The organism is Xanthobacter aminoxidans (assembly GCF_043193615.1).
Taxonomy (GTDB): Bacteria; Pseudomonadota; Alphaproteobacteria; order Rhizobiales; family Xanthobacteraceae; genus Xanthobacter; species Xanthobacter aminoxidans.
Map to the genome: position 1 here is coordinate 1245347 of NZ_JBAFUS010000001.1, position 57671 is coordinate 1303017.

At 68.4% G+C, this 57671-nt stretch carries 41 protein-coding genes and 1 tRNA gene (2 of these 42 running past the window's edge); 25 read left to right on the forward strand and 17 right to left on the reverse strand.

What is annotated here, in order from left to right:
- The 3 genes in view from V5F74_RS05640 to V5F74_RS05650 are tightly spaced (at most 27 nt apart) and all read left to right on the forward strand, a layout consistent with a single transcriptional unit that may run on beyond the window.
- A protein-coding gene (locus V5F74_RS05640; RefSeq protein ID WP_081837628.1) for a DUF485 domain-containing protein crosses the window boundary here: on the forward strand, positions 1 to 207 show its 3' portion. 150 nt of this gene lie to the left of the window's left edge; 207 of the gene's 357 nt are visible here — the last part of the coding sequence; its start codon lies beyond the left edge, outside the window; the stop codon is at positions 205 to 207.
- The gene (gene actP, locus V5F74_RS05645) at positions 204 to 1862 is read left to right on the forward strand and encodes a cation/acetate symporter ActP (RefSeq protein WP_250166886.1); all 1659 of its coding nucleotides are present in this window, start codon (positions 204 to 206) and stop codon (positions 1860 to 1862) included. The genes V5F74_RS05640 and actP overlap by 4 nt, the downstream gene beginning before the upstream one ends.
- A gap of 27 nt (positions 1863 to 1889) precedes the next feature.
- Positions 1890 to 2306 carry a hypothetical protein gene (locus tag V5F74_RS05650; RefSeq protein ID WP_250166887.1) on the forward strand — a complete coding sequence of 139 codons (417 nt, stop codon included), beginning with the start codon at positions 1890 to 1892 and terminating at the stop codon, positions 2304 to 2306.
- 98 nt (positions 2307 to 2404) lie between these two features.
- Here V5F74_RS05650 and V5F74_RS05655 read toward each other — a convergent pair whose 3' ends face one another.
- Both V5F74_RS05655 and V5F74_RS05660 read right to left on the reverse strand, forming a co-directional pair.
- On the reverse strand, positions 2405 to 2692 hold the full coding sequence (locus V5F74_RS05655; protein ID WP_250166888.1) for a hypothetical protein: 288 nt from the start codon (positions 2690 to 2692) through the stop codon (positions 2405 to 2407).
- 254 nt (positions 2693 to 2946) lie between these two features.
- Complete coding sequence (locus tag V5F74_RS05660; protein ID WP_394006763.1) at positions 2947 to 3492, reverse strand: helix-turn-helix domain-containing protein; 546 nt, start codon at positions 3490 to 3492, stop codon at positions 2947 to 2949.
- 455 nt (positions 3493 to 3947) lie between these two features.
- Between V5F74_RS05660 and V5F74_RS05665 the strand changes: the two genes are divergently transcribed.
- The 4 genes from V5F74_RS05665 to V5F74_RS05680 all read left to right on the forward strand — a co-directional run bounded on the left by V5F74_RS05665 (position 3948) and on the right by V5F74_RS05680 (position 7363).
- The gene (locus V5F74_RS05665) at positions 3948 to 5426 is read left to right on the forward strand and encodes a sensor histidine kinase (RefSeq protein ID WP_394006765.1); all 1479 of its coding nucleotides are present in this window, start codon (positions 3948 to 3950) and stop codon (positions 5424 to 5426) included.
- An 11-nt stretch (positions 5427 to 5437) separates the two neighbouring features.
- Complete coding sequence (locus V5F74_RS05670; RefSeq protein WP_394007478.1) at positions 5438 to 6076, forward strand: response regulator transcription factor; 639 nt, start codon at positions 5438 to 5440, stop codon at positions 6074 to 6076.
- A gap of 84 nt (positions 6077 to 6160) precedes the next feature.
- A complete protein-coding gene (locus tag V5F74_RS05675) occupies positions 6161 to 6562 on the forward strand; it encodes a response regulator transcription factor (RefSeq protein ID WP_210257914.1) in 402 nt (133 codons plus the stop codon).
- Positions 6563 to 6847: 285 nt separating this feature from the next.
- A complete protein-coding gene (locus V5F74_RS05680; RefSeq protein ID WP_250166891.1) occupies positions 6848 to 7363 on the forward strand; it encodes a Dps family protein in 516 nt (171 codons plus the stop codon).
- Positions 7364 to 7540: 177 nt separating this feature from the next.
- Here the strand turns inward: V5F74_RS05680 and V5F74_RS05685 are convergent, their stop codons facing one another.
- The 7 genes from V5F74_RS05685 to V5F74_RS05715 form a co-directional block, all read right to left on the reverse strand.
- Positions 7541 to 7828 (reverse strand): hypothetical protein, encoded by a 288-nt coding sequence (locus V5F74_RS05685; RefSeq protein ID WP_394006767.1) that lies wholly within the window; start codon positions 7826 to 7828, stop codon positions 7541 to 7543.
- Positions 7829 to 7961: 133 nt separating this feature from the next.
- A complete protein-coding gene (locus tag V5F74_RS05690; protein ID WP_394006769.1) occupies positions 7962 to 9602 on the reverse strand; it encodes a Na+/H+ antiporter in 1641 nt (546 codons plus the stop codon).
- 154 nt (positions 9603 to 9756) lie between these two features.
- The gene (locus V5F74_RS05695) at positions 9757 to 10593 is read right to left on the reverse strand and encodes an alpha/beta fold hydrolase (RefSeq protein WP_394006771.1); all 837 of its coding nucleotides are present in this window, start codon (positions 10591 to 10593) and stop codon (positions 9757 to 9759) included.
- A 188-nt stretch (positions 10594 to 10781) separates the two neighbouring features.
- Positions 10782 to 11954: a lipase family protein gene (locus V5F74_RS05700; protein WP_394006773.1), complete on the reverse strand. Its 1173-nt coding sequence runs from the start codon at positions 11952 to 11954 to the stop codon at positions 10782 to 10784.
- A gap of 39 nt (positions 11955 to 11993) precedes the next feature.
- A complete protein-coding gene (locus V5F74_RS05705) occupies positions 11994 to 13229 on the reverse strand; it encodes an MFS transporter (RefSeq protein ID WP_394006775.1) in 1236 nt (411 codons plus the stop codon).
- 30 nt (positions 13230 to 13259) lie between these two features.
- Positions 13260 to 13805 (reverse strand): DsbA family protein, encoded by a 546-nt coding sequence (locus V5F74_RS05710; protein WP_394006776.1) that lies wholly within the window; start codon positions 13803 to 13805, stop codon positions 13260 to 13262.
- Positions 13802 to 14365, reverse strand: coding sequence for a peroxiredoxin (locus V5F74_RS05715; RefSeq protein ID WP_394006778.1), 564 nt, complete (start codon positions 14363 to 14365; stop codon positions 13802 to 13804). The genes V5F74_RS05710 and V5F74_RS05715 overlap by 4 nt, the downstream gene beginning before the upstream one ends.
- A gap of 190 nt (positions 14366 to 14555) precedes the next feature.
- Here V5F74_RS05715 and V5F74_RS05720 point away from each other — a divergent pair, with 190 nt between their 5' ends.
- The 12 genes from V5F74_RS05720 to V5F74_RS05775 all read left to right on the forward strand — a co-directional run bounded on the left by V5F74_RS05720 (position 14556) and on the right by V5F74_RS05775 (position 34701).
- Positions 14556 to 15905, forward strand: coding sequence for a cytochrome c (locus V5F74_RS05720; RefSeq protein WP_394006780.1), 1350 nt, complete (start codon positions 14556 to 14558; stop codon positions 15903 to 15905).
- Complete coding sequence (locus tag V5F74_RS05725) at positions 15902 to 16381, forward strand: (2Fe-2S)-binding protein (protein ID WP_394006782.1); 480 nt, start codon at positions 15902 to 15904, stop codon at positions 16379 to 16381. Before V5F74_RS05720 ends, V5F74_RS05725 begins: the two co-directional genes overlap by 4 nt.
- The gene (locus V5F74_RS05730) at positions 16378 to 18621 is read left to right on the forward strand and encodes a xanthine dehydrogenase family protein molybdopterin-binding subunit (RefSeq protein ID WP_029557450.1); all 2244 of its coding nucleotides are present in this window, start codon (positions 16378 to 16380) and stop codon (positions 18619 to 18621) included. Before V5F74_RS05725 ends, V5F74_RS05730 begins: the two co-directional genes overlap by 4 nt.
- Positions 18622 to 18675: 54 nt before the next feature.
- Positions 18676 to 19452 (forward strand): SDR family NAD(P)-dependent oxidoreductase, encoded by a 777-nt coding sequence (locus V5F74_RS05735; RefSeq protein WP_029557449.1) that lies wholly within the window; start codon positions 18676 to 18678, stop codon positions 19450 to 19452.
- A gap of 19 nt (positions 19453 to 19471) precedes the next feature.
- Positions 19472 to 20587 carry an FAD binding domain-containing protein gene (locus V5F74_RS05740; RefSeq protein ID WP_394006784.1) on the forward strand — a complete coding sequence of 372 codons (1116 nt, stop codon included), beginning with the start codon at positions 19472 to 19474 and terminating at the stop codon, positions 20585 to 20587.
- Positions 20588 to 20636: 49 nt separating this feature from the next.
- Positions 20637 to 22739, forward strand: a complete 2103-nt coding sequence (locus V5F74_RS05745) for an FUSC family protein (protein WP_394006786.1) — start codon at positions 20637 to 20639, stop codon at positions 22737 to 22739.
- 24 nt (positions 22740 to 22763) lie between these two features.
- Positions 22764 to 22970 (forward strand): DUF1656 domain-containing protein, encoded by a 207-nt coding sequence (locus tag V5F74_RS05750; RefSeq protein ID WP_029557446.1) that lies wholly within the window; start codon positions 22764 to 22766, stop codon positions 22968 to 22970.
- Positions 22967 to 23866: an efflux RND transporter periplasmic adaptor subunit gene (locus V5F74_RS05755; RefSeq protein WP_394006788.1), complete on the forward strand. Its 900-nt coding sequence runs from the start codon at positions 22967 to 22969 to the stop codon at positions 23864 to 23866. The genes V5F74_RS05750 and V5F74_RS05755 overlap by 4 nt, the downstream gene beginning before the upstream one ends.
- A 296-nt stretch (positions 23867 to 24162) precedes the next feature.
- Complete coding sequence (locus tag V5F74_RS05760) at positions 24163 to 26460, forward strand: FdhF/YdeP family oxidoreductase (protein ID WP_394006790.1); 2298 nt, start codon at positions 24163 to 24165, stop codon at positions 26458 to 26460.
- 2 nt (positions 26461 to 26462) lie between these two features.
- Complete coding sequence (locus V5F74_RS05765; RefSeq protein WP_394006791.1) at positions 26463 to 27881, forward strand: cytochrome ubiquinol oxidase subunit I; 1419 nt, start codon at positions 26463 to 26465, stop codon at positions 27879 to 27881.
- 2 nt (positions 27882 to 27883) lie between these two features.
- Positions 27884 to 28912 carry a cytochrome d ubiquinol oxidase subunit II gene (gene cydB, locus V5F74_RS05770; RefSeq protein WP_394006793.1) on the forward strand — a complete coding sequence of 343 codons (1029 nt, stop codon included), beginning with the start codon at positions 27884 to 27886 and terminating at the stop codon, positions 28910 to 28912.
- A gap of 614 nt (positions 28913 to 29526) precedes the next feature.
- Positions 29527 to 34701 (forward strand): trifunctional serine/threonine-protein kinase/ATP-binding protein/sensor histidine kinase, encoded by a 5175-nt coding sequence (locus V5F74_RS05775; RefSeq protein WP_029557441.1) that lies wholly within the window; start codon positions 29527 to 29529, stop codon positions 34699 to 34701.
- A gap of 476 nt (positions 34702 to 35177) precedes the next feature.
- Here the strand turns inward: V5F74_RS05775 and V5F74_RS05780 are convergent.
- Both V5F74_RS05780 and V5F74_RS05785 read right to left on the reverse strand, forming a co-directional pair.
- Positions 35178 to 35254: transfer RNA gene (locus V5F74_RS05780), tRNA-Arg, on the reverse strand.
- 189 nt (positions 35255 to 35443) lie between these two features.
- Positions 35444 to 36118: a GntR family transcriptional regulator gene (locus tag V5F74_RS05785; RefSeq protein WP_029555235.1), complete on the reverse strand. Its 675-nt coding sequence runs from the start codon at positions 36116 to 36118 to the stop codon at positions 35444 to 35446.
- A gap of 304 nt (positions 36119 to 36422) precedes the next feature.
- Between V5F74_RS05785 and V5F74_RS05790 the strand changes: the two genes are divergently transcribed.
- From V5F74_RS05790 to V5F74_RS05810, 5 genes are all read left to right on the forward strand, one after another.
- Positions 36423 to 37793 carry a malonyl-CoA decarboxylase gene (locus V5F74_RS05790; RefSeq protein ID WP_394006795.1) on the forward strand — a complete coding sequence of 457 codons (1371 nt, stop codon included), beginning with the start codon at positions 36423 to 36425 and terminating at the stop codon, positions 37791 to 37793.
- Positions 37794 to 37901: 108 nt separating this feature from the next.
- On the forward strand, positions 37902 to 39431 hold the full coding sequence (locus V5F74_RS05795) for a malonate--CoA ligase (RefSeq protein ID WP_394006797.1): 1530 nt from the start codon (positions 37902 to 37904) through the stop codon (positions 39429 to 39431).
- Between the two features lie 176 nt (positions 39432 to 39607).
- Entirely contained in the window at positions 39608 to 40657 is a 1050-nt protein-coding gene (gene dctP / locus V5F74_RS05800; RefSeq protein ID WP_029555238.1) for a TRAP transporter substrate-binding protein DctP, read from the forward strand.
- Positions 40654 to 41214, forward strand: a complete 561-nt coding sequence (locus V5F74_RS05805) for a TRAP transporter small permease (RefSeq protein ID WP_394006799.1) — start codon at positions 40654 to 40656, stop codon at positions 41212 to 41214. The genes dctP and V5F74_RS05805 overlap by 4 nt, the downstream gene beginning before the upstream one ends.
- On the forward strand, positions 41211 to 42563 hold the full coding sequence (locus V5F74_RS05810; protein ID WP_029555239.1) for a TRAP transporter large permease: 1353 nt from the start codon (positions 41211 to 41213) through the stop codon (positions 42561 to 42563). Before V5F74_RS05805 ends, V5F74_RS05810 begins: the two co-directional genes overlap by 4 nt.
- Positions 42564 to 42570: 7 nt before the next feature.
- Here the strand turns inward: V5F74_RS05810 and V5F74_RS05815 are convergent, their stop codons facing one another.
- The 5 genes from V5F74_RS05815 to V5F74_RS05835 all read right to left on the reverse strand — a co-directional run bounded on the left by V5F74_RS05815 (position 42571) and on the right by V5F74_RS05835 (position 54381).
- Positions 42571 to 43458 carry a transglutaminase family protein gene (locus tag V5F74_RS05815; protein ID WP_024280300.1) on the reverse strand — a complete coding sequence of 296 codons (888 nt, stop codon included), beginning with the start codon at positions 43456 to 43458 and terminating at the stop codon, positions 42571 to 42573.
- A 59-nt stretch (positions 43459 to 43517) separates the two neighbouring features.
- On the reverse strand, positions 43518 to 46025 hold the full coding sequence (locus V5F74_RS05820) for a circularly permuted type 2 ATP-grasp protein (RefSeq protein ID WP_394006802.1): 2508 nt from the start codon (positions 46023 to 46025) through the stop codon (positions 43518 to 43520).
- A gap of 170 nt (positions 46026 to 46195) precedes the next feature.
- Positions 46196 to 49621, reverse strand: a complete 3426-nt coding sequence (locus tag V5F74_RS05825; RefSeq protein WP_394006804.1) for a transglutaminase family protein — start codon at positions 49619 to 49621, stop codon at positions 46196 to 46198.
- 194 nt (positions 49622 to 49815) lie between these two features.
- Positions 49816 to 53037, reverse strand: a complete 3222-nt coding sequence (locus V5F74_RS05830) for an efflux RND transporter permease subunit (RefSeq protein ID WP_394006806.1) — start codon at positions 53035 to 53037, stop codon at positions 49816 to 49818.
- A 27-nt stretch (positions 53038 to 53064) separates the two neighbouring features.
- Positions 53065 to 54381: an efflux RND transporter periplasmic adaptor subunit gene (locus tag V5F74_RS05835; RefSeq protein WP_250167200.1), complete on the reverse strand. Its 1317-nt coding sequence runs from the start codon at positions 54379 to 54381 to the stop codon at positions 53065 to 53067.
- 388 nt (positions 54382 to 54769) lie between these two features.
- Here V5F74_RS05835 and secA point away from each other — a divergent pair, with 388 nt between their 5' ends.
- Positions 54770 to 57550, forward strand: a complete 2781-nt coding sequence (secA, locus tag V5F74_RS05840; RefSeq protein WP_394006808.1) for a preprotein translocase subunit SecA — start codon at positions 54770 to 54772, stop codon at positions 57548 to 57550.
- 50 nt (positions 57551 to 57600) lie between these two features.
- On the opposite strand, the gene V5F74_RS05845 is transcribed toward secA, so the two are convergent.
- Positions 57601 to 57671, reverse strand: partial view of a Pr6Pr family membrane protein gene (locus V5F74_RS05845; protein ID WP_394006809.1) — the 3' portion only. 559 nt of this gene lie beyond the right edge of the window; only the last 71 of its 630 coding nucleotides appear in the window; the start codon falls outside the window, past its right edge — the gene reads right to left on this strand; it ends in the stop codon at positions 57601 to 57603.

Below are 57671 nucleotides of genomic sequence, written 5' to 3' on the forward strand. Positions count from 1 at the left end.
ACGCTTTATTTCGCCTACATCCTCACCGTGGCGCTGAAGCCCAGCGCTCTCGGCACGCCGGTGCTGCCGGATGCGGTCTCCACCTGGGGCATCGTCGCAGGCGTCGGCCTGCTCGGCCTCGGCTTCGTGCTGACCGCGATCTACGTCGCCGTCGCCAACCGCACCTTCGACCGCCTCACCCGGAATCTCAGGGAGGAGGTGCAATGAGACTGTCTACGCTCAACCGTGCGGCCCTCGCCGCCATCTTGACTGGCTGCGCCGCCAGCCCGGCCTGGGCCGCCGGCGCCATCGAAGGCGGTACCCGCCAGCCCATCAATTCCGTGGCGATCAGCCTCTTCCTGCTGTTCGTGGCGGTCAGCTTGGGCGTCACCTGGTGGGCGGCCCGCAAGGGCACCGGCGGCGCGCAGGATTATTACGCCGCCGGCGGCGGCCTCAGCGGCTTCAAGAACGGCCTCGCCATCGCCGGCGACTACACCTCCGCCGCGACCTTCCTCGGGGTGACGGCGCTGGTCTACACCTCCGGCTATGACGGGATGATCTACGCCATCGGGTTCCTCGTGGGCTTCCCGATGATCCTGTTCCTCATCGCCGAGCCGCTGCGCAATCTCGGGCGCTACACCTTCGCGGACGTGGCGGCCTATCGGCTCTCGGAAGTGCCGGTGCGGGTGGTGGCGGCCACCAACACGCTGGTGATTGTGCTGCTCTACCTCATCGCCCAGATGGTGGGGGCGGGCAAGCTCATCGAGCTGCTGTTCGGCCTGCCCTATTGGGTGGCGGTGGGCCTCGTGGGCCTGCTGATGATGGCCTATGTCACCTTCGGCGGCATGCTCGCCACCACCTGGGTGCAGATCATCAAGGCCGTGCTGCTGCTTACCGGCTCGGTGGTGATGTCCCTGCTCATCCTCGGCCATTTCGGCTTCAGCCTGGAGGCACTGTTCGCCCGCGCCGCGGCGCTGCACCCCAAGGGCGCGGCCATCATGGCGCCGGGCGGGTTGGTGAAGGATCCCATCTCGGCCATTTCGCTGGGCGTGGCCCTCGTGTTCGGCACCGCCGGGCTACCGCACATCCTGATGCGCTTCTTCACCGTGGCGGATGCCCGGCAGGCGCGCACCTCCGTGCTGGTGGCGACCGGCTTCATCAGCGTCTTCTACACGCTGCTGTTCGTGCTCGGCTTTGGCGCCATCGCCTTCGTGATGTCGGATCCGAGCTTCAAGGACGCGACCGGCGCTGTGGTGGGCGGCACCAACATGGTGGCCCTGCACCTCGCCAACGCGCTCGGTGGCTCGGTGCTGCTCGGCTTCATCTCGGCCGTGGCCTTCGCCACCATCCTTGCGGTGGTGTCAGGCCTCACCATCGCCGGGGCGTCGGCGGCCAGCCACGATCTTTATGCCCGCGTCATCCGGCGCGGCAAGGCCTCGGAACAGGAGGAGGTGCGGGTCTCCAAGGCGGCTGCGGTGGTCATCAGCCTGCTCGCCATGGCCCTCGGGCTCCTGTTCGAGAACCAGAACATCGCCTTCATGGTGGGCCTCGTCTTCGCCATCGCGGCGAGCGCGAACTTCCCCGTCATCGTGCTGTCGGTGTCCTGGCCCGGCCTCACCACGCGCGGCGCCGTCACCGGCTCGGTGACCGGCCTCGTGGTCGCCCTCGTGCTTGTGGCGCTGAGCCCCAGCGTGTGGACGACCACGCTGAAGCTCGGCCCCGCACCCTTCCCCTATGACAATCCCGCGCTGTTTTCCGTGCCGCTCGCCTTCCTGGTCTCGATCGTCATCTCGCTGGCGGATCGCAGCACGGCGGCCGAGCGCGTGCGCGCGGCCTTCACCGCCCAGCACGTGCGGGCGCAGACCGGCTTCGCGGTGGACTGAAACGCCAGACAGACAGGGAAAAACCCAATGAACATCAGCACCAACGCCACCTACGCTAATATCGAGGCGCCCCTTGCATGGCCCGAGGCCCTGCGGGCGGATCTGCATGCCAGCCGCGGCAACGGCCGCGTCGGCAGCCGCCTCGTCTCGCAGAGCGACCGCGTGCGGGTGTGGCATCTCGCCCTCAAGCCCGGCGAGCGCATCGGCTTCCACACCCATGTGCTCGACTATTTCTGGACAGCGGTGACCGGCGGTCGCGCCCGATCCCATTATGCGGACGGGCGAGTGGCCGAAGTGACGTATGAGGCCGGCGACACCAAGCACCACCATTTCGGCCCGGGCGAGTTCATGATGCATGACCTCACCAATATCGGGGACACCGAACTGGTGTTCACCACCGTCGAGTTCCTGGACAGCGACAACCCGCCGCTCAAGGTCGACTGAATCGCGGGCTGGTCGCTGACCGCAGCGGGAAAGACCCGGACAAATAGAAAAGGGGCCGCCGAAGCGGCCCCTTTTTTTCTCATGGCGGACGGCGCGCGTCAGTTGTCGTCGGCGTCGTGGGCGGGGCCGGACTGGGCGTTGCCGATCTCGAAGGGGCGCTCGGAGACGTAGTAGGGGCCGGGGGTGCCGAAGGCGCTGGGACGCTCGAGGCGACGCTCCTCGCGGGCCACGGCCGCCGGGGAGGTCGGGAACAGGCTCCCCTGCGCGGAGACCGCATACTGCTCCACGTTCTCCTTCTGGATGGTCGGGTCGGCGAAGGCCGAACCCACGGACGAGACGAGCACCACGGCGACACCGGCGGCGAGGACAGTAGACTTGATGGACATGGCAAGCACTCCGTTGTTGATGAAATGAATTTAGAAGATGCTGCCGAGCACGAATATTATCCCGTAATTTAATCTTCTCATATGCTTCGATAGATCCGTATACGTGGGTATGACCTCCGATCTCCGAAACGAGAGCCGCACCGGACTGCGCCCGTCGCCGGAGCGCCAACGGCGCGAGGCCGGCGCGTTGCCACACCGGCCTCTGGCCATTCGGATCGAAAGGAGACGAGCGCGCGTCGCGCCTGCGCGCAGTGCTAGGCCTGATGCGCGGAGCCGAGGGCGCGCGCAGGCGCCGCAACGCCGTGTGGCGTGCGGACCATCTGTTCCGACCTCCAGCGATGCGGGGTCGTGGCGGCGAAACGCCGGAAGACGGTGGTGAAGTGGGCCTGGGTCTGGAAGCCGACGCTGAAGGCGACCTGCGCCAGCGGCTCATCGCTTTCCATCATGAGCTTCTGGGCGCGCTCCACGCGCAGCCGCAGCAGATATTCGTGCGGCTTGACGCCCGTCGAGATGCGGAACTGCGCGGCGAAATGCATCCGGCTGAGCCCCGCAACGCGGGCCATCTCAGCCAGCGTTAGGGCCTCCCAATAGTGCTCCTCCATGAAGGACAGCACCCGCTTGAGGCGCCACGCCACCAGTCCGGACCGGGCGCGCGCCGGCTTCGGAGCCGGCATAGCCCGGTCATCAGGCGCTGGGTGCGGCGCAAGAAGCTTGAGGCGCCGGACCTCGGCATTGAGGTCCGCATGGGCCTGCGCCGGAAGTACGGCGTCTGCGGCGGATGGCGCGGCATGGAACGACATGCTGGAGACCCCGAATGCTGAAGGGCGGTTCGGCGCAGTTCCTCCGCGGAGCCCGGACCGGCACCGGCGCGTGAGCTGCGGTACCGAGCCGTTCCGGCGGAAAGACTTGCGCTTCGCCGATTGGAAACCCAGCATCCGCGACCGGCGTCTTTTGCTCCATTCTACTTGGGGTTCGGCGCTCATATGATCGGGTGCGCGCGGGCATACCTTGGTATAGGCGGCTAGACTTTGCGTTTAGCGGGCTTGAGCCGACCGCCCGTTTTTGCTGCACTACTGCCTCGCGAGCCGGCAAACGCGCCGTTCAAACTGGCAAGATCGAGGTATATGTCGGTGATACCGAAGCACGACGCCGGGCAGCCGGCAGCCGCACAACAGACGTCCGACCGCTGCGCTCCGGCACATCGCCAGGCGCAAACCACACTCTCGAGGGCATGATGTCGGGTCTGGCCGGTCCCTTGTCCAGCAACAGTGCGGATGCCCCCGCCCGGGGGTGGACCGGCTGGGTCCTTGTCGCACTGCTGTGTCTCTCGATCTTCCTGGTGGATACGCTCTCGCCGCTCGATATGGCCATTGCCGTGCTCTACGTGGTCGTTGTGCTCTTGAGCGCGGGCCTGTTCGGGCGCACGGGGCTGCTGGTCGTCGCCGGGGCCTGCGTCATGCTGACGATGTTGAGCTTCGTCATCATGCACGCCACCGACTACAACATCTCCTCCACCATGCGGTGCTTCGTCAGCGTCGCCGCCATCACAGTCACCACCGTTCTCTCGCTGCGCAACCAGCAGGCCACGGGCGCGCTGAGGGAACAGGCCGCGCTGCTCGATCTCTCCCACGATGCCATCTTCGTGCGGAACCTCGCCGACACGATCGTCTACTGGAACCACGGTGCCGAGCAGCTTTACGGCTGGACCCGGGCCGAGGCCCTGGGGCAGCAGGCCGGCGCGCTGCTGAAGACCGTCTTTCCGTCCTCCCGCGCGGACATCATGGGCATCCTGCTCAAGACCGGGCAATGGGAGGGCGAGATCGTCCAGACCACCCGCGACGGGCGCAAGCTGGTCTGCACGAGCCGCTGGTCGCTCCAGCGCGATGTGCGCGCGCGGCCCATGGGCACCATGGAGACCAACCACGACATCACCGAGCGGCAGAAGGCCGAGCAGGAGCTGAATCAGGTCCGGAGCGACCTTGCCCATGTCACCCGCGTCAGCACCATGGGCGAACTCACCGCCTCCATCGCCCACGAGGTCAACCAGCCGCTCGCGGCGGTGGTGACCAATGGCGAGGCCTGCCTGCGGTGGCTGCGCCGTCCGGTGGCCGACCTCGGCGAGGCGGCAGCCTCCGTCACCCGCATGATCGCGAACGCCCGCCGCGCCAGCGAGGTGGTGGAGCGGCTGCGCGCCTTCGCCCGGCGCGGAGAACCGCTGCGCGACGCGCTCGACAGCGCCGAGCTGGTGGAGGATTGCGTGCTGCTGCTGGAGCGGGAGCTGTCGAACCACCGCGTCAGGCTCGAACTCGCCCTCACTCCCGATTTGCCGCGCATCGAAGGCGACCGCATCCAACTGCAGCAGGTGCTCATCAATCTGGTCCTCAACGCCATCCAGGCCATGGACGAGGTGCCCGAGGGCCAGCGTGTCCTGAACATCCGCAACGCGATCGAAACACCGCCGTGGTCGATGGACGGCGCTGCGGAGCTGACCATTTTCGTGCGCGATACTGGACCGGGGATCTCGCCGGACGTGTTCGCCTCCCTGTTCTCGCCCTTCGTTTCCACGAAGCAGGATGGGATGGGCCTCGGCCTCTCCGTCTCCCGCTCGATCGCGCAGGCCCATGGCGGCCGGATCGACGCCACGCCTCACCCCGAGGGGGGAATGTGCTTCACCCTCACCATGCCCCTTGCGAGCACGCCCCCCTCATCCAACACCAGGGACAACCGCCCGTGACCAGTCGACCGCTGACCCGCCCGGCGCAGCCCCCGAGCGCCCCCATCGTGATCGTCGTGGACGATGACGCCAGCCTGCGCGACGCGCTGTCCAGCCTGTTCCGCTCCATCGGCCTCGAGGTGGCGCTCTTCGCCTCCGCCGCCGAGCTTCTGGCCGCCAAGCTGCCGGATGCGCCGCGCTGCCTGGTCCTGGATATCCGCCTGCCGGGCGTGAGCGGGCTCGACTTCCAGGCGCAGCTGGCACGCTCCGACATGGAGCTGCCTATCATCTTCATGACCGGGCATGGCGACATTCCCATGAGCGTGCGCGCCATGAAGGCGGGCGCGGTGGACTTCCTCACCAAGCCGTTCCGCGATCAGGACATGCTGGATGCGGTCTCCGCCGCCATCGAGATCGACCGGGGCCGCCGCGCCGAGCGCGCCTCCTCCTCGAAGCTGCGCGCGCTTTACGACACGCTGACCGAGCGCGAGCGGCAAATCATGGCGCTGGTGACCTCCGGCCTCATGAACAAGCAGGTCGCTGCCGAGGTGGGACTGAGCGAAATTACCGTGAAGATTCATCGCGGTAACGTCATGCGCAAGATGGAGGCCCACTCCCTCGCGGATCTGGTCCGGATGGCGGAGGCCCTGGGGCTCAGTGCGAAAAGCTAGAGTTGCAAACGTCTGTATGATTACGGGTTGGGCAGGCGGCAGGCTATATAGGGTCAGACCGGCGCGTCATCGCGTGCCGAATGATTGCACGTCGAGGTGCCCCGAGTGTCACGCGCGCCAACCATAACGATTATCGATGACGACGAATCCGTTCGCGTCGCTACGGAAAGTCTCGTCCGCTCCCTTGGGTTCGGCGCGCGATCCTTCGCGTCCGCCGAGGACTTCCTCGGCTCCACGGAGCGCAGCAGGACCGCGTGCGTCATCACCGACGTCCAGATGCCGGGCATGAGCGGCGTCGAGCTTCAGAGCCGGCTGCGCGCCGAAGGCGACCCTGTGCCGCTGATCTTCATCACCGCCTTTCCCGAGGATCGCATCCGCCGGCAGGTGGACGCGGCCGGCGCCTTCGGCTTCCTGGCCAAGCCGTTCGACGGGAACGAAATGATCGATTGCATCGATCGCGCGCTGCAGGCCTCCCCGCGCCGCTGAAGCGCCGACGCGCTCGCGGCCTTTCGCGCCCTGCCCCCTCTGCCCCTGGATCTGCGCTGCGGCGACCCTCACGGGTTCGCGCGCACGCGCCTGCGCGCCTTCGATGCCGGAGCGCCGGCACCGCCGCTGCCCCATACCCTCGTATGATCCAGGCAAACGAGCGCCCAATTCATTCGTCCTGGCCCCGGTCCTATGGTGGCCACCGTGACATTCACAGAGCGGTCGCCGCGGCATCTCAGCCACCTCCCGACCGCCCCCTACAGCTTTTCCATAAGGACGACACCCATGGACAAGACCATTGCGAAACTGCGCCAGCAGGCGCCCCTGCGGACCCCCACCGATCTCGGCGAAGACGCCACCCGCGACATTGCCGGCGCCCTCACCGTTCTTCTCGCCGACATGTTCGCGCTTTATCTGAAGACCAAGAATTTCCACTGGCACATGTCCGGTCCGCACTTTCGCGACTACCATCTTCTGCTGGACGACCATGGCGACCAGATCTTCGCCACCACCGACGCCATCGCCGAACGGGCTCGCAAGGTGGGTGGCACGACGCTGCGGTCGGTGGGCCACATCGCGCGCCTCCAGCGTCTCCCCGACAATGACGCGGACTTCGTGACCGCCGAGGACATGCTGGCCGAGCTCGGCGAGGACAACAAGCGCCTCATCACCTTCCTGCGGGAAGCCCATGTCGTCTGCGAGAACTACAACGACGTCGCCACCACCAGCCTCATCGAGGTCTGGATCGACGAGGCCGAACGTCGCGTGTGGTTCCTCTTCGAAGCCACCCGCTCGCACTGACCTCTCCCTCCCCTTCCTCCCCGCCTGAACCCGCCGGCCAAGCCCGGCGGGCTTTTTTGTGCGCGCCGCCCGGATAGAGCGAAGAGCCGGTCTTCCAGCGCATCCGCCCGCACAAAGCGAGAAGGCCGGCGCCCTCAGGGGACGCCGGCCTTTTCGTTGCAGCGCATGTCGGGTGGTTCACGCCCCCGGCGAAGTGGCATCCTGGGCCGGGCCCCAGTGGGAGTCGGGCTGGGCCGGCTGGCCGATGAACGGGCGGGCGGAATTCATGGCCCGCAGCTTGGCGGCGGAGGGCTGCTGGAAGATGTCGAACGGCTGGACCACGGCGCCCGACTGGGCATCGAAAAAGGCGGTTTCGCCGCGCGCTTCGGTGGGGAAGCTGGTGTCGGCGCGGGCGGTGCCCGCAACACCGGCCACCACGAAGGCGAGAGCACCGAACGCCATGATGAACTTAGAATTCGCAGTCATGAGAACCTCCTGTGTTTTCGATGATTTAGTTTTACATTCCGCGGCCTTCGCCGGTATCGAACTCAAATTCATTCCATGAATATCGATGTTTCGCCGAACTATACGTCAGTTTACTTTTCGTCATTCCGCCCCCTCAACCATCGGCCATGCCGGGCGCCACGGGCAGGGCGACCTCCTCGGCATCGGTCTCCCGCAGCAGCTTGTGCGCCAGATCGATGGGGATGCGCCGGCGCTGGACGAGGCCGACGATGGATCGGCGCTCAGCCTGGATGGCGAGGAGATGCATCCGCCGCTCTTCCGGCCACGCGGCCGTTCCGCCATCGACACCCTCGGCCTGAAGCTGGGCGAGGCGATGCCGGTAATGGTCGGCCACGATGGCGGCGACGGTCGGCGCGTCGGCCCCGGCCGTCAGCGTCTCGGCCGTCTCCGCGAGCGCGTCCAGGGCGGCCTGCAGCGCCTCGGCGCGGGCATCGCGCTCCTGCGTCGCATCGGCGACATCGGGCGGCACATCAATGCCCCGCAGGAGGATGGGCAACGCCACGTTGGCAAGCGCCAGAGACACGAGAATGACCGCGGCGGCGATGAACACGGCAAGATCCCGTGCGGGAAAAGGCACGCCGCCCGTCAAGACCAGCGGCAGGCTGAGCGCGGCGGCGAGCGTGACCGCGCCGCGCACCCCGCCGAACGCCATCACCGCCACCAGGCGCCATCGCGGAATAGGGCGCGGCGCGCCGCTTTGCCCCCGGCTGGCGGGCCAGCAGCAGAGCGCGGCGAGCACCCACGCGAAGCGCAAGGCTGCGAGCGCGAGAACCGTGGCCGCCACATAGAGCCCGAGCCACCCCACGGCGTGGTGTCCGCCCTCGGCGATGCTGCGCGCCGCGCCGCTGAGGATGCCCGGCATCTGCTCGCCCAGCAGCAGGAACATGACGCCGTTGAGGGTGAACTGGAGCGTCTCCCACACCGCGCCGCGCCGAAGACGCGTGAGGGGCAGCGCGCGGCCGGACACCTCGATGCGGCTCATCATCATGCCGGCGGCCACGGCGGCGAGCACGGCGGAGCTGCCCGCGGCTTCGGCCAGCAGATAGGCGCCGTAGGGAATGAGCAGGCTGATGAGAATCTGGCCGGAGGTGTCCTCGCCCACCCGGCGCACCATGAAGGCCTTGGCCGTGGCCACCATCCAGCTGAAGGCGATGCCGATGGCGATGCCGCCCCCGGCCGCCCAGACAAAGGCGGCGAGGGAATCAAGCACCGGCACCGTCCCCGTCACCACTGCAGCGATGGCGAGGCGCAGGCAGATCAGCGCGGCGGCATCGTTGAAAAGGGCTTCGCCCTCCAGCAGGCGCAGCACGCCGCGCGGAATGGGAATGTGCCGCGCCACCGCGCCGGCCGCCACCACATCGGTGGGGGACAGGACGGCGGCGAGCGCGAAGCACACGGCCAGCGGCATCGCCGGGATGAGCCAATGGAGCATCAGCCCCACGCAGCCGACCGTGACCACCACCAGCCCCAGCGCCATGGACAGGATGAGCGGAGCGTTCGCTGCAAGGTCCGTCTTGGACACGCGCCACCCGTCGAAGAACAGGAGCGGCGGCAGGAAGATGAGGAAGAACTGATCGGGCTTCAGCGGCGCGCCGAGGCTGGTGACGGAGCCGATGGCTGCGCCCACCGCAACCTGAATGAGGGGCAGCGCCACGCGGTCGCCCAACACGCGGCCCATCCAGTTGGTGAGGACCACGCCGGCAAGCAGCACGAGGATGTAGCGAATGTCGGTCATGCGCACCACCGCCCTGTCTCGGCGCCGTGCGCACGCGGCGCGTGCGTGGGCGCGCTCACGTTTCAGATCTTCGTCGGACGTCTCGTCCGCCCGCAGGAGCGGACGGCCGCGCCGGTGCGGGACGACCGCAACCGGCGCTGCGCGCGTCAGCCTGTCAGGCCTTCACGAAGGCGAGCAGATCGGGATTGATGACGTCGGCGTGGACGGTCAGCATGCCGTGGGGATAGCCGGCATAGACCTTCAGCGTGCCGTTCTTCAGCAGCTTCACGCTCAGCCGGGCCGCATCATCGATGGGTACCACCTGGTCGGCATCGCCGTGCATGACGAGGGTCGGCACGGTGATGAGCTTGAGATCCTCGGTCTGGTCGGTCTCGGAGAAGGCCTTGATGCCGTCATAGTGCGCCTTCGCGCCGCCGGTCATGCCCTGGCGCCACCAATTCTGGATCACGCCCGGCACCGGCGTCGCGCCGGGCAGGTTGAAGCCGTAGAACGGGCCGGACGCCACGTCCATGAAGAACTGGGAGCGGTTGGCCGCGAGCGCGGAGCGGAAGCCGTCGAACACCTCGATGGGGGTGCCGCCGGGATTGGTGGCGGTCTTCACCATCAGCGGCGGCACGGCGCTCACCAGCACCGCCTTGGCCACGCGCCCCTGCGGCTGGCCGTGCCGCGCCACATAGCGCGCGACCTCGCCGCCGCCGGTGGAATGGCCGATATGCACGGCGTTGCGCAGGTCGAGATGCTCCATCACTGCGGCGGCGTCAGCGGCGTAATGGTCCATGTCGTGGCCGTCACTCACCTGCGCCGAGCGGCCATGCCCGCGCCGGTCGTGGGCGACGACCCGGAAGCCATGCTGCAGGAAGAACAGGATCTGCGCATCCCAGTCGTCGGAGGAAAGCGGCCAGCCGTGATGGAAGACGATGGGCTGCGCCTCCTTCGGACCCCAGTCCTTGTAGAAGATGTCGACGCCGTCTTTGGTGGTGACGTAAGGCATGGTCCTGTTCCTCTCGCTGTGTTCCAGGATGATTCTGTCCGTGGCGGCAGGCAGGGCACAGCCTGAGATCCAGCACCGACACAATATCACTCTAGAATAGGGAGAGGGAAAATGAGCTTATACACGGGTATATTGAATCGCACATCAATATAGGGGGCCGTTTTTCAGCACCCCCCATCCCGGCCGGCTCAGCGGCCGGCGCGCGAACAGCCGTTCGGTACGGGCGCGCCCGAAAGCCGTGCGAGAAGCCAGGACACGGCCATGGGCGCCACGGCCTTGACCACCCCGCCATGGGACGCCCACGGCACCTCCACATAGGTGACGGATGTCCCGGCCCGGCACAGACGGCCCACATAGTCCCGCGTGGTGGCCGGCTCCACGAGGGAATCGAGGCTCCCCTGCGCGAAGAACACGGGCACGCCCTTCGGGTCCGGATTTGAATTGCGCGCGATCAGCTGATCCCAGCCGGGCCGCCGGTCGGCGGCGCTGCGCAGGAAGCCCGTCTGGGCATAGCCCAGCGCGGAGAGGCCGAGCGCCACATCGCCGGCCGGGTCGAGGCTGCAATCGGCGGCGATCCCGTCCACGGTCCCGATCGCCTGCGGACGAACGATGCCGTCGAGCGGCAATCCATAGGCCTGGCCCCAGGACCACGCGGCGAAGGAGGCCACGACCTGCCCCGGCAGGGTGCCGACATCTTCGCGCAGCAGGCGGCGCAGCTCCGTCGGCGCGGCCGCCGCGGCGACACCCGCGAGGTGCAGCTCCGGCGCGTAGGCGCGGGCGGTGGCGGCGGTGAACAGCGCGGCATGGCCGCCCTGCGAGAAGCCCCAGGCCGCGTAGCGCTCTCCCGCATCGGCACCGGGAAGGCGGCGCGCCGCGCGCACGGCGTCGATCATGGCATGCGCCTCGCTCGTGCCGAGCAAATAGGAATGCTGGCCTGCCTCGCCCAGCCCACCATAGTCGGTCGCCGCGACGATGACGCCCCGCCCCAGCAGATCGGCGAGGCCGCCGATGCGGGCGAAGGCCTGCGGTGGATTGCGGGAGGGCGCGCACCGCGTCGCCACCCCGCTGGTGCCGTGCCCCCACGCCACCAGCGGCCGCCCGCCGGCGGTGCGGCCAGCCGGCGGCAGTGCGACGAGGCCGGAAATCGCTACCGGGCGGCCGGCGTGATTGCGCGAGCGATAGATGATGCGATAGGCGGCGCCCGCGCCCGGCGGCGGCGGCACGGGCTCCGCCTTCAGGAGCGTGCCGGGCGGCCCCTGCCTCGCGCCGTCCGGGATGGCGTAGAAGCTGTCGGCGCAGAGGGCGCGCGCCGGCCACAGGGCGACGGCCAGAAGAAGGGCAAAACAGCATCCCGTGCGCATGGCGGCGCCTCCTTGACCCTTCTTCCGGCCCACGGCCGATCAGTGAGAGGGATCGGCCCGGAGGCTGCGGGCCGCGAGCAGCTGGAGGCCGACGGCGAAGGCGGCGAACGCCGTCCCCAGCACCGTGACGAGGAACCAGCCGCCGGCTCCCCAGGCGAGCGTCGCCGTGGCCGAGCCGATGGAGCCGCCAAGGAACATGGCGCTCATGAGCACCGTGTTGATCCGCGCCCGCGCCTCCGGCCGCAGGGCAAAGACGATGTGCTGGTTGGAGACGAGGGCACTCTGCATACCGAAATCCAGCAGCATCACGCCGACGATCAGCCCGACAAGCGATCCCCACGCGCCGAACACGACCCATGCCGCGAGCGTGACGATGGAGCCCACCATCACCGCCAGCCTCGGGCCGCGCTTGTCCGCGAACCGGCCGGCCAGCGGCGCGGCGAGGATGCCGACGGCGCCCACCAGGCCGAACAATCCCGCCACCTCGGCGCCGAGGCCGAAGCGCGGCTCGGCGAGCCGGAAGGCGAGGATGGTCCAGAACACGGTGAAGGCCGCAAACAGCGCCGCCTGCGTGATCGCCGCAAGCCGCAGCGCGGGAAAATCCAGCCACTGCTGCCACACGGAATGGAGCAGCCGGTGATAGCTCAGGCGCGAGTCCGGCTTGCTGCTGGGCAGCGTCACCGCCATCAGCACCGCGCCGGCGAGCGCCATGGGCGCCGCGAGCCACAGCATCTCGCGCCAGCCGCCGTGCGAGGCGACGAAGCCGGCAACGGTGCGACTGAGGAGGATGCCCGTCAGCAGCCCGGCCATCACCGTGCCCACCGTCGCGCCCCGCTTCTCGGGCGCCGCGAAATGGGCGGCGAGGGGCACGATCTGCTGGGCGACCGTGGAGGCGAGCCCCACCGCCAGCGAGGCCGCCACGAGCAGCAGCGCCGTGGGCGCCACGGCGGCCAGCACCAGCGCCGCCGCCAGCAGCACGAACTGCACGACGATCAGGCGCCGGCGTTCCACGAGGTCGCCGAGCGGAACGAGCAGCACGAGGCCGATGGCGTAGCCGAGCTGGGTGGCGGTGGGAATCGCCCCCGTGAGGGCGCCCGGCAGATCCTGCTCGATCAGCGCGAGCATGGGCTGGTTGTAGTAGATGTTCGCCACCGCGAGGCCGGCCGCCGTGGCCATGGCGAGCGTGGCACCGAACCCCAGCGTGCCGGGTGCAGGCGCGGCGTCGGCGAGCGCGGGCGCGCCGGGACGCAGGGTTGAAGTCTGCTTGAAGATCATGGTTGCCTCCTCAGGCGGGTGCATCCGGGCTCAGGCCGGGACGTCGATCTCTGCGGTGGCGGCAGCGCGATCGAGCACCTCGATCAGGCTCTGCCTGTCCCTCGGCCCGTCGTAGCGGACACCGTTGATGAAGAGGCACGGCGTGCCGTTCACGCCGGCGCGCGCACCGCCGACGAAGTCCTGCTGAATGATGGCGTCGTACCGACCCTGGAAGGCCGCCTGCAGCACGCGGCGCTCGATGCCGAGCTGCGCGCCATAGGACGTGAGGCTCGCCACATCGAGCGCGTCCTGGTGCTCGTAGAGCATGTCATGGGCGGCCCAGAACACCCCGGACGCGGCGGCGGCCTCGGCGAACTGGGCGGCGCGCAGCGCATGGGCGTGCATCTCCGTCAGCGGGAAATTGCGGAACACGAAGCGCAGCCGCGCGCCCATCGCCTCCTGCACGGCCTTGAGCACCGGATAGGCCTCGCCGCAATAGGGGCATTCGTAATCGCCGTACTCGATCAGGGTCACCGGTGCATCGGCCGGCCCGGCCACCTTGTCGGTGGCGCTCACGGGGGGAAGACGTCGCGTCATGCCTGCGCTCCATGGATGTTCGAGACGGGGGTGTCCGAGGCCGGGGCGTTCGAGACGGGGGGCTTGGGGGTGGGAACAAGCGCGTCGAGCGCTTCGAGAATGCCATCCGCGCCAGGGTTCAGGCCGAGCGGCGAGAGATAGCTCCAGCGGATGACGCCCTCGGCATCGATCACGAACAGCGCCCGCTCGGCGACGCCATCCTGCGCGCGGTAGGCGCCGTAGCGGCGCGCTACCTCGCCCTTGGGCTCGAAATCCGCGAGCAGCGGGAAATGCAGCTTGCGCGCCTCCGCGAAGGCCGCGTGGCACCACACGCCGTCCGTGGAGATTCCCACGAGCTGGGCGCCGGAGCGGTGAAACTCCGGCAGCATCTCGTTGTAGAGACCCATCTGGTCGCCGCACACCGGGCTCCAGTCGGCCGGATAGAAGGCGAGAATGACGGGCGCGCCCCTCAGGTCGGAGAGGGACAGCCTCTGGTCGGGCGTGGCCGGCAGGGTGAAGTCAGGCGCGGCCTGGCCCGGCTGCAGCAAGGCATGTGTGGAAGCGTCGTGCGGATCGGTCATGTGCGTGCCTCGTCCCTCTCTGCGTCGCAGGTGTCCAATGTCGGCTGCGAGAGTGTCGGGGGGACGGGCCGGGGGAAATCGGCCATTGGCGTGGCCTGCTCATACTTGGGTTTGGCGGGTGCCCCTTTAGTGCGTTTCGGAAAGATGAGGGCGCCGGGCAGCCGCATGGTGCACCCCAGAAAGGGTGCGGATGATGATGAAGCGCGTATTGCTCCTGTCCCTCGTTGCCGCCGGCTGCGGCGCGCTCGCCGCGCTGGCCTACGCCTGGCATGGCGAGATCGCCCCGGTTTCGCCCCCGCCCGCCGGCGCGTTCGAGCGTGCGCAGATCGAGCGGGGCGCGTCGCTCGCCCTCATCGGGGATTGCCGCACCTGCCACACCGCGCCGGGCGGGACAACCTTCGCCGGCGGGCTCGCCATGCCGACACCCTTCGGCACGATCTATTCCACCAACATCACCCCCGATCCGGAAACCGGCATCGGTCGCTGGCCGCTCGCGGCCTTCGTGCGGGCCATGCGCGAGGGCGTGGACCGCGAAGGCCGGCACCTCTATCCGGCCTTCCCCTACGACCATTTCAGCCTGACCACCGACGCGGACCTTGCGGCGCTCTACGCCTTCCTGATGACCCGCGCGCCGGTGGTTGCCACGGCACCAGCGAACCAGCTGCCCTTCCCCATCAACATCCGCCTCGTGCTCGCCGGCTGGAAGCTCCTGTTCTTCCATCCCGAGCCCTTCGCGAACGATCCCGCGCGCGATGCGTCATGGAACCGGGGCCGCTATCTGGTGGAGGGCCTCGCCCATTGCGGCGCCTGCCACACGCCGCGCAACCTCATGGGCGCGGAAATCCGCTCCCGCGCCTTTGCCGGTGGCGAGGCCGAGGGCTGGACCGCTTACCCCCTGGGCGCGCAGTCGCCCGCCCGTGTGCCGTGGACGAAGGCGGCCCTCGCCCAGTATCTGCGCGAGGGCTGGCAGGCGGACCACGGCGTCGCGCTCGGCCCCATGGGGCCGGTGACGGAGAACCTCGCCGAGGCCCCCGCGCAGGACATCGAGGCGATGGCGGACTATCTCGCTTCGCTCGGCACGCCCGCCAGCAAGACTGCGATGCCGGAGGCGCCAGCGCCCGATGCCTCCGGCCAGCGGCCGCAATCGGCGGGCTGGCAGGCGGCCGCCATGGCCCTGCCCGCGGATGCCGGCGCGGGCCGTCGCGTTTTCGCCGCCGCCTGTGCCGTCTGCCACCAGGCCGGCCGGCCGCTGCCGCTCGGCGGCGTGGACCTCGCCCTCTCCACGGCGCTTGCGGCCGAGACGCCGCAGAACCTGCTCAACCTCATCCTGCGCGGGGTTCCGGCGGCGGACGGCGTGGCGGCGCCCGTCATGCCGCCCTTCACCGCGGTGGACGACACCGCGCTGACGGCTCTTCTCGACTACCTGCGCCGTGACATCGCCGCGCGGCCGGCCTGGCCGGACCTCGCCGCCGCCATCACCGCGGCCCGCCACGCCGCAGCTCCCCAGACCAACGTGAACCCCGCGAAAGGCGCCCCATGACCACGTTCACCGTCAACGGCACGCGCCGCACCATCGCCGCCGCGCCGGACACGCCCCTGCTCTACGTGCTGCGCGGCGAACTCGAATTGAACGGCGCGAAATTCGGCTGCGGCCTCGGCCAGTGCGGCGCCTGCACGGTGCTGGTGGACGGGCAACCCGTCTTCTCCTGCGTCACGCCGGTGATGCTGCTGGAGGGGCGCGCGGTGCGCACGCTCGAGGGGCTCGGCAGCGCCGAGGCGCCGGGGCCGGTGCAGGCCGCCTTCATCGCCGAGCAGGCGGCCCAGTGCGGCTATTGCATCGCTGGCATGATCATGCGCGCGCAGGCCCTGCTGGAGCGCGATGGCGACCCGGACGACGCCGCCATCCTCGCCGCCCTCGAACCCAGCCTGTGCCGGTGCGGAACCCATGTGCGCATCGTCCGCGCCGTGAAGCGCGCCGCCCGCGCGATGGCTCACAAAATGGAGGCCGTGCGATGACACAGGCCCTCTCCCGCCGCGCCGTGCTGCGGGGCACCGGCGCCCTTATCCTCGCCTTCGGCGTGTCGGGCCGGGCCTTCGCCCAGACCGAGACCGGCGCCAGCGCGACACCCCTGCGGGGCCTGCCCGGCAGCCTCGACGCCACGCCCCTGCTGGACGCCTGGATCCGCATCGCGCCGGACGGCAACGCCACCATCTTCACCGGCAAGGCGGAGCTGGGACAGGGCATCCGCACCGCTCTGCTGCAGGTGGCGGCGGAAGAGCTGAAGCTGCCCATCTCGCGGCTCGACCTCATCACCGCCGACACCGGGCGCACACCCGACGAGGGCTATACGGCAGCCAGCCACTCGGTGCAGGATTCCGGCACTGCCATCCGCAATGCGGCGGCGCAGGTGCGCGAGATCCTCATCGGCGAGGCCGCGCGTCGGGCTGGCGTCGCCCGCACGGGTTTGACGGCGCGGGACGGCATCGTCACCGGCCCCGCCGGCCTTCGGCTCTCTTATGGCGAGCTGGTCTCAGACACCTTGCTGCACGTGGACGCCGCGCCCACCTCGATCGTCACCGATCCGCGCGACTTCACGGTGATGGATCGCCCCGTGCCGCGCGTCGACATCCCGGCGAAGGTCACGGGCGGTGCGGCCTATGTGCAGGACATGCGCCTGCCCGGCATGGTCCACGGCCGCATCGTGCGCCCGCCGAGCTACGGCGCCCGGCTGGTCGCACTCGACGCCGGGCCGGTGGAGGCCATGCCCGGCGTGCTCAAAGTGGTGCGCGACGGCGCCTTCCTGGGGGTGATCGCTGAGCAGGAATGGACGGCGATCCAGGCCATGCGCCGGCTCGCCACCCTCGCCCGCTGGGAAGAAACGGCGCAGCTTCCCGACGAGGCCCGCCTACCCGAGGCGCTCATGGCCCTGCCCACGCGGGACACCACCATCCTCGATGTGGGGCAGCCGGATGCGTCGGCCTTCACCCTCGATACCCTGTTCACCCGCCCCTATCTCTCCCATGGCTCCATCGGCCCCTCCTGCGCCATCGCGCATCTGGAGGGCGATGCCATGACGGTGTGGACCCACACCCAGGGCGTCTATCCGCTGCGCGATGCCCTCGCGGGCCTCCTCGCCATGCCCCCGGAGAAGGTGCGCTGCATCCATGCGGAGGGGGCCGGCTGCTATGGCCAGAACGGCGCGGACGACGCCGGCGCCGACGCGGCGATGCTCGCCCGCGCCCTTCCCGGCCGTCCGGTGCGCGTGCAGTGGATGCGCGAGCAGGAGCATGCCTGGGAGCCGTTCGGGCCGGGCATGGTGGCCCGCGTGCGCGCGGCGCTGGGACCGGACGGCGCGATCACCGCATGGCAGCACGATGTGTGGAGCCAGTCGCACATGATGCGCCCCGGCCCGCCCGGCACCTTGCTCGCCGCCCGCGACAAGGCCGAGCCGTTCCCTCCGGCGCCGCCGGTGGACCTGCCCATGCCGGAAGGCGGCGGGGACCGCAACGCCGTGCCGCTCTACGTGCTGCCCAATGCGCGGGCGGTGAACCACTTCCTGCCGGAGATGCCGCTGCGCGGCTCCTCCATGCGCTCGCTGGGCGGCTACCTCAACGTCTTCGCCATCGAGAGCACCATGGACGAACTCGCCCGCCGGGCGGGGCAGGACCCGGTGGATTTCCGCCTGCGCCATCTTCAGGACGAGCGGGCAAAGGCGGTCATCACCACCGCCACTGAGCGCTTCGGCTGGAAGGACCGGCCGAAGCCCCTCGCCGGAGGCGGCTACGGCTTCGCCTTCGCGCGCTACAAGAACCTCGAGGCCTATTGCGCCATCGCGCTGGAGGTCGCCATCGATGCGGACACCGGCCGGCTCCTCGTCACGCGCGTGGTGGCGGCGGTGGACACCGGGCAGGTGGTGAACCCGGACGGGGTGCGCAACCAGATCGAGGGCGGCATCGTGCAGGCGACGAGCTGGACGCTGTTCGAGGGCGTGCGCTTCGATCGTCGGCGCATCACCTCGGTGGACTGGGCGGCCTATCCCATCCTGCGCTTCTCCCGCGTGCCCCGCGCCGTGGAGGTCCACATCGTGCCTCGGCCGGGCCTGCCCTTCCTCGGCGCGGGGGAGGCGGCGCAGGGGCCCATGGGGGCGGCGCTGGGCAATGCCATCCGCGACGCCAGCGGCCAGCGCCTCGCCACCCTCCCCCTCGATGCAAGCCGCATCCGCCATGCCATGATGGATCCACCGCCGCTCCGCTGAACGGAGCCCGATCCCGCGCCGGGCGCGGCATCGCCACACCCACAGGAGACAGCCATGAAGATCGATCTCTCGGGCAAGACCGCCCTCGTCACCGGGTCGAGCGAAGGCATCGGCTTCGCCATCGCCAAGGGGCTTTGGCAGGCCGGGGCGAGCGTCGTCGTCAATGGGCGCTCGGAGGCGAAGGTGGCAGAGGCCGTGGCGCGCATCGGCGGCACGGCGCGCGGGCAGGCCATCGACCTCGGCACCGCGGACGGCGCCGCCGCGCTGGTGGCGGCCGAGCCGGCGTTCGATATCGTCGTGAACAATCTCGGCATCTTTGAGCCGTCCGACTTCTTCGAGACCGACGACGCGGTGTGGGACCGGCATTGGGCGATCAACGTCATGTCGGGCGTGCGCCTTGCCCGAGCCTACCTGCCGGGCATGGCGGAGCGCGGCTGGGGGCGCATGCTGTTCCTCGGCTCGGAATCCGCCTTCAACATCCCGGCGGACATGATCCACTACGGCGTCAGCAAGACGGCCGACGTCTCCCTCGCGCGGGGCCTCGCCAAGCGCATGGCGGGCACGGGCGTGACCGTGAATTCCATCCTACCCGGCCCCACTCTGTCGGAGGGCGTCGCCGCCATGCTGAAGGACGCGGTGGCGGCGGGCAAGACGCTGGAGGAGGCCGGCGCCGACTTCGTGAAGGCCCACCGGCCAAGCTCCATCATCCAGCGGCCGGCGAGCGTGGAGGAGGTCGCCAACATGGCGGTCTACATCGCCTCGCCGCTCGCCTCCGCCACCACCGGCGCCGCCTTGCGCGTCGATGGCGGCGTCATCGATTTCATCGTCTAGCGTTCAGGAGAGACAGGCCATGCCCCCTCGCATTCTCATTGTCGGCGGCTCCATCGGCGGCCTGTTCGCCGCCGTGCTGCTGCACCGCGCCGGCTTCGACGTGCGCGTGACGGAACGCTCGGTGCATGGGCTGGAGGGGCGGGGCGCCGGCCTCGTCGCCCAGCGCGAGGTGTTCGACATCCTGCGGGAAGTCGGCGTGGAGCACCTCGCCCACGTGGGAGTGACGGCCCACGAGCGCATCTATCTCGACCGGGCTGGCGCCATCATCCATCGCCAGCGCACGCCCCAGACCCAGCTCTCCTGGGACGTACTGTTCCGCACCTTCCGTCACCTCCTGCCGGACGATCGCTACCACATCGACCGGCAGGCGGTTTCCGTGGTGCAGGCGCCGGGCGGCGCCCGCGTGACCTATTCCAATGGCACCGAGGAGCGGGCGGATCTCGTCATCGGCGCCGACGGCGTCGGCTCGACGCTGCGCAGCGCGGTTGCGGGCGCGGAGTCCCGGCCCACATATGTGGGCTACGCCACCTGGCGTGGCCTCGTCCCCGAGGCCGAGGTACCGGCGGCGGCCGCCGGACAGCTTTTCGACCGCTTCGCCTTCTACGAGATGCCGGGCTCGCACATCCTGGGCTATCTCGTGCCCGGCCCGGACGGCTCCACCGTCGCCGGCCACCGCCGCTACAACTGGGTCTGGTACCGGCGCTACACGCCGGACGAACTCGATAGCGTTCTCACCGACATCGACGGCGTGCGCCGCCCCTTCTCCCTCGCGCCAGGTCGGGTTCGGCCGGACATCGCAGCCGCGATGAAATCCGATGCCGCGCGCCTGCTGCCCCCGGCCTTCGCCGCCGTGGTGGAGGCCGAGCCGCGCCCCTTTCTCCATGCCATCTTCGACTACGCGCCGCCGCAGATGGTTTCCGGCCGCGTCGCGCTCATGGGCGATGCGGCCTTCGTCGCCCGCCCCCACACCGCCATGGGCGTGGCGAAGGCGGCGGGCGATGCCTTCGCGCTCCGCGATGCGCTCACCCACACCCCGGATATTGACACCGCCCTCTCGGCCTATGCCGCCGTGCGTGCTCCGGTGGGGGCGGCGATCGTCGCCTACGGCCAGCGCCTCGGCGGTTCGCTCGGCTAACCCGATAGTGTAATCAAACCAAGGTAGGGCCCCACTACCTTGCGTATAATTGGCCGTTGCCCGGCAAGACCTATGCTCAACAGAGCCTCGATGGGTTCAGCAAGGCACGGCATCAATGAGCTCCACAATACAAGGCACTCTCGACAGCCCCCCGGAGACAAATTCCGGAGCCCTGCGCGCACGTCTTCGCTCCTGGGGTCCGCGCGCCCTGTTCGGCGTCCGGCTTGCGGCGTCGGTTTGTCTGGCGCTCTACATCACCTATGCGCTCGAACTCCAGAACTCTTTCTGGGCGGCGACGACAGCGGCCATCGTGTGCCAGCCGAACCTCGGCACGTCCCTGCAGAAGGGGCGCTGGCGGATCATCGGAACGGTGGCCGGCGCGCTCGCCATGGTGACGGTGCTCGGGCTCTTCGCCCAGAGCCGATACACCCTCGCCTTCTGCCTCGCCGCGTGGTGCGGCCTGTGCGGGGTCGCCGTCGTGGTGCTTCGCAACTTCGCGTCCTACGCCGCGGCCCTGGCTGGCTTTACCGCAGCCGTGATCTTCGCCGACACCATCGCCGATCCGACGTCGGCCTTCTTTTTCTCCATCGTCCGTGTCAGCGAAATCTGCATCGGCATCGGATCGACGCTCTTCGTCATCCTCCTCACCGACTTCGGCGCCGCGCGCAGGGCCTTCGCCAGCCTTCTGGAAGATATGGCCCGCCAGTTGGTCCGCGGCTTCCGTTCGACCCTCGCCGCGCCGCAAGACGCGCGCGAGACAGGCGTTAGCCCCAGGGAAATCCTGCGGAAGCTGAGCCTGTTTCAGGCCGCAGTCGATGCGGCCATGGCGGATTCCCCGTATCTGCGCTCACGCAGCGGTCATCTGCGTGAGGCCGGCGCGCGCCTCATGGACGCGGTGCTCGGCTGGCAAAGGATTGCCTTGGAGCAGGAAGTTTCCAGCCAACCGAGCGAAGACGTTCATGCGTGCCTGGACACCCTGCTGTCCCGCCTCGATCCGGCCGATCTCGGGCGAGACCCGGAGCGGCTCCGCAGCGCCTGCGCGGAGGCTTTGCGAGCCCTTGAGGCGCTTCCGCACGATGACGCCAGCGCCTCAGTTCTGGCCGATGCGGCCCGCGACCTCGTCCTTTGCCTCCAAGCGACAGCAGGAAGCACTGCCTTGCTCATGGGTGCGAGGGCAGAACGCCGGACCGCACCGTGGACCATCGTCATCGGCGATCCGCTTCCGCCCCTGCTCAGCGGCTTCCGTGTCTTCTCGGCGGTCGCCGCGGCGGCAGCCTTCACCATCGCCACCGAATGGCCGAACGGTCCCCTCGCCATTGCCTTCGTCGCGATCGCCGTCCTGATCTTCGCTCCGGCGGGCGATCAGGCCCGCGTGCTCGTCACGGACTACACCATCGGCTCCATCCTCGTGGTGGCGGTCGGCTGCGGGCTCTATTTCGGCGTCATGCCGTCCATCTCCACCTTCCCGCAGCTCGCCGTGATGCTGGCGCTCTTCCTGGTGCCGGTCGGCTGGATGCAGGCGGGCAGCTGGCACACGCCGCTGTTCCTGGCGATGTCCGTCAATCTCCTGCCTCTGATCGGGGTCGGGAACCCGACTTCCTATGATGCGTCCACTTTTTTCAACATCGCGCTGACGATCATCCTTGGCAACATCATCGGAACGCTGTTCTTCATCATCATTCCGGGGCTGTCGCCCGAGGTGCGGACGCGTCGCCTTCTGGCCCTCTCGGTCCGCGACCTGCAACGGCTCGCGGGCCGGCCAAAGGCCCGGGACGCGGCGCGCTGGACGGCGGTGATGACACGCCGTGTCGAGGATCTCCCGCCCCAGGCCACGGACGAACAGGCGAACTCCCTCCTGACGCTCTTCGTCCTCGGGCGGGCCCTGATCCTCCTGCGCGAAACGCCGGCGGACGAAGTCGAGCGCCGGCTCATCTCTGACGCCAGTGCCGCGCTTGCGGAGGGGCGGGTGGCCCTGGCGCGCATCGCCTTCGGCGACATGGAGCGCGCGCTGGCGGAGCGGGCGGCCTCCCAACCCTCCGAGGCCCCGGCGGTCATTTCGTCGCTCGCACAGATCAAGATCATCACGGACGCGCTCGATGCCTGTTCAGACCTCCTCGAAGGGGCGGACGGTCAGTGCACCAACCTCAGCTAGATCCGGAAAGACGAGATCCATCCCATGTTCTCGGAACTCAATCTCCTCGGCGTGCTGTTCTCGCCCTTTGCAGCCATGATGCTGGCGGCGTGGCTGATGACCATCCCGCTCATCATGTTCGGCAACCGCACCGGCCTATCGCGAACGGTGTGGCACCCGGCCCTGTTCAATCTCGCGATCTACGTGATCGTGCTGTCCCTCACCGTCCTGAGCATAGGAGCAGGTTCATGACCGCCATCGACATCCCTGCCGAAAAGGGAGCCTCCGTTTCGCGTCGCGTGACAGGCGTGCTCCTGACTCTTGCCGTCGTCGGCGTTGCCGGCATCCTCGGATGGCGGATGTGGGAGACCTACATGACCACGCCCTGGACCCGCGACGGCACCGTGCGAGCCTATGTGGTCACCGTGGCGCCGCAGATCTCGGGGCGCATCGTCGAGCTGCCGGTGAAGGCCGACCAGTTCGTCCACAAGGGCGACCTCCTGATGGTGATCGAGCCCTCCGACTACCAGAACGCGCTCGCCAATGCCGAGGCCGCCGTGGCCCGCGCGAAGGCCGACCTCGAGAACAAGAAAGCGGAGGCGGAACGGCGGACGAAACTGAGCGCCATCGCCGCGTCGAACGAGGAAAAGCAGAGCTTCGCGGCCTCTGCGGACATGGCCGTGGCCGCCTATCAGCAGGCCCTCGCCGATCGCGACCAGGCAAAGCTCAACCTCAGCCGCACGCGCATTGTCTCCCCGGTGAACGGCTATGTCACGAACCTGCTCACCCAGGTGGGCGACTATGGCACCAGCGGCCAGCGCGCGCTCTCCGTGGTGGACAGCGACAGTTTCTGGGTGGACGGCTATTTCGAGGAGACCGTCCTGTCCGGCATCCACGTGGGCGACAAGGCGAAGGTCGCGCTGATGGCCTATCCCACGCCCCTCGCCGGCCACGTCACCGGCATCGGCCGGGGCATCGCCATCCCCAATGTGGCGCCGGATGTCTCCGGCCTCGCCTCGGTGAACCCGGTCTTCACCTGGGTGCGCCTCGCCCAGCGCGTGCCGGTGCGCATCGCCCTCGATCCCGTGCCACCCTCGGTCATCCTCTCCGCCGGCCTCACCGCGACGGTCTCGATCTCCGGGAAGTAACGACCGACCCGAGCCGACCGACGGCCCGCCCCGAACCGGGCGGGCCGTATGCGTTCGCGCCGCCTCATCCCCTGCCTCGTCCCCTGCCTCGTCCCCTGCCCCATCATCCTGCGCAAAGACTGTCCCGCGCCATACAAAGGTATGCGGCGGGCATATGTGAAGCCCATTTATTCGGGCTGATCCTGCGGCAATCATATCCTCGTCTTCCGGTTACTTTCACGTCCGGCGACCTGTGCAGTCGAGATGAGCCCCCCTCGCTTGACGGCCTCACCCCCTCATTGCTGCGGGAGCCGCCCATGGGCATCGCGAAAACCATTCGTCCCTATCATGAGCCCGCCGGCGGCTGGGGCGCCCTGAAGGCCATGGGCAGCGCGCTGGTGGAGCAGCACGTCGCCGTGTCCGGCATGGCGACCCTGTCGCGCATGAACCAGCCCGGCGGCTTCGACTGTCCCGGCTGCGGATGGGCGGACCCCAAGCACACCTCGCCCTTCGAATATTGCGAGAACGGCGGCAAGGCGGTGGCTTGGGAGGCGACGGCGAAGCGCTGCACGCCCGAATTCTTCGCCGCCCACACCGTGACGGAGCTCGCCGCCCTCGGCGATTACGAGCTGGAGATGAAAGGCCGCCTCACCCATCCCATGCGCTACGATGCGGGGAGCGACCGCTACCTGCCGGTGCGCTGGGAAGAGGCGTTCGCCCTCGTGGGGCAGCATCTCAATGCCCTGCCAGACCCCAACATGGTGGATTTCTACACCTCGGGCCGCGCCTCCAACGAGGCGGCGTTTCTTTATCAGCTCTTCGCCCGCGAATACGGCACCAACAACTTTCCAGACTGCTCCAACATGTGCCACGAGGCCACCAGCGTCGGGCTTCCCCAGTCCATCGGCGTCGGCAAGGGCACGGTGCTGCTGGAGGATTTCGCGCGGGCCGACTGCATTTTCATCTTCGGGCAGAACCCCGGCACCAACTCGCCGCGCATGATGACCGAGCTGCGCAACGCCTCGCGGCGCGGCGCCACCATCATGTCGTTCAACCCGTTCCGCGAACGGGCGCTGGAGCGCTTCCAGGCGCCGCAGAACCCGGTGGAGATGGCGACGCTCACCTCCACGCCCATCTCCTCGCGCATCTTCCAGGTGCGCGTCGGCGGCGACGTGGCCCTCCTCAAGGGCGTGATGAAGCATCTCGTCGCGGCGGATGAAGCGGCCCGCGCGCAGGAACTGGCGCCGGTGCTCGACTGGGACTTCATCCGCGGCCACACCGCTGGCATAGATGCCCTCATCGCCGACCTCGCCTCGACCTCCTGGGAGGACATCGAGCGCAAGAGCGGCATCGCCCGTGCCGACATCGAGACGGCGGCCGAGGCCTACATGCGGGCGGAGCGCGCCATCCTCGTTTACGGCATGGGCATCACCCAGCATCGCCACGGCACGCAGAATGTGCAGCAGATCGCCAATCTCGCGCTGCTCAAGGGCAATGTGGGGCGCGAGGGCGCCGGCATCTGCCCGGTGCGCGGCCATTCCAACGTGCAGGGCGACCGCACGGTGGGCATCACCGAGGTGCCATCCGCTGCGCTGCTTGATGCCATCGCGGCGCGCTTCGGCTTCACCCCACCGCGCGCCTTCGGCCACAACGTGGTCACCGCGCTGGAGGCCATGCTGCGCGGCGAGACGAAGGTGTTCATCGGCCTCGGCGGCAATTTCGCCGCCGCGATCCCGGACTGGCAGCTCACCCAGGCGGCCATGCGCCGGCTGGACCTCACCGTCCACATCGCCACCAAGCTCAACCGCAGCCACCTCGTCCACGGTCGGGACGCGCTGATCCTGCCCTGCCTCGGGCGGACCGAGATCGACATGCAGGCGAGCGGGCCGCAGTCGGTCACGGTGGAGGATTCCATGTCCATGGTCCACGCCTCCAGGGGTCACAACCCGCCGGCCTCCGCGCATCTGAAGAGCGAGCCGGCGATCATCGCCGGCATGGCGCGAGCGACGCTCGGCAGCCGCTCCAGGGTGAACTGGGAGGCGCTGACGGCGGACTATGCGCTGATCCGCGAGGACATCGAGGCGGTGTTCCCAATCTTCCAGGGGTACAACGCACGGATCAAGCAGCCGGGCGGCTTTCACCTCACCTCCACCGCCCGCGAGCGCATCTGGGCGACGACGTCGGGCAAGGCGAACTTCATCGTCTGCGAAGGCCTGTGCGAGGACCCCGGCGTCACCGGTCACCCGCTCTGGCTCACCACCATCCGCAGCCACGACCAGTACAACACCACGCTCTATTCGCTCTCCGACCGCTACCGCGGCGTCCATGGCGCGCGCGATGTGATCTTCCTCGGCGAGAAGGAGATGGAAAAGCGCGGGCTGAAGCCGGACGACCGCGTCGACATCGTGACCCTCTCCACCGACGGCATCGAGCGCGCGGTCCGCGGCTTCCGCGTCGTCCTCCATCCGTTCCCGGAGGCGAGCTGCGCGGCCTACTACCCCGAGACCAACCCCCTCGTGCCGCTCTACGCGCACGACCCGCAGAGCTTCACCCCGGCCTCGAAGGGCGTCCCCGTGCGCCTCGTGAAGTCCGCCCCCGCCACCGGAGCGAAATGACCATGGACGCCCTTGCGCTCTCGCGCCTGCAATTCGCCTTCACGGTCGGCTTTCACATCCTGTGGCCGACGCTCACCATCGGCACCGCCTGGTTCGTCACCCTGCTCAGCTTCCTATGGTGGCGGACGGGCAAGACCGTCTACCGCGACCTCATGCGCTTCTGGATGCGCCTGTTCGCGCTGGTCTTCGGAATGGGCGTGGTGACCGGCATCGTGCTGAGCTACCAGATCGGTACCAACTGGGCGGGCTTCTCGCGCTCCGTCGCCAACGTGCTCGGCCCGCTCCTCGCCTATGAGACCATGACCGCCTTTTTCCTGGAGGCCGGCTTCATCGGCATCATGCTGTTCGGCGAGTCCCGCGTGTCGAAGGGGACGCACTTCTTCGCCTGCCTCATGGTGGCGGGCGGCGCGCTCATCAGCACCACTTGGATCATCGCCGCCAACAGCTGGATGCAGACCCCGGCCGGCGCCGTCGCGGATGCCGGGGGCATCTTCCATGTGGTGGACTGGTGGCAGGTGATCTTCACCGCCTCCTTCCCCTATCGCCTCGCCCACATGGTGTGCGCCAGCTTCCTCACCTGCGCCTTCATGATCGCCGGTGTCTCCGCCTTCCATCTGTGGCGCGGCCAGCACGTCGCCGCCTCGCGCACCGCCTTTTCCATGGCGCTGTGGCTGGCGCTGGTGCTCGCCCCGCTCCAGATCTTCATCGGCGACCTGCACGGCCGCAACACGCTGGTGGAGCAGCCGACCAAGCTCGCCGCCATGGAAGGCCTGTGGGACACCACGCGCGGCCCGGCCATGACGGTCATCGCCTGGCCGGACATGGCGGCGCAGAAGAACCTCTACGCGCTCGAAATCCCCCACCTCGCCAGCCTCTATCTCACCCACAGCTGGGACGGCGAGGTTGAGGGCCTGAAAGCGGTGCCGCCCGCCGACCAGCCCAACGTGCCGATCGTGTTCTTCGCCTTCCGCATCATGGCCGGCATCGGCATGCTGCTGCTGGTGACGGCGCTGACGGGGCTGGTGCTGCGGACGCGCGGCCGGCTCTACGACACCCGCTGGTTCCAGTACCTCGCCATGGCCACCACCCCCCTCGGCCTTGTCGCGGTGCTCGCCGGCTGGACGGTGACGGAGGCTGGCCGGCAGCCCTGGATCATCTACGGCGTGCTGCGCACCGCCGATGCCGTCGCCCCGGTCACCGCCGGCGCGGTGACCACCAGCCTCCTGATCTTCTTCGCGGTCTACAACCTGCTGCTCCTCGCCTTCGTCTGGTTCGCCGGACGGGTGGCGTTCAAGGGCCCGACCGAAACGTCGCCCGAGGTGGCGGAACGCCCCGGCATGGAGCGCGCCAGTGTCGGCCTCTTCACCAACTCCCCCACCCTTCCGTCGCCCGTGCCCGGCGCCGGACAAGCGAAGGCCTGACCATGACCGAGCTGATGCAGGCGGACCATGTGCCGCTCCTCTTTGCCGCCGCCGCCCTTTTCTGCGTCACGGTCTACGTGCTCGCCGACGGACTGGACCTCGGCGTCGGCATCCTCTTCCTCGCCGCCCCGCGCGATCAGGACCGCGATGTGATGATGGCCTCCATCGAACCCGTCTGGGACGGCAACGAGACGTGGCTGGTGATGGGCGGCACGCTCCTCTTCGCCGCCTTTCCCGCCGGCTACTACGTCCTGCTGCCGGCCTTCTATCTGCCCATCATGTTCATGCTGTTCGCCTTGATCTTCCGGGGCGTCGCCTTCGGCTTCCGCCTGCAGGCGACCCGGTTCCGGCCGGTGTGGGATGCCGCTTTCTTCGCCGGCTCCCTCCTCGCCACCTTCTGCCAGGGGCTCATCCTCGGCGGGCTCATCGAAGGGGTGCCGGTGGAGAACGGCATGTTCGCCGGCAGCGCCTTCAGCTTCCTCAGCGTGCTCGGCGTGCTGTGCGGCATCGGCCTCGTGGGCGGCTATGCGCTCATCGGCGCCGGATGGCTGATCTGGAAGGCGGAGGGGCCGACGCAGGTGTTCGGCCGGGAGATCGCCCGGGCCGCGCTCATCCTCACCGCCGCGATGATGCTGCTGGTGAGCCTGTGGAGTGCCTGGAGCGTGCCCGAGGTCGCGGCCCGCTGGTTCGCCCTTCCCAACCTGTTCTGGCTCGCGCCCGTGCCGCTCATCACCGTGGCGGTGATCGCGGGGATCTGGTGGGCCATCTGGAATGGCCGGGAGGCGCAGACGTTCGTTCTGTCCCTCGTTCTGTTCGCCCTCGGCCTGTTCGGCCTCGTGGTGAGCCTGTGGCCCTATGTGGTGCCCCGTCAGGTCACGGTGTGGGACGGGCTTTCGGATCCCCGATCCCTCGCCTTCCTCGGGGTGGGCGTCATGGTCATCATCCCGGTGGTGCTGGCCTATCAGGCCCACGCCTACTGGATCTTCCGGGGGAAGGTGCAGCACGAAGGGGGGCACGGCGGCTACGGCTGACGACCGCCCGCCCGGTTCGCGATCGCTCGCCCCGAAGCCACATGGCACGGGGCGAGCGATTGCGTGAGTGCGGGCTGTTCCTGTCCCGGGCCCGCCCGTGATCTCATACCCCCAGCGCCCAAAGCAGAAGCACCGCCGCCGTCATCGTCTCCCATGACGCAATCGTTCAAAGCGACCGGCATATTCGACAAGAGACCGATCCCGAACACCGGCACCATGGCGACGATTTTCCGGGACGCATCAGATGCGAGGATCGATGACCATGAGCCAGGCGCCTGCGCGTCGCCTCGGCGGCAATTTGAGGCCGGGGTGGGGGCGGCACACGCGCTCGCTTTCGACCGGACCGCAGGCGCGGCGCGCCCAGGCGATGCCTGACATGTGATCGTCGCCCCCTCCCCGTCGCGTCGGTGCCGACCATAGCCACCTTGACGCGGGCGCCCGTTCGAGAATATTTAATCGAACGATAAATAGCCGGTTTTCGGGTCTCTCCGGCGCATCGACCGCCAGCCGCAAGCGCCAACGGCGCGCTGGACGCTCTTGCAATAACGCACTACAAATAAGAAACAACACCTATTTTTCGTACATTTATGCAATGAACGGATGAAAGATCGCCAGTGGACAGCGTGCGAGACATCGACGGCAACAGCGCCCCGCTCCGCAGCGGGATGGACGCCGCATCCTTCGACCGCCTCGCGCTGACGTCGGAGGGCGCCGTTGACGGCATCGAATCCTGTCTCGCCGAGGACGAGCTGACCGGTGAACGCTGGCGGGTGAAATCCGCTTTGCGGGGCAGTCCGGCCGCGGCCCTGCTCGATCGGGAGGCAGCCCTGGCGCAGGGTCTCCCTTCCGACCTCATCGACCCGCCCCAGCGGCTGGAGCATCGCAGCCGGGTGCTCCTCCTCTACCCGGATCGCCCGATGGCGAGCCTCGACGACCTCGCCCCCGGCACGCTCGCCCCGGAGGCGCTCCTCGATCTCGGCATCGCCATCGCCGCCGCGCTCTCGCGGCTGCACGCGCTCGGCACCATCCATGGCGGCCTCAAGCCGCCGAGCGTGCTTCTGGAGGAGCGGGGACGGGTCCGCTTCCGCCATCTCGTCGGCCCCATAGGCACCGATGCCCCGCAAGCGGCCGGCTTCACGGCGGCCGACGCCATCGCCTACGCCGCGCCGGAACAAGCGCGGCTCCACCGCCCGACCAGCGACGCACGCAGCGATCTCTATTCGCTGGGCGTGCTGCTCTATGCGCTGCTCGTCGGCCGGCTGCCGCTCCAGGCCACCAGCATGGCGGAGTGGCTGCACGCCCATGTGGCGGTCGAACCGGTACGGCCCGGCGCCGTGCGCGGCGATATCCCGCCCATGCTCGACGCCATTCTCATGAAGCTCATCGACAAGGATCCGGAGCAGCGCTACCAGAGCACCGAAGCGCTCCAGATCGACCTGCGCCTCGCCCGCGCCGCGCTGGCGGCCGGCGACGGCGCGGCGACTTTCGCCCTCGGCCGCGGCGAATTCGCGCGCAAGGGGCTTGAGGCACGCGGGCTGTTTGGCCGCGCGCTGGAGCTGTCGCAGCTCGTGGAGGCCTTCGGGCGTGTGTCCCGAACGGGCCGGAGCGAGCTGATCCTGCTGCGCGGCGAGGCGGGGGCGGGCAAGTCCGCCCTCGTCGAGCAATTGTCGAAGGCTTGGCTGCCGGCAGAAGCCCAGTTCGCGGCCGGCAAGAGCGTCCTGCTGCAGGAGGGCATGCCCTACGCCCCATTCGCCCAGGCGCTGCGCACCCTGGTCATGCGGGCGCTGGGCGAGAGCGCGGACGTGCTGGACGGCATCCGGGAGCGCCTTGCCGCCCAGCTTTCGGGCTACAGCAGCCTGCTGATCGACCTCGTGCCCGAGGCCGAGTTCATTCTCTCGGACGGGGGCGCCCTGCCCGAGGTCGCCGCGAGCATGGCGCAGGCGCGCGTGGTGCGGATCGTGCTCCAGACCCTCAAAGCCTTCGCGACGCCGTCCCGGCCGCTCGTCCTGTTCCTCGACGACCTGCAATGGATGGATGCGGCGAGCCTCGGCGCCCTTCAGGCCCTGTGGCGCGAAGCGCCGCCGCATGCGCTGCTGATCGGCAGCTATCGCGAGGAAGAGGTCGCCCGGCATCCGGAGCTGGCCGGACTGCTGGCGGAGGCGCGCACCGGCCCGCTGCCGACAACGGAGATCCGCGTCGGCCCGCTTTCGGGCGCGGAGACCCTCGAATTCGTCGCGAGTGCGCTGAACGGCGCGCCGGCCGAACTCGGCGAGCTCGCGGACAGCATCCATCGCAAGACGGGGGGCAATGCCTTCTTCGTCCGGCAGCTCCTGCAGAAGCTTTTCGATGACCGGGTGATCGCCTTCGATCCCGAGGCGCAGCGCTGGCGCTGGGATGCGCTGCGCTTCGGCGCGTATAATTCGGTCTCGGACTTCATGCTGCAGCGGCTCGACGCCTTGCCGCCGAGCCAGCGGGGTGTCCTGCAGCGGCTCGCGAGCGTCGGCGGGCGGGTTTCAGGCGAGACCTTTGCGCACCTCGTCGGCCAGTCCGAGGCCGAGGCAGGGCATGTGGCGGTCGAGCTCGTGGAAGCCGGCCTGCTCCTGCGGCGGGATGCGGACTACGTCGTCGCCCATGACCGCGTGCTCGAAGCCGCCTACGCCTCCATTCCCGAGCCGGACCGCCCGGCCGAGCATCTGGCCATCGCCCGGCGCATGATCGCCATCGCGCGCGACGGAGACGCTGACTGGGCCTTCGCCATGGCCGCGCAGATCGAGCGCGCAGATCGCACCACGCTGGACGAGGCGGAGCGCCTGAGCTTCGTGAGGGCCTTGCGGACCGCGGCCCGCCACGCCCGCAATTCCGGCGCCGTTCAACAGGCGGCCGGCCATATCGAGATGGCCCGCAGCCTCATGCCCGACGTCTGGCAGGTGAGCCATCGCGCCTTGTTCGCGGAGGTGAAATGGCTCCATTGCGAAATCCTCATCGCCCTCGGACGGATCGATGAGGCCCTGCCGGCCATCGAAAGATCGCTCGCCATCGCCGCCACTCCGGTGGAGCAGGCCGACCTCTACCGCCTGAAGGCCATCGCGCGGACCATCCGGTCGGACTACGAAGGGGCGATCGACGAGGCCCTGGCAGGGCTCGCCCTCCTCGGTGTCGAACTCGAGCGGTTCGTGACGGACGAACAGCTCGCGCAGGCCTATCAGGCATGCAGCGCCCGCCTCAATGCCCTCGACGTCTCCCACCTGCGCGACCTGCCGGAGATCACCGACCCCGCAATGCGGTCGGCGCTCGCCCTGCTCTCTGCCCTGAGCGCGGCCTTCTTCGTGCGCGGCGGCCTGCGCGTGCTGCATCTGATCAAGATCGTCGAACTCACCCTCGATCACGGTATGACGCCGGAGGCGGCCTACGGATTTGCGTGGTTCGGCGTGTTCTGCGCGGATCTCTACGGCGCCTACGAGGATGGCGAGACCTACGCCATGATGGCGCAAGATATCGTCCAGCGGGACGGCTACGAGGCGCAGCAGACGGCGGTTCTGCTGGCCCTCGACCAGGTGGGCGCGTGGACGCGGCCACTGCGCTTCGCCCTCGACCGTGCACGCGAGGCAGCGCAAATCGGCCTGACGGCCGGCGATCTCGGCTGGGCCTGCTATGCCCGCAACCACATCGCGTCCAACATGCTCATGCTGGGCGCGCCCCTCTCTGCGGTGCGGGACGACATCGAGGAAGGATTGGCGTGGACGCGCCAGTTCAAGTATCGCGACATCGAGCTCATCCTGGCGGCACAGTCCCGCTTCGTGGATACGCTTGCATCCGGCGACTATGACGGCGCGCAGGGCGTTCCGGAAGCGGAAATCACCTCGCTGGCGACCCTCTTCTGGGTCCGCCATTACGCAGGCGTCACCGCCTTCCTGTTCGGCGATTTCGAGCGCGCCGTCCTCCAGCTGGAACAGGCGGCGGCGCTGAGCTGGGCGGCGCCAGCGCACATCGACACCGCCTCATGCGCGCTCTTCCTCGCCCTCGCATTGGCCCGCACCAGCGCAGGCGCGCCCGCCCGGAAGGTGACGCTGGGAAGGATCGACGAGCTGCGGCGGCGCTTTGCCGATCGCGCCCGGTTCAATCCATCCACCTTCGAGTGCAAGCATTTGCTTCTGGAGGCCGAGGCGGCGCGGCTGTCCGGCATCCCTGCGGACGCGCAGCGCCTGTACGAGCAGGCGGCAGACGCGGCGGCGGCCAGCGGGTTCGTCCATGAGCAGGCGCTGGCCTACGAGCTGGCAGCCTATTGCTGCCGTGAGGCCGGGCTGGGCATTCCCACCTCTGGATACGTCCAGGCGGCGATCAGCCACTACCGGCACTGGGGCGCGCAGGGGAAGGCGGACCAGTTGCTGCGCAGCTTCCCCCTCCTGCTCGACGGCGGCGCCGGCGCGCGCCATCACCGGGCCGGCGACGGGACGGCGGATGTCGCGGGCGTCCCGGCGGGACAGGGCGGCCTCAACCTTGAGGTGATGACCAAGGCCGCGCAGACGCTGGCCGAGACAGTCGGGCTCGATCAGGTCATCCGCACCTTGATGCGGGAGATGATCGTCCATGCCGGTGCCCAATACGGCCTTCTGATCCTCATGCGCGACGGCGATCCGGTGATCGAGGCCTCGGCGCGCGTGGAAAACCAGCAGGTGGAAGTGGACGTCCACTCCGCCGTTCCCACCGCACGGGATCTGCCGCTGGCCATGCTCAACACGGTCATGCGCACGCGCAGGACGGCGGTCTTCGCCGATGCCGCCAGCGAGGAACCGGGCCTGCGCGCCGCCGGCCACGGGGGGGCGCCCGCGCGCTCCCTCCTCTTCATGCCGCTGATCAAGCGCGGCAGCCTCGTGGGCGTTCTCTACCTCGAGAACAACCTCGCGGCGGACGTCTTCACGCCGAACCGCACGGCGCTGCTGGAACTGCTGGCGACGCAGGCGGCCATCTCGCTCGATGCCGCCCGGCTCTACAACGATCTCGTGGATGAGAACACACGGCGGGCCAGCGCGGAGTTCGATCTCAGGGAGACGCGAGCGGAACTCGGTCGCGCCTCCCGCATGATGGCCATGGGCAATTACGCGGCCTCCATCGCGCACGAGATCAACCAGCCCCTGACCAGCATCGTCGCGAGCGCCGATGCGGCGATGCGCTGGCTGCGGCGCGCCGAGCCGGACGTCGACGAGGCCTTGCAGGGCGTGGAGCAGATCCGGGCCTCGGGCATGCGCGCGGCGGGCATCGTCAAGTCCCTGCGCGCGCTGGCCAAGCGCACCGCCCCGGTGCTGGAGCCGATCCGCCTCGAAGATCTCACCGAGGACGTGATGCGGCTGGTGGTCAAGGATCTCCAGTCGAACGGGGTCGAGCTGGTCGACCTGCTGGCGGTGGACCGGCGCCCCGTGGAGGCCGATCCCGTCCAGTTGCAGCAGGTCGTCTTCAACCTCATCACCAACGCCATTCACGCCATGGAGGCGGTCGATCCCGGCCGGCGGCGCCTGACCATCGAGACTTCTCGGGACGCGGGGATGGTGCGCCTGAGCATCGCCGACACCGGCTGCGGCATGAGCGAGGATGTTCTTGCCCGCATCTTCGAACCCTTCTTCACCACCAAGCACGCCGGCATGGGCATCGGGCTGTCCATCTGCCGCTCCATCATCGACGCGCACGGCGGCATGCTCAGGGCGCGCTCGACCGTGGGAGAGGGAAGCGTTTTCTATTTCAGCCTGAAGACCCTGGATGACGTCGCCCGGACAGAACAGGACGCGCAAGCCTGAGTGAAGGCATCAATCACGCCCTGGCGAGCACTCGGGTCTTGCGTCGCATGACAATCAGGGATTTTGCCAAGGCTGGAACGATGATTCGAATATATTCGATCTATCCAGATTTTATGAAAAAGTATTCTATTTAATTGACGGACCCCGGGTGAATACGAGAATTATATCGACGCTATAGCCCTCCTTTAACTCAGCCGCTATGCGGACAGCACGCCGTTATGACGGTCTCGCGCAACCAGCGATGCGCAGGCTCGGCTTCCATACGGGTATGCCAGAGTGTCCGACGCAGCACGCGGCGGTTTGAGGATGGAAGCGGGCAGCTATCGGCGGGATCACCTGCGCGCCTTCGCCCAGCGCGTCGAGGTCGCTGACGACTAGGTTCGCATCATGGAATCGAGATCGGAACTGCTTCAGAGTCTGGTAGCCGCTTCCAGCGTGGGATCGGCGGCGAACGGCTTCGCAGTTCTGTACGGAAATGGCGCACCCGGCACGATTCGAACGTGCGGCCTTTGCCTTCGGAGGGCAACGCTCTATCCAGCTGAGCTACGGGTGCGTGGCGCAGGAGCGGGTTCCTTTTAACGGAAGGCTTGCGGCGCGGCAACAGGGGATGGAGCCGTGTCCACGGCGGCTTGCGGTGAAATACCCGTGCCTTGCGGGAGAACGGGTGGTCCGGTTCGGCGGGGGTGTGGGGCGGGCCCCCGGGGCGCCTCAGGCTGCTGCGGAGGGGCGCACGCCGGAGCCGTCAGCCCGCGTCCTCCAGCGCCTCCGATTCGGCCTGGAGCGCGGCGAGGAGGGTCATGAAGCGCTCGCCCTGCACCAGCACGTGAGCCCTGAGGCGCTCGGCAGCGAGGGGGCCGTTGCCGGCGAAGAGCGCATCAACGATGCCCTGGTGCTCGGCGAAGGACGCCTCGACCCGCCGCGGCACTTTCAGCTGAAGGCGGCGATAGGGCTGGAGGGCGCGCTGCAATCTCAGCGCCTCCCCCGCCAGAACCCGATTGCCGGTGGCGGCATAGATGGCGCCGTGGAAACGGGCATTGGCGGGATAATAGGCCTCCTCGTCACCGGCAGCAGCGGCGATGCGGCAGGTCTCGTGTGCCTCCGAGATCGCCTCCCGGTCGGAGGGCCCCATGCGCTGCACGGCGAGCCGGCCGCAGGAGGCCTCGATCTCCGCCATCAGCTCGAAGGATTCAATCAGTTCGCGCGGGCCGAGCAGCACCACGAAGGCGCCGCGGCGGGGGCGGATTTCCACCAGGCCCGATGACGAGAGCTGGATCAGCGCCTCGCGGATGGGCGTGCGCGAAACGCCGAACCGCTCGGCGAGGCCCACCTCGTCGAGCCGCTGCCCGGGCTTCAGCCGACCGGCGACAATATCGTCCTCCAGCGCCTCCCTGAGCCTCGGCGTCTGCTCTCCCCGCACGACGGCGCTCCTTGCGATCTCCCCACCATCAGAAAGCCGAACCCGACCATTCAATGCAAGAGAGAAAATCTTGCATACATGATTGTTGACAAAAAATGCAGGCCGATCTCTATTGGCCACAGACGCCGCGGGGATCCTGAAAGATGCCACATCTCGATACCGGAGCGCCATTTTCGCCCCAGACTGAAGGCAGGATCACCCGAAAGAGAACGCCCCGACCCGTCCCCATGGGCTTGCCTTCGCGGACCGGGCGCCGTCCCATGACGGCAGGGACATCCGGCGGCGGGGCTGGTGGAGTGCGGCGATGAGTTCGAATACGTCCTTCTTCGGCGATCTTCTCACCACCATCGCGGATCGCGGCCGCGCCCTGCTCGACCGCAACACACGCACGTCCGGCGCCACCAAGGCGGCGACGCTGGTGGAGCGGTGCGAGCAGCTTCTCTCCGGCCGCGGAGAAGCCTCGGGCGTCGCCCTCGCCACCGACATCCTCGATCGCTACGCCCGCATGAAGACCGGCGAACGCATCGCCTTCTTCGAGGCGCTCGCCGAGACCTTCGGGCCGGACCGCGCCCGTCTTGATGCGGCCATCGCCAGCTATGGCCGCACCGGGTCGGATGCGGCGATGGCCGAACTCCACCTCGCCAGCGAGCCGCGCCGGCAGGAGCTGTTCCGCCGCTTCAACATGGCGGCCGGCGCGACGCTCTCCCTCGTCCGCATGCGCGAGCACCTGATGGACGCCATGGTGCACCGGCGCGACCTCGCTGCCGTGGACCGCGATTTCGGCCACCTGTTCTCGTCCTGGTTCAACCGGGGGTTCCTCGTGCTGCGACGCATCGACTGGTCGACGCCCGCCAACGTGCTGGAGAAGATCATCCGCTACGAGGCGGTGCACGCCATCCGCGACTGGAACGACCTGCGCGCCCGCGTCGACAGCCCGGACCGGCGTTGCTACGCCTTCTTCCATCCGGCGCTGGTGGACGAGCCGCTGATCTTCGTGGAAGTGGCGCTCACCAAGGACATTCCCGGCGCCATCGCTCCGGTGCTGGACCAGTCGCGCGAGCTGCTGGAGCCGGAGAAGGCCACCACGGCCGTCTTCTATTCCATCTCCAACTGCCAGCGCGGACTTGGAGGCGTCTCCTTCGGCAATTTCCTCATCAAGCAGGTGGTGGAGGAGATTTCCCGCGAGATCCCCTCGCTCACCACCTTCGTCACCCTCTCCCCCGTCCCCGGCTTCCGCGCCTGGCTGGACGGCGAGCGCAAGGCCGAGACACCGGCCGTCCTCACCGCCGCCGACAAGGAGACGCTCAAGGCGCTCGACACGCCGGACTGGGCCGAGAAGGCGGAGGTCCGCGAGGCCCTGACACCGGTGCTGAACGCCGCCGCGGCCTATTACTTCCTCGTCGCCCGCACCTCAAAGGGCAAGCCGGTGGACCCGGTGGCCCGCTTCCACCTCGGCAACGGCGCACGGCTGGAGAAGATCAATCCCATGGGCGACCTCTCGCCCAAGGGCATCGCCCAGGCGGCGGGGCTCATGGTGAACTATCGCTATGTCCTCACCGACATCGAGAAGAACCACGAGGCCTTCGCCGGCAAGGGCGAGGTGGTCGCGAGCCCGGCGGTGAAGAAGCTGCTGCGGGCGGATGCGGGCGCCCGTGCGCTTGTTCCAGTGTCCTGACCTACCGGTGTCCTGAACTGCCGTTGTCCTGAACTGCCGGTTTCCCGAACTGCCCGTGTCCTGAGCTGCCCGCCGCGCCACAGGCACTGTCGCCAACGAGACGAAGACATGAGCGAGAACCACCTCTTCAGCGCCATCCGCGCCGCCATCCCGGCGATGGACAAGCCCCTCGCCCGCCTCATCGACGGGACGGTGGAGACCTATGGCGACGCCCTCGCCCTTTCCGCCCGCCTCGCCAACCTTCTGGTCGCGCGCGGCGTGAAGCCCGGCGACCGGGTGGCGGTGCAGGTGGAGAAATCCTGGCCCGCGCTCGCGCTCTATCTCGGTGCGATCCGCGCGGGCGCGGTCTACCTGCCGCTCAACACGGCCTATACGCTGAACGAAGTCGAGTATTTCCTCTCCGACGCCGAGCCCACCGTGTTCGTGTGCCGGCCGGAGATCGAACAGGACGCGCGGGCGCTAGCCGCCCGGCTCGGCGTCGGCGCGGTGGAGACGCTGGGCACCGACGGCAAGGGGTCGCTGACCGAGGCCGCCGCGGGCTTCCCCGACACGTTCGCGGATGTGGCGCGCGGGCCGGACGATCTCGGCGGCATCCTCTATACCTCGGGCACCACGGGCCGCGCCAAGGGCGCCATGCTCACCCACGACAACCTGCTCTCCAACACCAGCGCACTGAAGGACTACTGGCGCTTCACAGCGGACGACGTGCTGCTGCATGCACTGCCCATCTTCCACACCCATGGCCTGTTCGTGGCCACGAACATCGTGCTCCTGGCGGGCGCGAGCATGGAGTTCCGCTCCAAATTCGACCCGAAGGAGGCCATCGCGCTGATGGCGGCGGGCAAGGTGACGACGCTGATGGGCGTGCCCACCTTCTACACCCGCCTGCTCGACCAGCCCGGCCTCACCCGCGAGGCGACGAAGGGCATGCGCCTGTTCGTCTCCGGCTCCGCACCGCTGCTGGCGGAGACGCATCGCGCCTTCGAGGAGCGCACCGGCCACGCCATCCTCGAGCGCTACGGCATGACCGAGACGGGGATGAACACTTCCAACCCCTATGACGGCGCGCGCATCGCCGGCACGGTGGGCTATCCCCTGCCCGGCATCAGCGTGCGCGTCACCGATCCCGAGACCGGCGCGGTGCTGCCCACCGGCGAGATCGGCATGATCGAGGTCCAGGGCCCGAACGTGTTCAAGGGCTACTGGCGGATGCCGGAGAAAACGGCCTCCGAATTCCGCGACGGCTTCTTCATCACCGGCGACCTCGGCAAGATCGACGAAAAGGGCTACGTCCACATCGTCGGCCGCGGCAAGGATCTCGTCATCACCGGCGGCTTCAACGTCTATCCCAAGGAAGTGGAAGGCGAGATCGACGCCATCCCGGGCGTCGTGGAAAGCGCGGTCATCGGCGTGCCCCACCCGGATTTCGGCGAGGGCGTCACCGCCGTCGTCGTCGCCCAGAAGGACGCGACGCTGACGGAGGATGCCATCCACCGCGCCCTCGAAAATCGTCTTGCCAAGTTCAAGCAGCCGAAGCGCGTCTTCTTCGTCTCCGAGCTGCCGCGCAACACCATGGGCAAGGTGCAGAAGAATATCCTTCGGGACACCTACAAGGACATCTATCGTAACGTCGCCTGACCCAAGGGACCGTGCCGCCGGCAACGCCAATCCACCGCCGGCCAGTCCCCGCCAAGTAACTGGTGCCTCAAGAGTTATGAAATCGACCTGCCGGACCCCGGATCAACCGGGGCCGGCCACGTGAAACGGGAAGAAACGCCACAGGCCCACAGCCACCGGGCCAAGGGAGGAAACGCATGTCCAACGACCATTCCCTCATCCATCGCCCGGTTTCCCGCCGCCTCGTGCTCGCCGGCGCTCTGGCCGCGCCTGCCGTGCTGCGCTTCACCGGCACCGCTCATGCGGCGACGACCCTCAAGATCTCCCACCAGTTCCCCTCCTCCTCCGGCGAGGAGGGCGACTTCCGCGACCGGCTCGTGCGCCGTTTCGCAGCGGAGGTGACGAAGCGCACCAACGGGGAGCTGGCCTTCGAGGTCTATCCCGGCTCGTCCCTGATGAAGACGAACGCGCAATTCTCGGCCCTGCGCAAGGGCGCGCTGGACCTCTCGCTCTATCCCATCTCCTATGCGGGCGGCGAGGCGCCGGAGTGCAACATCGGCCTCATGCCGGGGTTGGTGGTCTCCTACGACCAGGGTCTCGCCTGGCGCACCAAGCCGGTGGGGCAGGCGTTCTCGGAATATCTCGAAGGCAAGGGCGTCAAGATCCTCACCTGGGTCTGGCAGGCGGGCGGCGTCGCCAGCCGCGAGAAGCCGCTGATTGCGCCCGAGGATGCCAAGGGCATGAAGATCCGCGGCGGCTCGCGCGAGATGGACATGGTGCTGCAGGCCGCCGGTGCCGCCGTGCTGTCGCTGCCGTCCAACGAGCTTTACGTCGCCATGCAGACGGGCGCGTGCGATGCGGGCATCACCTCCTCCACCTCCCTCATCTCCTTCCGTCTGGAAGAGCTGGCGAAGCAGCTCACCACCGGGCGCGGCAAGTCCTACTGGTTCATGCTGGAGCCGTTGCTGATCTCCAAGGCGGTGTTCGACAAGCTGCCCAAGGCGCAGCAGGACGTGATGACCGCCGTGGGACTGGAGATGGAGGCCTTCGGCAAGGCCGGCGCCATGGCCGACGACACCAAGGTGGCCGAGGTGTTCGCCAAGGCCGGCGCCAAGATCCACGATCTCGATGCCGCCACCGTGGAGAAGTGGCGCGCCATCGCCCGCGACACTGCGTGGAAGGACTATTCCGCCAAGTCCGCCGGCTGCGCCAATCTCATGAAGCTCGCGCAGGAGGTGCCGGCATGAGCCACGGGCTCGATCTCGGCCACGGCGCGGACGCGCGGGCGGAGGCGACCCACGCCCCTCCCCTGCTGGCGGCGGCGCACGGGCTGCTCAGGCGGGCCAACCGGCTCATCCTCGCCCTCGGCTCGGTCGCCCTCGTGGCGGCGAGCCTCATCCTCTCCTACAGCGTGGTGTCGCGCTTCTTCTTCCACGCGCCCACCTATTGGCAGGACGAAGCCTCGGTCTTCCTGCTGGTGGGCGTCACCTTCATGACCGCCGCCTTCGTGCAGAGCCAGCGCGGCCATGTGGCCATCGATGCCCTCGCCCACATGCTGCCGCCGGGCCTGAACCGGGTGCGGCAGTTCGTGGTGGATCTGTTCAGCTTCGCCTTCTGCGCCTTCTTCACCTGGAAGTCCTTCACCCTGTGGCACGAGGCGTGGGTGGACGGGCAGGTGACCTCCTCCACCTGGGCGCCGCCCCTCTCCATCCCCTACGGCGTGATGACCGCCGGCATGGGCCTGCTCTCGCTGCAGATCCTCATTCAGGTTCTCGCCGGACTTCTGGAAAGGGTGGAACGATGAGCACGGCTCTCGTCGGCCTCCTCTATGGCGGGGCCACCCTCGGCACCATGTTTCTCGGCATGCCCATCGCGTTTGCGCTGGGCGCGGTTGCGGTGCTGTTCATGGTCGGCTTCATGCCGGCCGCCTCCCTCGATACGGTGACGCAGAACGTCTATGAGGAGATGGCTTCCATCACCCTGCTGTCGATCCCGCTCTTCATCCTGAAGGGCGCGGCCATCGGCAAGTCGCGGGCGGGGCAGGATCTCTATTCGGCGCTGCACGCCTGGATGCACAAGATCCCCGGCGGCCTCGGCATCGCCAACGTGTTCGCCTGCGCCCTGTTCGCCGCCATGGCCGGCTCCTCGCCCGCCACCTGCTCGGCCATCGGCTCGGCCGGCATTCCGGAGATGCGCAAGCGCGGCTATTCCGGCGCCTTCGCCGCCGGGCTGATCGCCGCGGGCGGCACGCTCGGCATCCTGCTGCCCCCGTCCATCACCATGATCCTCTATGCGGTGGCGGCCGAGCAGTCCCTGGGCCGCCTGTTCCTCGCCGGCCTCGGGCCGGGACTGCTGCTGGTGACGCTGTTCGCCGGCTACGCCATGGTGCGCTTCCGCCAGGAATATGCGGCGGCGAAGAAGGCCTATGCGGAGACCGGGGCGCCCTCCGCCTTGCTTCACGAAGACAACCTCACGCTGCGCGACCGCTTCGCCGCCCTGCCCCGCGTGCTGCCCTTCGTGGTGCTGCTCACCGGCGTGATGGTGGCCCTCTATGGCGGCTATGCGACCCCCTCGGAGACGGCAGGCCTCGGCGGCGTGCTGGCGCTGGCGCTCATCGCCCTGATCTATGGCGTGTGGACGCCGAAAGACCTCTCGCCCATCCTCACCTCGACGATCCGCGAGTCGACCATGCTGATGATGATCATCGGCATGTCCCTGCTCTATTCCTACGTCATGAGCTACCTGCACATCAGCCAGGCGGCGGCGCAGGCGATCGTGGCGCTCAATCTGTCCAAGTGGCTGCTGCTGGCCACCATCCTGGTGCTGGTGGTGGTACTGGGCTTCTTCCTGCCGCCGGTGTCCATCATCCTGATGACCGCGCCGATCATCCTGCCGCCGCTGAAGGCGGCCGGCTTCGACCTGATCTGGTTCGGTGTGGTGATGACCATCGTGATGGAGATGGGGCTCATCCACCCGCCGGTGGGGCTCAACATCTTCGTCATCAAGAACATCGCGCCCGACATCCCGCTGAAGGACGTGATCTGGGGCACGGTGCCCTTCGTGCTGCTGATGCTGTTGGCGGTGATCCTGCTCTGCCTGTTCCCGCAGATCGCCACCGGCTTCCCCGACCTCGTGATGGGCAAAGGCCGCTGAGGCGGCCCTAGCGTCCCTGCACCGGCACCACGTCCACGCCCACGGCGAGGATGTGGTCGCCGGACGAGACGATCACCCCGTCCACCGGCGAGACATCCGCATAGTCGCGGCCGACGGCGAGGATGATGTGGTCGTCCCCCGCCGGGATGGCATTGGTGGGGTCGAGCCCGATCCAGCCGAAGGCCGGCCCGCACCACACCTCGGCCCAGGCGTGGGTCGCGTCCGCCCCCTCCAGCCGCGGCTGGCCCTCGGGCGGGATGGTGCGCAGATAGCCGGAGACGTAGCGCGCCGGCAGGCCGAGTCCGCGCAGGCCGGCGATCATCACCTGGGCGAAGTCCTGACACACGCCCGCCTTCGCCGCGAAGGCCTCGTGGGGCGAGGTGGTGACGATGGTGGCGCCGGGCTCGTAGGTGAATTCGTCATGCACCCGGTGCATCAGCTCCAGCGCGGCCTCCAGAACCGGGCGGTCGCCGCGGAAGCTCGTCGCCGTCCAGTCGGTGATCTCGTTGTCGATGGGCACCGCACGGCTCGGGAACAGGCCGTGGGCGGCCGCGTCCGGCCCGAGGTCCATCTCCTCCAGCGCGGCGGCGCGCACCTCGTCCACCAGCGGAGTCGTCGCCGGGTCCGGCAGGGGCGTCGAGGTCACGTCCACCCGGCTGCGGGTGGTGATGGAGAGATGGCCGTGCGGCTGGTCGATGGTGAGCCAGGTCAGGCCGTTGCCGAAGAAATCGGTGCCCTGCTCCAGCTCCGCCGGCTCGGGGTCCACATCGAGGATGTGGGCGATGACATGCTGATGGCCGAAACGATCTACCGGCGTCATCCGCAGCACCTGCCGCACCACGCGCACCGGCACCTGATAGCTGTAGGTGGTGGTCTGGCGAATATCGTAGAGCATTGGAGTCTCGTTGCTTTCGCTCAGGCGCCGCGCGGGCTTGGGGGCTCGCGGGGGCTCGCTCACATGCCGAAGGTCAGCGTCATCTCCGGGGAATGTCCCTGGAGGAAATAGTGCGACGACACCTCGTCGGAGAGCTGCATGAGCATCTTCTCCATGGCGTCGAACCATTGGGGCTCGAAGCTCTCGGCCGTGCTGGCGGCAAGCTCCGCCTGCATGCGGGCGACGATGCGCTCCCACAAGGGCGGCGGCGCATCCTGGTCGCGGCCGGGGAGGACCTTCAGATGGTTCGCCATGCGATGCACCTGGAACGCCACCGAGCGCGGATTGTCCGGGTCCAGCAGCACGAGGTCGAGCACCGGTCCGCGCGCCTCCATCATCACATAGCGCGTGCGGTAGGTGATGAGGCTGTCCGCCACCTGCAGCAGCGCGTCCAGCGACCCCTGCGGAGCGCCGATCTTGCCGAAGGTGCGGGCGAAGCGCAGGGTGCCGATGGCCCGTTCCGTGCGCCGGCCAATCTCCAGGAAGCGCCAGCCGGTGAGCCGGTTCATGTTCTCCGAGGCGAGGCCTGAGAAGGCCGCGATGATGCGCAATGCCGCGTCCGCCCGCTCCGCCACATCGGCTTCTGAGGGGGCGGCGGGGACCGGCTGGGAGACGCAGGTCTCGAGATCCACCAGCGCGCGCCACGCATCCGGCGAGAAGCGGTCGCGGATGACGGAAGCCGCCGAACGCGCCGCCTGCACCAGCTGCGGCAGCGCGCCGGGCACGTCGCGGCGGGTGAGCACGGCCACGGCATAGCGGGTGGGCGTGGCGCGGGCGAGATCGCGCGGCATGGCGCCCCACGCCCCGAGCAGGCCCAGCAGCCGCGACACCAGCGGGCTGGTGCCGGTGTCGCCGCTCTCGGCGAGGCGGCCCACCAGCACACGGGAGAGGCGCAGCGTCGCCTCGGCCCGTTCCACATAGCGGCCGAGCCAGAAGAGGTTGTCGGCGGCGCGGCTCGGCAGGGTACCGGAGGAGCGGCGGACCTTCACATTGTCCGGGCTCGGCAGGAGCGTGGTATCGGCCACCTCGCCGTCCGCCAGCACCCACACGTCCGCCGAGCGGTCGCCCTTCTGCATGGAGACGGCGCGGGCGTCAGCGGCGGAGGAGATGCGGCAGAAGCCGCCCGGCATCACCGACCAGCCCTTTTCGGTGGCGGTCAGGAACACCCGCAGCATGAACGGGCGGGGCGTGAGCTTCTCGCCGGTCCACACCGGCGTGGTGGAGAGGCGGGCGATGTCCTGCCCCACCACGTCCGCCCCGCGCCGGGCGAGCAGGGTGGAGAGGCGCCGCCGGTCGGCCTGGGTCAGGTCCGCGCCGAGCACCGATCCGCCATCCGGCAGGCCCGGCAGCGCCCGACCGAAGGCGGAGGAGATGACCAGCTCGTCCAGATGCTCCATCACCTGCGCCCGCTCGGCCGGCTGGCCGCACCACCATGTGGCCACATGTGGCAGGCTGAGCGGCCGCCCGGTGAGCCGGGTGGCGATGCGCGGCAGGAAGGCGAGCAGCGCCGGCGCCTCGATGATGCCGGTGCCCAGCGCATTGGCCATCGCCACACCGCCCATGCGAACCGACTGGACGAGGCCCGGCACGCCGAGGCGCGAGCCGGCGTTCAATTCCAGCGGATCGGCGAAATCGGAATCGAGGCGGCGCAGCAGCACGTCGATGCGCCGGAGGCCCGCCACGGTGCGCACATGCAGGGTATCGCCCCGCACGGTGAGGTCCTCGCCCTCCACCAGCAGGAAGCCGAGATAGCGGGCGAGCAGCGCGTGCTCGAAATAGGTCTCGTTCAGCGGCCCGGGGGTGAGGAGGCCGATGCGGCCCTCCCCCGACCGGTCGAGCTTCATCAGCGAGGTGCGCAGCGCCTGGAAGAAGGCGGCGACGCGCTTCATGTTCAGGTTGCGCGAGACGTCCGGCAGCGCGCGGGTGGAGGCGAGGCGGTTCTCCAGCGCATAGCCGGCGCCGGATGGCGCCTGGGTCCGGTCGGCGAGCACCCACCAGCGCCCGTCCGGGCCGCGCCCCACGTCGGCCGCATAGACCCGCAGGAAGCGCCCGCCCTCGGGCCGCACGCCCACCAGCGGCCGCAGGAATTCCGGGCTGCCGGCCACGGCCGCCGCCGGCAGATCACCATCGGCGACCAGATGGGCGTCGCCATAGAGGTCCTGAAGCACCTCCTCCAGCAGTTCGGCGCGCTCGATGAGGCCGGCGGAGAGGGCTTCCCAGTCCGAATTGCCGATGATGAGCGGCATGTGGCTGAGCGACCACGGCCGCTCGCCGCCCCCTGCGTCATCATAGACGCGATAGAAGACGCCGCTGTCCCGGAGATAACGGTCCGCGGCGGAGAAACGCCGGCGCAACTCCTCGGGGCCAAGCTCGGCCAGTGCGGCGAGGAAGGGCTGCCAGTGACGGCGCGGCTGGCCGTCCGCATCCATCATCTCGTCGCGGGTGGCCGGAAGGGTGCGGTAGCCGCCGATCAGGCTTTCCGCCGCGGCCCGCTCGAATACCTCGCTCCGCTGCTCCGCCCCCGACACGATCACCCCTTCCGCGGGCACCCCTGCCCGCGTGTCATCTTCCTGCGCCCGGTGGGTCCGGGTTCTCCATTATGACCGTGGCGGCGCCAGATGCACCCCTCTTCCGAGCGCTTCCAGCCTGCGCCCGCCGCGGGACTGGTCCGCGACGGCGCCTCGGGGATGGTTGTCGATCAGGCGCTTGCCGGGCGCCTGAGGTCGAGGGTGGTCGGGAACTCGTCCGGCGCCGTCTCCAGCACCACGTCGAGGGTGCCGGGGGTGTGGCCGAAGGTCTGGAAGCGGGCGAGGCGCCGCGCCTCCGCCTCGTAGGAGTTCACCGGGAAAGTATCGTAGTTCCGCCCGCCCGGATGGGAGACGTAATAGAGGCAACCGCCCCGCGACCGCTCGCTCCAGGTGTCCACAAGATCGAAGGTGAGCGGCGTATGCACCGGGATGGTCGGGTGCAGGCCCGACCACGGCTGCCACGCCTTGTAGCGCACGCCCGCGACATAGGTGCCATTGCGGCCGGTGGGGGCCAGCGGCATCTTGCGGCCGTTGCAGGTGAGGATGTGGCGCGAGGGGTTGAAGCCCTCCACCTTCACCTGCAGGCGCTCAACGGAAGAGTCCACGTAGCGGGCGGTGCCGCCCACCACGCCTTCCTCGCCCAGCACGTGCCAGCACTCCAGCGCCTGCCGCACCTCGATGTCCACGCCCGCCTGCTGGACCTTGCCGAAAGCGGGGAAGCGGAACTCGAACTGGGCCCGGAACCACTCGGGATCGATCTGGTAGCCGGCGTCGGAGAGGTCTTCCACCACGTCGAGGAAGTCCTGCCAGACATAATGCGGCAGCATGAAACGGTCGTTGAGGATGGTGCCCCAGCGGGTGCAGTGGCCGTGCACCGGCTTGTTCCACAGCCGCGCGATCAGGGCCCGCAGCATCAGCTGCTGGGCAAGGCTCATGCGCCAGTCCGGCGGCATCTCGAAGCAGCGGAATTCCACGAGGCCCAGCCGGCCGGTGGGACCATCCGGCGAATAGAGCTTGTCGATGGAGATTTCGGTGCGGTGGGTGTTGCCGGTGACGTCCACCAGCAGGTTGCGCAGCAGCCGGTCCACCAGCCACGGGGCCGGAGGCTCGCCCTGCCCGGGCGCCGGGAACTTGGAGAAGGCGATCTCCAGTTCATAAAGGCTGTCGTGCCGCGCCTCGTCCACCCGCGGATGCTGCGAGGTGGGACCGATGAACAGGCCGGAGAAGAAGTAGGACAGGCAGGGATGCCGCTGCCAGTAGAGCAGCAGGCTCTTCAGCAGGTCCGGCCGGCGCAGGAAGGGGCTGTCGGCGGGGGTGGAGCCGCCCACCACCACGTGGTTGCCACCGCCGGTGCCGGTATGCCGCCCGTCCACCATGAACTTCTCGGTGCCGAGGCGGGCGAGACGCGCTTCCTCATAGAGGATGCGGGTGATCTCCACGCAGCCGGCCCAGGTGGCGGACGGATGGACGTTCACCTCCAGCACGCCCGGATCGGGCGCGATGCGGATCAGGTTGAGGCGGTAGTCGAAGGGCGGCGGATAGCCCTCCATATGGATGGGCGTGTTCAGCTCGATGGCCACCTGCTCGAGGGCGGCGACGAGGTCGAGATAGTCCTCCAGTATCTCCACCGGCGGCAGGAACACGCAGAGGCGCCCGTTACGCGGCTCGACGCAGAGCGCGGTGCGGGTGTCGGCGGTGAAGATCTGGGTGTCGTACTTGGCGAGGTATTCGCGCGCCAGCTCCTGCGCCCGCTCGCCGACGCCGTAGGCCTCGGTGCGCGGGGCGATGGAATGGCGCGGCATGCCGCCCGGCCCGCCGGGGGTGCCGGCATCGGTGCCTTCCGAACCCGCGCCGGGGGCGCCCTGCCCTGACGCGTAGCGGGCGGCGAAATCGGCGGCGTCGGGCAGCGGGTCGCGCGGCTCGAAGGGGTCGGCCTCGACGATGTAGGGGTAGCGCGTGGGCGCCAGATACTGCAGCGATTCCAGCGGCAGGCGGTAGCCCATGGGGCTTTCGCCGGGGATCAGGAACAGGAACTGGCGGCGGTAGGTCCATTCCTCCGAGCGCCACGCCGGGCCGGTGGGGGTCCAGACGCGGCGCAGCGGCAGCACCGAGCCGGTGGCCGTGCCGAGGCCCTGGTTGAAGGTGCGCGCCAGCATGCGCCGTTGCACCTCGTCCGCCATGCGCGGATCGCCGGGGGCGATGTTCTCGGGAAGGTTCTGTTCCTTCCACATGTAATAGATGTTGTCCTCGAACGCCTGCTGGACGAACTCGCTGCCCACGGCAAGCTTCTCGGCCACCGCCTTGCAGAAGCGCTCGGCATCGGCCGGCGTGACGCCGTAATTGACCTTCTCGTCGGCGATCAGGTCCTCGCGCTGCCAGATGGGCTGGCCGTCCTTGCGCCAGAACAGGTCGAACGACCAGCGCGGCAGCGTCTCGCCGGGATACCACTTGCCCTGGCCGTAATGCAGCACGCCCTCGGTCTCGAAGCGGCGGCGCAGGCGGCGGATGAGGTCATCGGCGCGCTCGCGCTTGTGCGGGCCGAGCGCCTCGGTGTTCCACTCGGGCGACTGGTAGTCGTCGATGGAGACGAAGGTGGGCTCGCCACCCATGGTGAGGCGCACGTCGCCGGCCTTGAGGTCCTCGTCCACCTTGTGGCCGAGCTGGTCGAGGGCGGCCCAGGTCTCGTCCGAGAAGGGCAGCGTGACGCGCGGCGCCTCGGCGACGCGGACCACGTTCATCTCGAAGCCGAACTCGACCTCGGCCTTCTCGTTCACATAGCCGGTGATGGGCGCGGCGGAGCTGTAGTGCGGGGTGGCCGCCAGCGGGATGTGGCCTTCGCCACAGAGCAGGCCCGAGGTCGGGTCGAGGCCGATCCAGCCGGCGCCGGGCACGAACACCTCGCACCAGGCGTGCAGGTCGGTGAAGTCCACGTCGGTGCCGGAGGGGCCGTCGAGGGCCGCCACGTCGGGCTTGAGCTGGATCAGGTAGCCGGAGACGAAGCGGGCGGCGAGGCCGAGGTGGCGCAGGATCTGCACCAGCAGCCAGCCGGTGTCGCGGCACGAGCCGAGCTTGCGCGTCAGCGTCTCGTCGGGCGTCTGCACGCCCGGCTCCATGCGGATCACATAGCCGACCTCGCTCTGGAGGCGCTGGTTGAGGTGGACCAGGAAGTCGACGATGCGGGTCTTCTCGCGCGGGACGGAGGCGAGATAGTCGGCGAACAGGGTGCCCTCATCCTCCAGCTCGAGATAGGGCGCGAGCTCGGCCTTGAGCGCGGGCGCATATTCGAAGGGGAAGTTCTCGGCATATTCCTCGACGAAGAAGTCGAAGGGGTTGATCACGTCGAGCTTGGCGAGGAGGTCCACCTCGACCTTGAACTCCGTGACCCGCTCCGGGAACACGATGCGGGCGAGCCAGTTGCCGAACGGATCCTGCTGCCAGTTGATGAAATGGTCCGCCGGCGAGATCTTCAGCGCATAGGCAGGGATGTCGGTGCGGCTGTGCGGCGCCGGCCGCAGCCGGATCACCTGCGGCCCCATGGAGACCGGGTGGTCGTAGGTGTAGCTCGTGACGTGATGCAGGCTCGCGAGGATCGACATTTAGGTCACCAGGTCCTGCGGGCGACAGCCCAGGGATAGAGTCAATGGTGGGATCGGCCGTTCGGCCGAGGGTGGGGCGCGTGTCCCGCCAAGGTTAGACAAGCCCGGCAGGAGGCGGAAGCGCGACTTTGCGGCGGCAACCGCCCCGATCGAGGGCAGTTGCCGAAGGAAGAGGCAATGCACACGCGTCCGGATCAGGCAGATGCGGGCGCCGGGGGCACGCCGGCGGGCGGGGCCGGCGGCGGCGCGGGCGGGGCATTTCCAGCGCCATGGCCGGCGCTGGACTTCTTCTTGCCCTTGCGGCCTTCCTCGAAGCGCTGGAGCACCGTGTAGAAGGACGGCACGAACAGCACGGCGAGGCAGGTGGAGGCGAGCATGCCCGACACCACCGCGATGCCGATGGACTTGCGGGAGTTGGCGCCGGCGCCGGTGGCGAACACCAGCGGCAGCACGCCGAGGATGAAGGCGAAGGAGGTCATGAGGATGGGGCGGAACCTGAGGCGCGAGGCCTCCACCGCCGCATCCATGATCTCCATGCCCTCCGCCCGTTTCTCGCGGGCATACTCGACGATGAGGATCGCGTTCTTGGAGGCGAGCGCGATCAGGAGCACGAGGCCGATCTGGGTGTAGAGGTTGTTCGCCACCCCGAGGCCCAGCAGTGCGCTGACGGTGCCGAGCAGCGCCAGCGGCACCGCGAGGATCACCGACATGGGCTGGATCCAGCTCTCATACTGGCCGGCCAGCACGAAGTAGACGAGCAGGATGGCGAGCCCGAACACGTAATAGATCTGATTGCCGACCGCCTTCTCCTGATAGGACATGGCAGTCCACTCGAAGCCGGTGCCCGGGGGCAGGGTCGAGGCGGCAATCTGCTCCATCAGCGACAGCGCCTGGCCCGACGAGAAGCCCGCGGCGTTAGAGCCGACGATGGTGGACGAGGGATAGAGATTGTAGAGCGAGATCAGCGGCGGACCCAGGGCGGTCTTGACATCCACCACGGTGCCGAGGGGGATCATCGCGTTCTGGGTGGGCGAGCGCACCTTCAGCTGCATCAGGTCGGCCGGGGTCACGCGGAAGCCCGCGTCAGCCTGGATGTAGACCTGGAAGACGTTGCCGAACTTGTTGATCTGGTTGACGTAGGTGGAGCCCAGATAGGACGAGATGGTGCTGAACACCTGGCCCACCGTGATGCCCAGGGTCTCCGCCTTGATCCGGTTCACGTCCACCTGGATCTGCGGCGCCCCGGCGCGGAACGAGGAGGACACGTGGGAAAGCGCCGACTGCGCCCGCGCCTTGTCCACCATGGAGGCGGTGATCTGCTCCAGAAGCTGGTAGTCGAAATTGCCGTTGCGGATCTGCGGCTGCATGGTGAAGCCGGCGGCGTTGCCGATGCCCTGGATGGCCGGCGGCACGAGGATGACCACCTCCGCCTCCTCGACGCCCGCCACCGCCGCGTTCAGGTTCTGATACATGGAGAGCAGATCCTGCCCCTTGGTGGCGTAGCGCACGTCCCAGGGGGTCAGGGTGATGTAGGTGACACCCGCATTGGCGAGGGTGGACGAGTTGTCGAGCACCGAGATGCCGGAGATGGCGAGCACGGTCTGCACGCCCGGCACCTTGCGGATGCGTTCGGAGACATCCGCCATCACCTTCTTGGTGCGGTTGAGATTCGAGGCGTCCGGCAGCTGGACGTGGGCGAGGAAGTAGCCCTGGTCCTCGATGGGCAGGAAGGCCGTCGGGATGCGGGTGAGGCCGTAGCCGGCGACGCTCATGAGCGCGATGGCGATGAGCACCATCAGCTTGGAATGGTGCACCATGCGGCTGATGACGCCGGTGTACCAGTGCTCCGCCCTGGCATAGATGGCGTTGAAGCCGCGATAGATGAAGTTGCGCTGCTCCGGCGGCACCGGCTGGCGCAGCCAGAGGGCGCACTGGGTCGGCTTCAGCGTCGCCGCGTTGATGGCCGAGATGAAGGCGGTCGCCGCGATGACGAGGGCGAACTGCTTGAACATCTGGCCTGACAGGCCGGGAATGAACGAGGCCGGCAGGAACACCGACATCAGCACGAGGGTGATGCCCACCACCGGGCCGAACAGCTCGTCCATGGCCTTTTCGGCCGCCGGCTGTCCCGCCATGCCCTCCTCGATGTGCCGCGCCACGCCTTCCACGATGACGATGGCGTCGTCCACCACGATGCCGATGGCGAGGATGATGGCGAACAGGGTCGAGAGGTTGATGGTGAAGCCCATGGCGTCCATGGCGGCGAAGGCGCCGATGATGGTCACGGGCACGGTCGTCGCGGGTACCAGCGTCGCGCGCCAGTCCTGCAGGAACAGCAGGATGACGACGAGGACGAGGACCGCCGCCTCGAACAGGGTCTTCCACACCTCGTCGATGGAGGCGGTCACGAACAGGGTCGTGTCAAAGGGGATGGCGTAGTCGAGCCCTTCGGGGAAGTTCTTCTTCAGGTCTTCCATCTTCGCCGCCACGCGCTTGGCCACGTCGAGCGCGTTGGCCGCGGGAAGCTGGAAGATGCCGATGCCGGCCGCAGGCTTGTTGTCCTGCATGAAGTCCTTGGAATAGCTCTGCGCGCCGAGCTCGACGCGGCCGATGTCGCGGATGCGCACGATCCGGCCGCCGTCGGAATTGTCCACCTTGACGATGATGTTCTCGTAGTCCTTCACGTCGTCGAGACGGCCGGAGACGTTCACCGTGTACTGGAACGAGGCGTTGGACGGCGCCGGCGGCAGGCCGAGCTGGCCGGGCGTGACGAGCTGGCTCTGCTTCTGGATGGCGTTCGAGACATCGGTGGGGGTCAGGCCGAACGCCTGCATGCGGTCCGGGTCCATCCACACGCGCATGGCGTAGGTGCCGGTGCCGAACACCGCGACGTTGGCGACGCCCGCCACGCGCTCCAGCTCGTTCTGGATGTTGATGATGGCGTAGTTGTTCAGGAACAGGCCGTCATAGCGCCCGTCCGGCGAGATCAGGGTCACGAACTCGAGGATCGAGGTGCCCTTCTGCAGGATGGTCACGCCCTGCGCCTGCACCGCCGTGGGCAGCGAGGCGAGGGCGATGTTGACGCGGTTCTGCACCAGCACCTGCGCCATGTTCGGATCGGTGCCGATGGCGAAGGACACGACGAGCGTGTAGGTGCCGTCCGAGGCCGACCACGACTGCATGTAGATCATGCCTTCGACGCCGTTGACCTGCTGCTCGATGGGCAGGGCCACGGTGTCGATCATCGTCTTGGCGGACGCGCCCGGATAGGAGGTGGAGACCGACACCGTGGGCGGCACGATGTTCGGATACTGCGACACCGGCAGGCGGATCAGCGAGACGAGGCCGATCAGCACGAAGACCAGTGCGAGGACGTTCGAGAGGACCGGCCGCTCGATGAAAAAGCGCGAAATCATGGGCGCTGCCTCAGGTTCGAGCGCGGGTCAGTTCTTCGGCGTCGCGGGGGTGGCACCCGGCGTCGCCGGAGCAGTGGGAGTGGGCGGCACCGAGGGAACGGCGCGGGCCGGAGCATTGGCCGGAGCGACACCCGCCGGCTTCGGCAGGGGCTTGGTGCCGTCGTCCACCGGCGGGGCGATGGCGACGATCTTGCCCACCTCCACGTCGATCTTGGAGCCGGGCACGGCGCGCTGCATGCCGTTGATGATGACGCGGTCCGTGGTCTTCAGGCCGCTGAGCACGGCGCGCAGGCCGTCCGCCTGAAGCTGGCCGAGGGTGATCTGCGTCTGCCCCACCACGTTGTCCGAGCTGACGGTGAGCACATAGGGGCCGAGCTGGTTGTAGCTGATCGACGAATCCGGAATGAGGACGGTCGGCGCCGGGTGGCCGAGCGGCACCCGCACGCGGGCGAACAGGCCGGGCAGCAGCACGAAGTCGTCGTTCTGGAAGATACCGCGCACGGTGAGCGTGCCGAGGTTGGGGTCCACCTGCGGCGCGATGTAGTCGATGCGGCCGGCATGGGGATAACCGGTCTCGGTCTGCAGGCCGATCTCGATCGGGATATCCGGCAGGTCGCGGGTGAGGCTGGTGAGGGAGCGGCCCTGCTTGGCCAGCTGCTCCTTGATTCGCAGCACCTCCTGCTCGCTGAGCGTGAACCACACCCAGATCGGGTTGAGCTGGACGATGGTGGCGAGCTTGGTGGGGCCGCTGTAGCCCACGAGAGCGCCGACGTCCTGAAGATGGGCCGTCACCGCGCCGTCGAAGGGCGCGTTGACCTGGGTATAGCCGAGATTGATCTGCGCGAGCTGCAGGGAGGCCTGGGCGTTGGCCACCTCGGCCACGGCGGAATCGCGCTTGGCGCGGGCCTGGTCGAGGGTCGCCTGAGAGGCGAAGTCCTGCTTGGCGAGCTGGGCCTGCCGATTGTATTCGGCCTCGGCCTGCACCTGCGACGCCTGGTTGGCGGCGAGCTGCGCCTTCGCCTGGTCGACCTGGGCGATGTAGGTGTCCTGCTCGATCACGAACAGGGTGGTGCCCTTCTTGGCGAAGGCGCCGTCCTTATAATTGATGTTGGTAAGGAAGCCCTGGACGCGGGCGTTCAGGTCCACCGAATTGATGGCGGCGGTATTGCCGGTCAGTTCGAGGAAGCGCGTGACCGGCTGCTCCAGCACGGTCGCGACCGTCACCTTGGGCGGCGGCGGGGGTACGTAGGTATTCTTTTCCTCGCACGCGGACAGGAGGAAGGCAGCCCCGAGGGCCACGCTCGCGTAGCCCAGCCGACCCGACACCCGGATACCCCCCACCATACCCATACCCCCACTGTGCAGATGCGGCGGATACTAAGCAGCGGGTTATTGCGTGTCCATGAAAGGAATTAGCCGTGCGGCTTTTCCATGCAGATTGCCGGGCCACCTGTGCAGCGCGGCAACGCTCCGGCAGATCGGCCTTCGGCGCGCGCGGCCGCACCGTCCTCGCATTGACATTGCACCGACCCGTTCATAAGTGTCCGCATGGTGTGCTGCCCGCGGAAGCGGGGCGGTTGCGGCTGCGCGTTCGTTCGCTGCGCCCGCCTGCCTCGCCTTCGGACTTGCTGACGCCCCATTGCGGGTGTCCAACGGCGCGCATCGTTGCCCGGAGGTCCGGCGGTCCGTCTCCGCCCTCCTTCAGACCTGACGGAACGGAATAGAGAAACCCATGTTTGGTGGACTTGCCCGCAAGCTCTTCGGCTCCGCGAATGATCGCCGGGTGAAGGGTTATCGTCCCCGCGTACAGGCCATCAATGCGCTGGAGAAGGAGCTGGAATCCCTCTCCGACGACCAGCTGCGGGCCCGCACGGAGGATTTCCGCCGCCAGCTGGCCGAGGGCAAGACCACCCTCGACGACCTGCTGGTGCCCGCCTTCGCCACCGTGCGCGAAGGCGCCAAGCGCGCGCTCGGCATGCGCCACTTCGACGTGCAGCTCATCGGCGGCATGGTGCTGCATGAAAGCTCCATCGCCGAGATGAAGACCGGCGAAGGCAAGACGCTGGTCGCCACCCTCCCCGTCTACCTCAACGCGCTGGCCGGCAAGGGCGTGCACGTGGTGACGGTCAACGACTACCTCGCCAAGCGCGACGCCGAGTGGATGGGCAAGCTCTACCGCTTCCTCGGCCTGTCCACCGGCATCATCGTGCACGGCCTCGACGACGACGAGCGCCGCGCCGCCTACGCCAGCGACGTCACCTACGCCACCAACAACGAGCTCGGGTTCGACTACCTGCGCGACAACATGAAGTACGAGCGCGCCCACATGGTGCAGCGGCCGCACTTCTACGCCATCGTCGACGAGGTGGACTCCATCCTCATCGACGAGGCGCGCACGCCCCTCATCATCTCCGGCCCGCTCGACGACCGCTCGGACTTCTACAACACCATCGACCAGTACATCCCCCGCCTCTCCAAGGAGGATTACGAGGTGGATGAGAAGCAGCGCTCCGTCTCCATGACGGAAGCGGGCATGGAGAAGATGGAGCAGATGCTCACCGAGGCCGGGCTGCTGAAGTCCGAGAGCCTCTACGACATCGAGAACGTCTCGGTGGTGCACCACGTGAACCAGGCGCTGCGCGCGCACTCCCTGTTCCAGCGGGACAAGGACTACATCGTGCGCAACGACGAGGTCGTCATCATCGATGAGTTCACCGGCCGCATGATGCCGGGCCGGCGCTATTCGGAAGGCCTGCACCAGGCGCTGGAGGCCAAGGAGCGCGTCCAGGTCCAGCCGGAGAACCAGACGCTCGCCTCCATCACCTTCCAGAACTATTTCCGCCTCTACGAGAAGCTCGCCGGCATGACCGGCACGGCGGCGACCGAGGCGGCCGAGTTCCAGGACATCTACAAGCTCGAAGTGGTGGAAGTGCCCACCAACGTGCCGGTCTCGCGCATCGACGACGATGACGAGGTGTACCGGTCGGCCGGCGAGAAGTACGCCGCCATCATCGAGCTCATCAAGGAGTGCAGCGCGCGCGGCCAGCCCGTGCTCGTGGGCACCACCTCCATCGAGAAGTCCGAGCTGCTGGCCGAGCTGCTGAAGCAGGCCGGCTTCCACCAGATCGACTTCTCCGATCCCGCCGCCTTCGCCCATGACCGCTCGGGCAAGGCCTTCGCGGTGCTGAACGCGCGCTATCACGAGCAGGAGGCGTACATCGTCTCCCAGGCCGGCGTGCCGGGCGCGATCACCATCGCCACCAACATGGCCGGCCGCGGCACCGACATCAAGCTGGGCGGCGCCGCCGACATGCGCATCGCCGCGGAGTTGAAAGACCTGCCCGAGGGCGAGCAGCGCACCGCCGCCGAGACGCGCATCCGCGCCGAGGTGGAGGAGCTGAAGCAGAAGGCGCTCGCCGCCGGCGGCCTCTTCGTGCTCGGCACCGAGCGCCACGAGAGCCGGCGCATCGACAACCAGCTGCGCGGCCGCTCCGGCCGCCAGGGCGACCCCGGCCACTCCAAGTTCTTCCTGTCGCTGGACGACGATTTGATGCGCATCTTCGGGTCGGACCGGCTCGACGGCATGCTGCAGCGCCTCGGCCTGAAGGAAGGCGAGGCGATCATCCATCCCTGGATCAACAAGGCCCTGGAGAAGGCGCAGCAGAAGGTCGAGGCGCGCAACTACGACATGCGCAAGAACGTCCTCAAGTATGACGACGTGCTGAACGACCAGCGCAAGGTGGTGTTCGAGCAGCGCCTCGAGCTGATGAACGACGAGGACGTGGCCGAGACCGTGGAGGACATGCGCCATGCCCTCATCACCGAGACCGTGGCCAAGTTCATCCCCGAGAACGCCTATCCCGAGCAGTGGGACGTGGACGGGCTCGACACCGCCATCAAGGAAGTGCTCGGCATCGAGCTGCCGGTGAAGGACTGGGCCAAGGAAGAAGGCATCGCCGGCCCCGAGGTCACCGAGCGCATCACCCGCCGCGCTGACGAGTGGATGGCCGCCAAGACCGCCCAGTACGGGCCGGACATCATGCGCTATGTGGAGAAGTCCATCCTTCTCCAGACCCTCGACCATCTCTGGCGCGAGCATATCGCCATGCTCGACCACCTGCGCCAGGTGGTGGGCCTGCGCGGCTATGCCCAGCGCGATCCGCTGAACGAGTACAAGTCCGAGGCGTTCAACCTCTTCTCCGCGCTGCTGAACCGCCTGCGCGAGGTGGTCACCGCCCAGCTGATGCGGGTGGAGATCGTCACCCAGCAGCCCATGGAGGAGGAGTTGCCCCCCATGGAGGCGCACCATCTCGACCCCTTCACCGGAGAGGACGAGATGGCGAGCATCGGTGCCGCCCTCGGCGCGCGGCCGGAGCCGCTGCTGTCCGGCGACGTGGCGGTGATGGAGCGCGACCCGAACGACCCCTCCACCTGGGGCAAGGTGGGCCGCAACGAGGCCTGCCCCTGCGGCTCGGGCAAGAAGTACAAGCATTGCCACGGCCGCTTCGCCTGAGGCAGCGTCCCCGGCGCGGCCCCACCGCGCCGGGCTTTGAGACTTCAGGTTCAGCCGCGCCGGTGGCCGATCGCCCGGTCGACACCGACGAAGATCAGCGCGGTGGTGAAGAACACGACCG

What these genes read in the sequence shown, in the direction of transcription:
- V5F74_RS05705 (WP_394006775.1), bottom strand. Translation starts at nt 13,229, where the DNA reads ATGATCTTCAAGCAGACTTCAACCCTGCGTCCCGGCGCGCCCGCGCTC.
- V5F74_RS05830 (WP_394006806.1), bottom strand. Translation starts at nt 53,037, where the DNA reads ATGATTTCGCGCTTTTTCATCGAGCGGCCGGTCCTCTCGAACGTCCTC.
- V5F74_RS05710 (WP_394006776.1), bottom strand. Translation starts at nt 13,805, where the DNA reads ATGACGCGACGTCTTCCCCCCGTGAGCGCCACCGACAAGGTGGCCGGG.
- V5F74_RS05650 (WP_250166887.1), top strand. Translation starts at nt 1,890, where the DNA reads ATGAACATCAGCACCAACGCCACCTACGCTAATATCGAGGCGCCCCTT.
- V5F74_RS05725 (WP_394006782.1), top strand. Translation starts at nt 15,902, where the DNA reads ATGACCACGTTCACCGTCAACGGCACGCGCCGCACCATCGCCGCCGCG.
- V5F74_RS05805 (WP_394006799.1), top strand. Translation starts at nt 40,654, where the DNA reads ATGAGCCACGGGCTCGATCTCGGCCACGGCGCGGACGCGCGGGCGGAG.
- dctP (WP_029555238.1), top strand. Translation starts at nt 39,608, where the DNA reads ATGTCCAACGACCATTCCCTCATCCATCGCCCGGTTTCCCGCCGCCTC.
- V5F74_RS05750 (WP_029557446.1), top strand. Translation starts at nt 22,764, where the DNA reads ATGTTCTCGGAACTCAATCTCCTCGGCGTGCTGTTCTCGCCCTTTGCA.
- V5F74_RS05695 (WP_394006771.1), bottom strand. Translation starts at nt 10,593, where the DNA reads ATGCCTTACGTCACCACCAAAGACGGCGTCGACATCTTCTACAAGGAC.
- V5F74_RS05680 (WP_250166891.1), top strand. Translation starts at nt 6,848, where the DNA reads ATGGACAAGACCATTGCGAAACTGCGCCAGCAGGCGCCCCTGCGGACC.
- actP (WP_250166886.1), top strand. Translation starts at nt 204, where the DNA reads ATGAGACTGTCTACGCTCAACCGTGCGGCCCTCGCCGCCATCTTGACT.
- V5F74_RS05655 (WP_250166888.1), bottom strand. Translation starts at nt 2,692, where the DNA reads ATGTCCATCAAGTCTACTGTCCTCGCCGCCGGTGTCGCCGTGGTGCTC.
- V5F74_RS05660 (WP_394006763.1), bottom strand. Translation starts at nt 3,492, where the DNA reads ATGTCGTTCCATGCCGCGCCATCCGCCGCAGACGCCGTACTTCCGGCG.
- V5F74_RS05690 (WP_394006769.1), bottom strand. Translation starts at nt 9,602, where the DNA reads ATGACCGACATTCGCTACATCCTCGTGCTGCTTGCCGGCGTGGTCCTC.
- V5F74_RS05760 (WP_394006790.1), top strand. Translation starts at nt 24,163, where the DNA reads ATGGGCATCGCGAAAACCATTCGTCCCTATCATGAGCCCGCCGGCGGC.
- V5F74_RS05825 (WP_394006804.1), bottom strand. Translation starts at nt 49,621, where the DNA reads ATGTCGATCCTCGCGAGCCTGCATCACGTCACGAGCTACACCTACGAC.
- V5F74_RS05735 (WP_029557449.1), top strand. Translation starts at nt 18,676, where the DNA reads ATGAAGATCGATCTCTCGGGCAAGACCGCCCTCGTCACCGGGTCGAGC.
- V5F74_RS05730 (WP_029557450.1), top strand. Translation starts at nt 16,378, where the DNA reads ATGACACAGGCCCTCTCCCGCCGCGCCGTGCTGCGGGGCACCGGCGCC.
- V5F74_RS05810 (WP_029555239.1), top strand. Translation starts at nt 41,211, where the DNA reads ATGAGCACGGCTCTCGTCGGCCTCCTCTATGGCGGGGCCACCCTCGGC.
- V5F74_RS05685 (WP_394006767.1), bottom strand. Translation starts at nt 7,828, where the DNA reads ATGACTGCGAATTCTAAGTTCATCATGGCGTTCGGTGCTCTCGCCTTC.
- V5F74_RS05755 (WP_394006788.1), top strand. Translation starts at nt 22,967, where the DNA reads ATGACCGCCATCGACATCCCTGCCGAAAAGGGAGCCTCCGTTTCGCGT.
- V5F74_RS05835 (WP_250167200.1), bottom strand. Translation starts at nt 54,381, where the DNA reads ATGGTGGGGGGTATCCGGGTGTCGGGTCGGCTGGGCTACGCGAGCGTG.
- V5F74_RS05720 (WP_394006780.1), top strand. Translation starts at nt 14,556, where the DNA reads ATGATGATGAAGCGCGTATTGCTCCTGTCCCTCGTTGCCGCCGGCTGC.
- V5F74_RS05700 (WP_394006773.1), bottom strand. Translation starts at nt 11,954, where the DNA reads ATGCGCACGGGATGCTGTTTTGCCCTTCTTCTGGCCGTCGCCCTGTGG.
- cydB (WP_394006793.1), top strand. Translation starts at nt 27,884, where the DNA reads ATGACCGAGCTGATGCAGGCGGACCATGTGCCGCTCCTCTTTGCCGCC.
- secA (WP_394006808.1), top strand. Translation starts at nt 54,770, where the DNA reads ATGTTTGGTGGACTTGCCCGCAAGCTCTTCGGCTCCGCGAATGATCGC.
- V5F74_RS05815 (WP_024280300.1), bottom strand. Translation starts at nt 43,458, where the DNA reads ATGCTCTACGATATTCGCCAGACCACCACCTACAGCTATCAGGTGCCG.
- V5F74_RS05715 (WP_394006778.1), bottom strand. Translation starts at nt 14,365, where the DNA reads ATGACCGATCCGCACGACGCTTCCACACATGCCTTGCTGCAGCCGGGC.
- V5F74_RS05740 (WP_394006784.1), top strand. Translation starts at nt 19,472, where the DNA reads ATGCCCCCTCGCATTCTCATTGTCGGCGGCTCCATCGGCGGCCTGTTC.
- V5F74_RS05790 (WP_394006795.1), top strand. Translation starts at nt 36,423, where the DNA reads ATGAGTTCGAATACGTCCTTCTTCGGCGATCTTCTCACCACCATCGCG.
- V5F74_RS05795 (WP_394006797.1), top strand. Translation starts at nt 37,902, where the DNA reads ATGAGCGAGAACCACCTCTTCAGCGCCATCCGCGCCGCCATCCCGGCG.
- V5F74_RS05765 (WP_394006791.1), top strand. Translation starts at nt 26,463, where the DNA reads ATGGACGCCCTTGCGCTCTCGCGCCTGCAATTCGCCTTCACGGTCGGC.